The sequence below is a fragment of the Rhizobium sp. N122 genome (assembly GCF_002211295.1).
Lineage (GTDB): Bacteria > Pseudomonadota > Alphaproteobacteria > Rhizobiales > Rhizobiaceae > Rhizobium.
Genome location: NZ_LOKU01000014.1, coordinates 55,485 through 101,546 on the forward strand (window position 1 = coordinate 55,485; position 46,062 = coordinate 101,546).

Sequence of the window (46,062 nt, forward strand, 5' to 3'; positions counted from 1 at the left end):
CTCCAGGACCCATCAGCCGCGCGCACCGCCGGCTGCTGCCTGACGTTTGCGCCAAGGCGCTTCCGACATCTGACGACATGCCGCCAGCGCCTGCGCGCCGGCCCCCGATTATCTAAGGAATACAACATGCGTACTTCACCATGGCTGGTGTTCACCTATTCGGTGATCATCGTACTCGGCCTATTGATCGCTCTGCCGAACGCCCTGCCGCAATCCGTCCTTCAGCGCGTGCCGGCATGGCTGCCGCATGAACAAGTGTCGCTCGGTCTCGACCTTCGCGGCGGCTCGCATCTCGTTCTGGAAGTCGACGAAGCCGATCTGACCAAGGAGCGGCTGCAGTCGCTCCTTCAGGACGCGCGCCGCGTGCTGCGCGAAAAAGGAATCCAGCCGAAGGCCGTCGTCCGCAGCCAGAACCAGATCGTCGTGACGCTCGCCGATGCCACGCAGAGCGATGCCGCCGTCACCGACCTCAAGACGCTCGCCAACCCGATCAGCACCGGCCTCAGCGCCGGCCAGGCGGATCTTGATGTCACGGCCAACGGAGCGACCATCACCGTCGGCTTCTCCAAGGCCGGCATCTCCGCCAATGTCGACAATGCCGTCCAGCAGAGCCTGGAAGTCATCCGCCAGCGCGTCGACCAGGTCGGCGTCTCCGAGCCGACGATCCAGCGCATCGGCGCCAACCGCGTGCTCGTCCAGTTGCCCGGCGCACAGGATCCGACGCGGCTGCGCCAACTTCTCGGCTCCACGGCCAAGATGTCGTTCCACATGGTGGCGCCGAACAACCAGCCCGGCCCGGGCATCACCATGATGCAGGACGATGAAGGCCGGTCCTATGCTGTTCTCGACCGTGTCGAACTCTCCGGCGACCGGCTTTCGGATGCCCGCGTCAGCTTCGATCAGAACACGCATGAGCCGATCGTGAGCTTCCGCTTCGACAGCGCCGGCGCCAGCCGCTTTGCCGAAATCACCCGCCAGAATGTCGGCAATCCCTTTGCCATCGTCCTCGACGACAAGGTGCTGAGCGCACCCAATATCCGCGAGCCGATCACCGGCGGCTCCGGCCAGATCTCCGGCAGCTTCACGGCCGACAGCGCCACGACGCTTGCCGCCATGCTGCGCGCCGGCGCCCTCCCTGCCAAGCTGACCGTCATCGAGGAACGCACCGTCGGCGCCGACCTTGGCGCCGACGCCATCAAGATGGGCATTTATTCCGGCGTCGTCGGCTTTGCCCTCGTCGCGCTCTTCATCTTCGTGCTCTACGGCACCTGGGGCATCCTGGCGAATGTGGCGCTGCTGATCCACACGATCCTGACCTTCTCGGCGCTGACGCTGGTCGGTGCGACGCTGACGCTGCCGGGTATTGCCGGTGTCGTTCTCGGCATCGGCCTTGCGGTCGATGCGAACGTCCTCATCAACGAGCGTATTCGTGAAGAGACCCGCAAGGGCAAGGGCGCCTTTGCCGCCATCGATACGGGCTTCAATCGTGCCTATTCGACCATCATCGACGGCAACATGACCGCCCTGATCGCTGCGGCCATCCTGTTCTTCTTCGGCTCCGGACCGGTTCGCGGCTTTGCCGTGACCATGGCGCTCGGCCTGATCATCTCGATGTTCACCTCCGTCGCCTTCGTGCGCGTTGCCATGATCGAGATCACCCGCCGCCGCAAGTTCAAGGTGCTGAACATCCGGCCATTGATCCCGTTCAGCCCCTATGACAAGCACATCGAGTTCATGAAGGCGCGCTTCTTCGGCGTCACCGTTTCGGCGCTGCTTTCGATCGCCTCCGTCGTGCTCTTCATTCATCCCGGCCTCAACTACGGCGTCGATTTCCGCGGCGGCATCCAGATGTCCGTCAAGACCCAAGGGGTGGCCGATCTTGCGAAGTTCCGCGAAGGTCTTGATAGTCTCGGCCTCGGCGAAATCACCCTGCAGTCCTTCGGCGACAAAAGCAGCATTCTCGTTCGCGCCCAGCGGCAGGAAGGCGGCGAAGAGGCGCAAACCGCGGCAGTGACCAAGCTGAAGGCCGAAGTCGCCAAGATCGATCCAACCGCTACCGTCGAAGGCACCGACGTCATCGGCCCGAAGGTCAGCGGCGAGCTTGCTTCGGCCGGCATTCTGTCGGTGGTGATCGCCAGCCTGGCGATGCTGATCTATATCTGGGTGCGGTTCGAATGGCCGTTTGCCGTCGGAGCCATCGTCACGCTGGTGCTCGACGTCACCAAGGCGATCGGCTTCTTCGCGATCACCGGCCTCGACTTCAACCTGACGGCCATCGCCGCCATTCTGACGCTCGTCGGTTACTCGGTGAACGACAAGGTCGTCGTCTATGACCGCATGCGCGAAAACATGCGGCTCTATAAGTCGATGCCGCTGCGCGAAATCATCGACAAGTCGATCAACGAGACCCTGGCGCGAAGCCTCTACACCAATGCGACCGCCTTCCTCGCCCTGGTGCCGATGGCGATCTGGGGCGGCAGCGCGGTGTCGAGCTTTGCAATCCCGATGGTCTTCGGCATTCTCGTGGCCGGCGCCTCGTCGATCTTCATCGCGGCACCCATCCTGCTCTTCCTCGGCGACTGGCGCCGCCGCCACGCCAAGGCGGCATCGGCAACCGATGGCGCCGTCGAAATCATCCCGCCGGAACAGGGTCGCCCGCGCAAGTCGGCGAGCTAAAATCCGCGTGTTGACGCATGCTTGAACAGGGCGCCGGTTGCAGAGCCGGCGCCCTCTTTCTATTGTCGATGACTGCAGAGATAAAATCCTGCAGCGATTCAAAGGATTACAGCGTCGTTGGCGCGTCTGAGAAAGAAGCGCGGCGCTGTAGCAGAGATCGGGGGAACCGCCAGATGCCATCAAACCCGACGCGACGACCGGAAGAGAACGATAGCAGTGAGGAGCGCATCAAGCGTTTTCTCGCCACCGCCTCGCACGACCTGCAATCGCCGCTGCGCCATATCGCCATGTATGCCGAGCTGCTGCTCGACGATCTCCAGGAAACGCTCGACGGCGAACAGCTTCAGAGCCTGCGGATGATCATGGAAAAGGCGCAAACCGCGCAGCGCCTCACCAAGGCATTGATGAACCTTGCCGGCGGAGCACCGCAGGTGACACCCGAAGAGGTCGATCTGCAGCCGCTGGCCGAAAATATCTGGGGCGAGCTGATAGACGAAACCGCGGTCCGCGATGCGGCCCTGGAAAGCCGGGGCCTGCCCTCCATCCGGACCGACCCGGCCCTACTCGGCCTGGTGCTGCGGCATCTGCTGGCCAACGCCCTCACCTATCGTGGCGACGCGCCGCTGCAGGTGGCCATCGCGGCGGAGCGAATGGGGGCGGATTGGTTCATCCGGGTTTCCGACAATGGGACGGGCATCGATCCTGCCTACCGGGAGCGGATCTTCGAGCCGTTCTGGAAATTGCCGAAGGCGGGAACGGTGCCGGGTGCCGGCCTCGGATTGACGACGGCGCGAGAGGTTCTGACAGCGCTTGGCGGCGATCTCAGCCTGGAGCATTCGGATCAAAGCGGCAGCCGCTTCCTCATCCGCCTTCCGGTCGCCTGAGCTTACAACGCGCGCATCTTTTCAGATGCTGTAATCGTCCTTCCAGAAATCCGGGACGTCATAATTCACATATTCGCGGATGATGTGCTGCAGTGTCTGGGCGTCGATCTCATCCTTGCCGATGCGGAAATCGACGCCGTAATCCGGGAATTCCTGAAAATAGCCGCCCGATATGTCGGTCGAGACGACGCCGATCGGGCCGGTGTAGCCGATGCCGCGCAGTTCCGGCACGGTTTCGCGGAAATCGGCGTTCGGCAAAAGGCGATTGTCGAGCAGGATGAGGTCGAAACGCGCCAAGCGGATCTTTTCCAGCGCGTCACCGATCGACGGGGAATATTCAACCTCGACGGCCGGCTCGGAGAGGTCGGCGATCTTCTTCTTGAGCGCACGGAACTCGATGAATTCGTCGTCGACGAAGAGAACCTTCACGGCATTTTTTCGCACAGTTTCGGCGGTCATCGACTTAATTTCCTCAATCCCGAAACCGGCTTCACGTGACCAGGCCGTTCCGCAACGCGATCGCCACCATATGAACGCGGTTAACGGCGTCAAGTTTGCGCGCGGCCGCGGTGATGTGCGAATTCACCGTATGCTCGGAAAGTCCGAGGATGATGGCGATCTCAGCCGACGTCTTGCCTTCGCTCGTCCATTTGACGATTTCCTGCTCGCGCTGGGTCAGCCGTCCGGACATTTCCGGCGTCAGGATTTCCTCATAAAGCTTGTCGAAAATCCGCATCGTGTCGAGAAGCATGTCGGCGATCTCGCTCTGGTCCGGCTCCTGACGCTCGCCGCTGAGCACGAGGCAATAACGCCGTCCTTCGGGGGTGAACAGCGGGATGAACAGAAAGACGCCGCTCAGGAACTCGTTGAAAACCAAATCGGAACGATGATCTTCCGGCCGTGCGCTCCGGCCATGAACCGGCGTTGCCAGAAACTGGGCGGACTTTGCCCGGACGGTCCCGAGCGCTTCCTTCAACGTCGTGATGAAAAGGCCGACACGCCGCTCGGCGACATTGGTGATGACGATATCACGTTCACCGAAAGGTGCCGAAGCCTCGGAAATGCGGGCAAGCGTGAAATTGTCGAAGTTGTAGTGCTGTGCTGCCGACTTCAGCAGCCGGAAAAAATCGGTGCGATTGATCGCCCGGCTCAACTCCGGTCCGGCATGAAAGGGAATTGCCGGGGCGTTGTTCATTCCCACTCGTCCTCTCCTCGATGCCTCCGATCCCGAAATCTTGGGATATACGTCTTAAACGCGAAGAGCTACAAAAATTGCGAGACGGTTGATGACGACTATCGAAACGGGGACTTTCGATAGTCAAAGGCGGAAATCATCAATTATCTCGACGACAGGTGATGCACGGGCAGACTTTACTGAGGGGCAGTAGTTCTTACCTGAGTATCGTATTCTTCCTGAATTCAACATCCATGAATGCGGGAAGGTAGTGTCAGACGTAAGCGCGAGAGAGCCGACAGACCCATTCAGCTAAGGGGTTGGCTGATGTTCGTGGCGGCGAACGCGGGTCGATCGGTTCTCTCAGCGCTTATTTCGCGTATCATTTCCTTCGCTTCGGTTGCATCTTGTGATGCGTCCTCGACCTTGTCAATTGCGGTTTGTCATATGGTTGGGACATAGGACGGGGAATAGGCCGGCGGGCTTTCGCCACTTCCTACATCTCAAGATTGAGAATAATCCTGGCGAGGTCAAGCGGCTTTTCCAGATAGGCATCGGCGCCGGCCTCAAGCGAGCGCGCGCGGTCCTCGGCAGCGTCCGAGCCGCTGCAGACTGCAAGCCGCATTGCCTTGAACCGGTCGTCTAGGCGCAGCCTGCTCACCAGTGCGATGCCGCTGTCGAGCGGCATGTAGAGATCGGCGACCAGCAGTTCCGGCAGCGCCCAACCCTCCGCCGCACGCTGCTCCAGCGCCGCCAGCGCGGTCTCGGCGGTCGAAAAACAGAATAGATCGACATCGATCTGCTGCTTCCTGCGGATATAGTCGAGATAGAAGAGATCATCCCTGCTGTCGTCGACATAAATTATGGTAGGCATTCAGCACCGTGATTGGATATTGTTCGAATGAACCTCGTTGTCCTTCGACCTCACGATATCGCGATTTCGCGAAAATTCGATCCATCTTATCGAAAAATCATTTCGCAAAAAGCGCGGCACCGCCCTCGCCTGCCTATTGAGTATTCCTCGATTTCGGAAAAGATGGCCGCGCGAACCGAGGAGGACATGACGGGTGCAGGATAAGGGCAACGTGGACCTGCAGGATCAGCGGCGCCGGCGGCGTTACCGCGGCTTCGCGATCGCGGTCGGCTGCCTGATGTTCCTTCTCGGAATGAGCGCCCTTGTCGGCTGGCTGCTGCAGATCGAGGTGATCATTTCGCTGGTTCCCGGCTTTCCGTCGATGGCCTTCAACACCGCGCTCTGCTTCGTGCTGTCCGGCCTGGGGCTTGCCGCCTCGACGCTGGCTGCCCGTCGCTTTCTGATCGCCGCAACGATCATGTCGGGATGTGCGGCGGCGATCGCCGCGGCCCGGCTCGTGGAAATCGTCACCATCGGCCGGACGTTCCACAATATCGACCTGTTGATCAGCCGGTTCGTCATTCCGCCGGATTTCATCGCACAGATCGGTGGCGGCATGGGCCCGAACACTTCGCTGGTCTTCCTGATCGCCAATCTCTCGCTGCTGCTCTCTCTCCACATCGAGGGGAAAAGCCAGGTGGTGCAGGAACTGACGAGCTACGTCGTCATCACCCTCGGCATGATCGCGCTCGCCAGTTATGTCACCGACGCCGAGCAGGGGTACCGCTGGGGATCTTATGCGGCGATGGCGCTGCATACGGCGGTCGGCATGGTGATCTTCGGCTCGGGGCTTCTCGCGCGCTCCTGGTGGATGCAGCCGGCAAACCGGGCGCAGATTCCGCTCTGGATCCCGGCTGCGGTCTGCTTCACCGGGCTTCTCGTCGATCTCTATACGCCGCTCGGTGTCGCCAACGGCATTCTCTATGTGCCGCTGGTGCTGACGGCGCTCTGGTTCGGCAACCGGAACGCACCGCTTTTCTTCGCCTTTGCCTGCACCGTACTGCTGATGCTCGGCTTCTTCGCCGTCCGGCACGACGAGGCGGCATTCTGGCAGGAGATCGCCAATCGCACGATTACGGCGGCGACGCTCTGGCTGATCGCCATCCTCGTCTTTTATTTCATGCGCAACAACCACAACCTCGAAACCGAGCGCGTCCGCTTCGGCGCGCTGGTGCGCGGCACGCCCGATGCCGTCATCGTCATCGACGGGGGTGGAACGATCCGGAGCTACAACCCGGCCGCCGAAAGCATGTTCGGGTACTCACCGCAGGAGACGATCGGCCGGAATATCAAGATGCTGATGCCCGAACCCTACCATTCCGAGCATGACGGCTATCTCGCCCATTACCGGAAGACCGGCGAGGAGCGTATCATCGGCACGACGCGCATGGTCTCCGGACGACGCAAGAACGGCATCGTCTTTCCGATCGACGTTTCGATCAGCGCCGTCGCCACCGGCGACGCGAAGATCTTCGTCGGCATCGTGCGCGACATCAGCGAGCGTGCCCGGCAGGAAGAGCGGATGAAAACGACGCTTGCCCAGCTCGAGGCCTATACGGCCGAGCTCGAGCGCAGCAACCACGACCTCGACGAATTCGCCTATATCGCCTCGCATGATCTCAAGGAACCGCTGCGCGGCCTGCACAACCACTCTCGCTTTCTCCTCGAAGACTATGAAGACAAGCTCGACGACGACGGCGTGCGCCGGTTGAACCGGCTGGTGCGCCTCAGCCAGCGCATGGAAAAACTCGTCAACGACCTGCTTTATTTCTCCCGGCTCGGGCGGCAGCAGCTGGCGGTCAAACGCAGCGATATCGGCCTGATCGTCAAGGATGTCGTCGCGACGATGGAACTGCTGCTGGAAGAGCGGCATGCCAAGGTCGTCATCGACGGCCAGTTGCCGGATGTCGTCTGCGACGCGCCGCGGCTGACCGAAGTGTTCCGCAATCTCATCACCAATGCAATCAAATACAACGACAAACCGGCGCCGCTGGTGTCGATCGGCTATCTCGAGCGGTACGTCGGCAAGGATGGCACGGTTGCCCGCAACGTGTTTTTCGTCAGGGATAACGGCAAGGGCATACCCCAGGAATTCCATGAGGACATTTTCCGCATTTTCAAACGGCTGGAAAAGTCGCAGGATTCCGACGACGGCACCGGAGCCGGCCTCACCTTCGTCCGCAAGATCATCGCGCGGCACAATGGCGATATCTGGCTGGAATCCGAGGTCGGCACCGGCACGACATTCTATTTCACCTTGGGAAAAAAGCGCGAGGGGCAGAATGCAGCAGCGTGACACGCAACCGATCCTGATCGTCGAGGACAGCGAAGACGATTTCGAAGCAACGATGCGCGCCTTCAAACGCACCAACCTGCGCAATTCGATCCGCTGGGCCGCCTCCGGCCAGGAAGCGCTCGACATGCTCGCCGCCATGGTGCCGAAACCGGGGCTGATCCTGCTCGATCTCAACATGCCGGGCCTTGATGGCCGCAAGACACTGGAGGCGATCAAATCGAACGCCGGATGGCGCAAGATCCCGGTGGTGATCCTCACCACCTCGGACGATGAGCGCGATATCGAAGGCTGCTATGCGCTCGGGGCCAATACCTATGTGCAGAAGCCGGTCGATCTCGACGGGCTGTTCGCGGCGATCCAGCGGCTGAAGGAATACTGGTTCGAAATCGCCATCCTGCCGCTCGAGGACTGACAGATTGGCGGAAGTCTGCAGCATTCTCATCATCGACGACAATATCGACGATCGCGAGGTCTATCGCCGCATATTGAGCCGCGTCTCCAGCACCGCCTATAGCGTCCTGGAGGCGGAAACGGGCGAAGAGGGTCTTGCGCTGAACGGGCGCAAGCGGCCGAACTGCATCCTGCTCGACTATTCGCTGCCGGGCCGCAACGGCCTCGGCGTCCTTGCCGACATCCTGGAGAGCGATCCCGCCGCCAACGTCATCATGCTGACCGGCCAGGGTAGTGAAACCGTCGCAGTCGAGGTGATGAAGAGCGGCGCGCGCGACTATCTCACCAAGGATTCGCTGTCGCCCGAAACACTGCATCGCTGCATCCAGAATGCCATCATGCACGGCATGCTGGAAGCGCAGCTGGAGCAGAAGCGACAATCGCTCGAAATCTTCACGCGCGCCATGGCCCATGATCTGAAGGAGCCGCTCAGGACGATCAAATCCTTCAGCCGCATCCTGGCCGGTTCTGCAGCGCTTCCGGCCGACGACCGGGAACTGCTCGACTATGTGCTGAGTGCCGCCGACCATATGGAAGACCTGATCGTCAAGGTCTCCGGCTTCACCCGCCTCGAGGCCTCCGGCGGGCCGGAACTCACGCCGGTCTCGCTCTCTGCCGTGCTCGACCAGGTGGAGGACAATCTGCGCCAGCAGACCGAAAGCCGCGGCGCCGTGATCATCCGCGGAGCGCTGCCGGAGGTCATGGGCGACGCGACGCTGCTGACCCAGCTCTTGCAGAACCTCGTGTCGAATGCCATTCGCTATTGCGAGCAGACGGTTCCGGAGGTCACGATCTCGGGAGAAGCCCAGGGCGATTTCTGCCGGCTCACCGTGCGTGACAATGGGCCCGGCATCGACCCTCAGCATCGCGAACTGATCTTCCAGCCGTTCAAGCGCCTCGTCGGCCGCGGCATCGAGGGCACCGGGCTCGGCCTTGCCATCTGCCGCCGCATCGCGCAACTGCATGGCGGCGCGATCTGGTGCGAAGCCGAAAATGGCCCGGGCGCCACCTTCATTCTCGACGTGCCGCTCGCCGTGACGAGGCCGGAGCCGGCCGCCGCAGCGGCCGTCCCGCACAGCGGCAAAGGGGCGGAGCAGCCGGGCGAAGGGGCGGGCAGGCTTGCCGAAGTGCTGCTGGTGGAGGATAGCCCGGCCGACATCCAGCTTTTGAAGATCAAGCTGATGCGGCGGGAGAAGGTGGACTTCAACCTGCATGTGGCCACCAACGGGCGTGAGGCGATGCGGCTGCTGGAGACGCGCGCCGGTATTGCCGATGTGCCGCAGATCGACCTGATGCTACTCGACATCAACATGCCGATCATGGACGGCTTCGAGGTGCTGCGTGCGCTTTCCGCCGATATCCGCCTCAAGCAGATTCCCGTCTGCATTCTCAGCACGTCAAGCGATGAGACCGACCGGCAGCGAGCCAGGAATCTCGGTGCGCGCGCCTATATGGTCAAGCCGCCGACCCTGCAGCAACTCGAAGAGGCGCTCGAATATGTCGACCATTTGGAATTGCTGCAGCGCGGCGATTCGCTTGCTCTTTGTGCGGAACAAAACTAAGCGATGGTCATTGGCAACGGTATGACCTTCGCAGCTTTCATACTCGCGCTCCTGACGACGCCGCTGCAATCAGGACAGCTCTCGATGGTATCAGGCATACATCACGTGACGGCAATCACCCGCAAGGTGCAGGCGAACGTGGATTTTTACGCCGGATTTCTCGGCATGCGGCTGGTCAAGCAGACGGCCGGCTACGAGGATGTGACGCAACTGCATCTCCTTTACGGCGATGCCGTGGGAACGCCCGGTTCCCTCCTCACCTTCCTCAGCTGGGAAGACGGCGCGCCGGGCCGGGCCGGCTACGGCCAGATCAGCGAAATCTCACTGTCGATCGACCCCGCCAGCATCGGCTACTGGCTGACGCGCGCCATGAGCTTCGGCCTGCGCTCGGAAGGACCGGTCGACGAATTCGGCGAGCCTGTGCTGAGGCTGAAGGACCCCGACAACATCATCCTCAAGCTCGCCGGCGCAAAGCACCTCACATCGCCGGCGGTCTGGGACGGCGCCTCGATCCCGGCCGAGCACGCCATCCAGCGCGTGCGCGGCGCAACCATGCTGACGGAGAAGCCGGCTGAAAGCCGCAGCTTCATCGAGACCCATTTCGGCTATCGCTTCCTGGCCAATCGCGGCACGATCGACAGGCTGGTTTCGCAGTCCGGCGACGTCATCGACGTGCGCGATGCCCGCGGCTTCTGGTCGGGCGCGCCGGGCACCGGCACGGTCGATCACGTCGCCTTCCGCGCCGCCGACGAGGAGACGCTGCTTTCGGTGCGCAAGGCCCTTGAGGCCACCGACGCATCGCCGACCAACCTGCATGACCGCAAATATTTCCGCTCGCTCTATGCCCGCGAGCCCGGCGGCACGCTGATAGAACTGGCCACCGACAAGCCGGGCATGACCGTGGACGAAGAGCAGGCGGCGCTTGGGACGAAGTTGTTCGCGCCGCCCGAAGCGATCACCAATCTCCACGATCTGAAGGTCGTGCTGCCGCAATTTGCAATGCCCGGCCAGCCGCGCATCAATTACCGCGAGCTGCCCTTCGTCCATCGCTTCTATACGCCGCCGGATCCCGACGGCAGCGTCTTCGTGCTACTGCACGGCTCCGGCGGCAACGAAACGACGCTGATGCCGCTGCTCAACAAGGCGGCACCGCGTGCGACGCTGCTCGGCGTGCGCGGCCGGGCGACGGAGGAAGGGTTTCCGCGCTGGTACAAGCGCATCACCCCCTTCTCCTTCGACCAGAACGACATCAAGACCGAGGCGGAGGCTTTCGCGGCCTTTATCGAGGGCGCCGTCAAATCCTATGGGCTCGACCCGCAGAAGGTGGTCTATGTCGGTTATTCCAACGGCGCCAATCTGTTGAACTCGCTGCTCTACCTGCACCCGAACCTGGTGCACAAGGCGGTGCTGCTGCGCTCCATGCCGGTGCTCAGCGACTTCCCGCATGCCGACCTCAAAGGCACCGATCTGCTCGTCATCAGCGGCAAGACGGATGCCTACGGCAAATATGCGAGCGAGCTGGAAGAGCGGCTGAAGAGTTCGGGCGCCACCGTCGATTCCGACGTCATTCCCGGCGGCCATGATCTCGGCGATGCCGATGTGCCGATCATCCAGAAATGGCTGCTGCAGGAAAACCGCTAAAAGCATGTCGCGCAAAAGTGTGCCGCGGTTTTGCGGCAACGACATGCGTAAAAACAAAAAGCGAAAGCGCGTCGCATGAATCAAGTTTGACGCGACGCGCTTTAATGATCAGCCTCGGCGGGCGACCATGATGCCGGCGAGCACGATGGCGCCGCCGAGCGCCTGTATGGATCCGATCGCCTCGTTCAGCAGGGCCCAGGCAAGGATTGCCGCGACGACCGGCTGCAGCAGCAGCGTCAGCGACGAGAAAGCCGGCGGCAGATAGGCCAGCGCATAGGTGATCGCCACCTGCCCGCCCGCATGACTGATTAAGGCGAGACCGAAGAGCAGCGACCAGCCATAGAGGCTTGCTGGCAGCATATGGCCCTCATGGATGAGAGCAATCGGGAAGATGAAGACGGCAGCCGACGCCGTGCTCCACAGCATGATGCGGATCGTATCGAACCGGCTGCGCAGCCTGCCGATCGCCAGGATATAGCAGGCATAGAAGAAGGCGGCGATCATCGCGATGCCGTCACCGGCGAGGTCGCCATTGCCGATGGCTGCCGGGCCGCCCTTCAAGATGACGACACCCGCCAGCGCCAGGACAAGTCCGAGCAGGAAGACGCCGCTCGTCCTCGCCCGGAAAAAGACGAAGGCGATCATCGTCACGAAGACCGGTGCGAGGTTGGCGAGCAGCGTCGCATTGGCAACCGAGGTCATGGTGAGCGACAGGTGCCAGGCGGCGAGATCGAGCGACAGTACGAGGCCGGGAAGGATCAGCATGCCATAGTCGGCAAGGCTTTGCGGCTTCGGGCCCGCATTCTTCTTCATGAGCGAGACGATGAAGATCGGGATCAGCGCCAGCGCCACGCGCCAAAAGGCCGTCGCCATCGGCCCGACCTCGGACAGCCGGACGAAGATCGGCGAGCCGCCGATTGCCGCCCCGCCGAGAATGAGGGCTGCAAGGGCGAGGCGGTTGGAAGGCGAGGCTTCGGAAAGGGTGGAGGCGGCCTGCGACATGATCTCGATATTTCTTGTCGCCCGAAAGCAGGGCGATGGGATGTTGGCTGCCGTGAGTATCAGAAGTCGATCATGAACGACAGCCGGCAAGCGACATGGGAAATGCAAAATCAGGCCGGCGTCTTTGCTGCCCGCAGTTTTTCGGCAATCTCGGTCGCGACGAAGAAGGCGTGCTCGGTCACCTGCGGCAGCCCCATCAGCTCGCCGAAGGTGCCGCGCGCCAGCGGGCCGGAGATCAGCAGCGACGGGTCCGCTTCTCCCGACGGGCCGATCGCCTCCGAGCGCCCGGTGCAGGCAAGACCGAGGCCGGTGGGATCGAGCGACAGGTGGCCATTTGCCGCAAGGGCTGCGAGCCAGATCTGGGTATCGAGAATGCCGCCATGGGCCGGGCCGGTGGTGACGATGACGGCGTCATAGCGCTGCTCCAAGGGCTGGGGCCGATGGCGCGGCTGCAGCGTGCACAGGATGTACCCGCCTTCGATGCGCGCATCGGCGACGGAGCCGGCAAGGATTTCCAGCCGGCCGGCGGCAACCGCCGCGTCGAGCACGGCCTCGACCTGCGGGGCGATGCGGAAACGATGCACATCCCAATAGGGACGCAGATGACGGACAAGGCGGCGGCGCTCGGCAACCGGCAGCGCCTGCCACAGATCATATCCCTGCGCCCGCACCTGATCGATTACGCCGTGCCAGCTTATGCCCTCCGCTTTTGCCGCCTCTATGGCGGTGCGGATCCTTGCCAGCAGCGAGCCGGCGGAATGGGCCCCATCGGCAAGGAAATCGCCGAAAAGCGGCTGCGGCACCGGTGCATGCCCGCGCGAACGCAGGCCGCGACGCGAAATCGCCGTCACCGGACCGTCATGGCCGCGCTGGGCAAGCGAGGCGATGACATCGGCCGCCGTCAGGCCGTTGCCGATGACCAGCACCCGGTCATGCGGGCGGATGACGTCGAGCGCGCCTGGTCTGGTGGTGTCGGCGACAAAACGCGGATGGGCCGCAAGCCGGCTCGCCAGCCGGCCGGGGGCTGCCGGCGGCGGGTGGCTGGTGGCGATCGCCACGATATCGGCCTCCGTCACGCCGCCCTTGTCGTCGCGGATCGACCAGCGGCCGGCACGGCGCTCGACACCGGTCACTGCGGCGCGGCAATGACGCACGCGCCCCTCTTGCAGCAAAGGTTTCAGCAGGGAAGCGACGTATTCACCAAACAGCCGGCGCCGTGGGAAGAGCAGGCCTTCCGGCCGCTTTGCCTCTGGATCGTCGGCAACGGCATCGCGGGCCTCGATCCAGGCCTGGAATTCGCCCAGTTCGTCAGGCTGCAGGCTCATCTTGGCGGCCGGGACATTGATGCGGTGAGCCGGATCATCCGTGTCATAGGCAAGACCGCGGCCGAGCTCGGCGCGCGGCTCGAAGACCAGGATGACGGGAGGCGCGTCGCGCGTTGCCCGCGCGAGGTGATAGGCAACGCCGGCGCCGGAAACACCACCGCCGATGATGGCGACGACAGGCCGTTCGGACTTCAAGAAAGGCTTGGACTGCATGGTGGCCGGATCATCACTTTCGATGCCCAAGCATAGAAGCCGGGCCTGGGTCACGCAATCCTCCCTCGGCAATTGTCTATAAATATTGTGTAGATTCAGCTATGCCGATATCGTCGTCGAAAAATCGGGATTCCCGCGGATCGTATTGCTCACCGTGCAGATCTCGTCCTCGGCCGCCTGGACGATCTTCTGCCGGGTTGCCGCATCGATATCGCCCTTGATCGAAAAGGCGATGTTGAATCTGGCGACACGCGAAAGGCCTTCCGTCGCCTTCTCGCCGCTGACCTCGGCGGTGATGTCGCTGATCCTGTCGAGAACCCCCATCTGGCTGGCGGCCATGCGGGCGCTAAGCACGAGGCAGGCCGAGAGCGAGGCATAGAGCAGGTCGAGCGGGTTGAAGCCCGGCTGCGACGGCGAGGTGACGATATCGATTTCGCCCCTGGTGGCGGAGGTGACGTGCGGAAAACCGGTGCGGCCGAGAGCGGCGGTGGCGCCGGTCGGGCGGGGACGGGCCTTGAGATCGACCATGGTGAAATCCTTTGACAAGCATCCTACAGATGGCAATCTCCTTCCCGGCGCCGCAAGAGGCAAGTGCCGCTCGCCGGTTTCGGAACCTTTCCATCCTTCATCAGTTGATTACACCTGAACGAAATCAGTGACAGAGGTGGATTGCGATGCCCGATGTCCGCAGCATGGATCGCCAGGGCCGGCGCATGGATGCCCGCGATCGGCTGATCGTCGCGCTATATGCGCAGCTGAAGGCGGAGCGGGAAACACGCGAGACACTGGAATGGGCGATCCGCAATGGCGCGGTCTCGCGGGAGGTGCTGGAGGCGATCGCGGCCGACCCGGTGCCTGTCGTCACCAGCGAGGATATCGCCTCCGTGGAGAAAATCATCGCCCTCGACGAGCGGCGCAAATCAAATCGGAACTGACAAACCAAATCGGAACGAAAGAGGAGATCCGAAATGGCCGATATCACCTATCAGGTCGTGCCGCATGACAGTGGCTGGGCTTACAAGCTCGGCGATACGCTGTCGGAAACCTATGCCACCGCCGATGAAGCGATCGTCCATGCCAGGGACGCCGCGTCGCGCCAGAAGATCGGCGATGGCGATGCGCTGCTCGCCTATCCCGCGCCCGACGGCCGCGGCTGGGCATTTCAGGAACTCGAAACCGACAAGAGCAACAGTCGGCTCTGATTTGCGACGGAGGATGGAATGGCCGCGCGGGCAAGCTGGAAAGGTCATCTGAAAGTGGGCGACCTTGCCTGCGCTGTCGGGCTCTACACGGCCGTTTCCTCCTCCGACCGCGTCTCTTTCAACATCATCAACCGCAGGACCGGCCATCGGGTGGAACGGCAATTCATCGACAGCGAGACCGGCAAACCGGTCGAACGGGACGATCAGGTCAAGGGCTACCAGATGGAGAATGGCGATTACATCGTCATCGAGGGCGACGAGATTGCCGCCCTCATGCCGGAAAGCGACAAGGTGCTGAATATCAAGGCTTTCATCGCCTATGACGGTATCGACAAGCTCTATTTCGACCGGCCTTACTATCTCGCGCCGGTGGACGAGCATGATGAAGAGGCGCTGGCGCTGATTGCCAGGGGCATGCGCGACGGCAAGGTGGCGGCGCTTGCCGAAGCCGTGCTTTTCCGGCGCAACCGGACTCTGCTGATCCGCCCGCACGACGACCACATCGTCGCGACGATGCTGAACTTCGACTACGAGGTGCGCTCGCCCGACAGCGTCTTCAACGACATTCCGGATATCAAGTTCGACAAGGAGATGCTCGAACTCGCAGGACATATCCTCAAGACCAAGCAAGGCAGCTTCGAGCCGAGCGAATATGAGGATCGTTACGAGGCGGCCCTCGTCGAGCTGGTGAAGGCAAAGATCGAGGGCCGGGCCCCGCCGAAGAAGAAACAGCCTAGGGAAAGCAAAGTCGTCGACCTGATGGAGGCGCTGCGACAGAGCGCCGGGATGAGCGGCAAGAACGCTGCAAAGAAGGCGCCGGCGAAGAAAGCGCCGGCGCGCGGCGACAGCCGCAGCAAGAAGGCGAGCTGAGGTGGTTTTCGAAACCGATCGGGTCGAATTACCCCGGCCTTTCCGCTAACGCGGCTTGCGCCCATCTTCTGCAGCAAGGCTCTTCTTCAACGCATCCATGATGTTGATGACGTTGCCGGTCGATTTCACCGGTGCAGGCTTTTTCGCGGGCGCGGCCTTCTTCAGGCTCTTCTGCTTGCCGCGGATCATCGACTTCAGACGCTTCTGGATCGGATCCTGCACCATGGCCGGGCTCCAATCTTTCGTCTCTTCCTTCACCAGCTGTTTCATCAGCGTCAAAAGATTGCTGTCGATCTCAGCCTTGCTGTCGAGTTCAGCCGTCGGTGCACGCACCTCGTCGCCATACCGCAGGGTCCAGAGAACGATGCCCTTGCCCTGCGGCTCCAGGAGCACGGCACGCTCGCGGCGATATAATACCAGGCGGGCAATGCCGACGACGTCGTTTGCCTTCATCGCCTCGCGGATGACGCAGAAGGCTTCCACCCCGACCTTGTCCTCGGGCGCCAGAAAATGCGGCTTGTCGTACCAGATCCAGTCGATCGAGCCGCGCGGCACGAAACTGTCGATATCGATGGTTCGGGTGCTTTCGAGCCCGACCTCTTCGATCTCCTCGTCTTCGAGCAGGACATAGTCGTCCTCGCCGCGCGGATACCCTTTCACCTGGTCCCGGTCGGCCACCGGCTTGTGGGTGACGCTGTCGACATAGCGGCTTTCGACACGATTCTTCGTCTGGCGATTGAGAACGTGGAAACGCACCTTGTTGCTTTCGGTCGTTGCCGGCGTCAGCGAGACGGCGGCGGTGACCAGCGAAAGCTTGAGATAGCCTTTCCAGAATGTCTGACGTGCCATGCCTGTCTCCCCGACACGGTTGGACATGGCATCAACGGCGGGTTCGGTGTTTGGTTCCGAAAATTGGGTTCGCCGTAAAATCGCCTGGGTAGTGCCAATAGTCCAGAGTCGATCGGACGGTTAACGGCGCGACATGATGACATGATTATATCGGCTGGATTCGCGGAATGAGTTCGCTTAAAGTCGCGCCGCATGGCGAAGTGAGACGTGCCGCCTCAAGAAGCTTGGGGCCACTGGTCAAATTGCCCTGGCCAAATCGCCCACCGAGACGGGCAGTTTGGGAAACTAGGACGACGTTATCGAAACCGCCAAATACGAATTCGTTCTTCGCGAGCGGAAGCCGAGGATGCGCAGATCAGTTCCCGCCTCCGTTCAATCGAATACCGGCATCGCCTTGATCGTGGCGAACAGCCGGGGTTCTGCAGATTGATTTATATGAGCCTTTGATGACGATAGAAAATGCAGCTTTGGCAAGACATCACTATCCGGCGGGCTACCACCGGCAGTCTGTGCCTCGGTGGCGCGTCCGGCGCGATGTGCTGGCAAAGCTGGTCCTTACGATAGCATTTTACGCGTCTCTATGGCGGGCGACAGGCATGTGGTACGGCCTGCCTGCAAACTTCGACGACGGCGCCGCGGTCGATCCGCTGCCGATGAAAATATTGCTCTACGGCCTTATCCCTTTGTCAGGATTATATTTTCTGTTGGAACAGAAACAGTTCCTACGGGTCTTTTCAAGGTTTTCACCGTTCATCGTGGTTGTCGGCATTTCCTGCCTGACATCGATCGTCTTCTCCATCGACAAGACCGCATCCTTAAAGGGATTGGCTGCGGTCATCGTTCTCGCCATCCCGCCTCTTCTGTACCGCGCGCGCTACGGCAATGTCGAAGCCTTCCGAGTCCTCGGGCGTTTTGCGATTGCCGCCGCATTCATCAACGTTCTCTACACGGCAGCTTTCCCGCAATTCGCCATCATGCGCGGCAGCTATGCGGGCATGGTCAAAGGCGCATTTTATCATAAGAACACGTTGGGGCAGTTTTCCTCGATCAGTTTTGTCTGCCTGCTCTCGACGGAGAAACTCGGCCGGCTTCGTTACAGTACCCTGGTACGCTGGGCTGCAATGCTCTGCCTTCTCGCCTTGATTGTGGCAACGAAGTCCTCGACGGCTGTCGTGTTGACGATGTTCGGCAGCATGATGCTGTATGGCATTCGCGTCATTCACATTTACCCGAACCGTCTTTTTCGTTCCTTCGTCGTTTTCCTGTTGTTCGTGATTGTCGGGTTCGGCGCCAGCTTCGTTTACCTCGGCGTGGCTTCAGCGGTTGCAGAAGCATTCGGCAAAGATATTACTTTCTCCGGTCGCACCAATATCTGGGAACAGCTATTGCCATTGATCTGGGATAGGCCCCTAACAGGTTATGGGTTTGCGATGTTTCGTCAGCCCGATGTCATGGAAGAGTACGTCAAGGTTACCTTCGATGCACGATCGACCCATAACACCTATCTTGAGCTAGCGCTCAATATCGGCATTCCAGGCGTTACCGCATGGACGGTGTTTGCGCTGACCCGCGTGTTCCGGAAGATGACAATTGTCGACCCCGATCCGGCAGAATCCGGCGCCAGGCGAAAGGAGATTGTTATCATCATCCTCATCATGCTTGGAGCCATGACCGAGGCAGGCATGATGCTGGCACCTTTCATTTGCTGGCCACATATGGTCATCGCACTCTCGGAACTGCGTCCCAGGTTGCGAACAAACCGGAATCAACGCCAGCCTTGAGGGAAGGTGTGTTCGACGTCTGGCGGCAGAGCGCCTCATTCCGTCGTTCTTGTCGCATCGGTCAATATCGTCGGCCGCCGGATGGGCATGCGAGCAGCCGTTCAGATCGAGAAATACCGCTTCTGCCAAGGCAGCATGTTTTCTTGCCACGCGCGCGGCGTGAAATCGTCATAGGCAGTCTCAGCGATCGCCAGCATCCAATTCTGCTCCTTGCGAGCCAGCAAGACGCAGGACAATTCCATGCCGGCTTCGACTGTGATGGAAGGCCGGTTGGCGCCCGGTATGTCGATCCCCTTGTCACGCCACTGGATGCGGATTTCGTCGGGCTCGGATGTCCATTCGCCTGAAGACACGGACGCCTTTCCGTCGAGCTTGACGCGAAGTGGCGGCGGCGTGACGTTCAGAAAGCTGCCGTCGTTGAAATAGTTGCCGTCAACTTCCCCTGCAGTCGCCTCCCCGTTTCCCTTCAGCAGAATGCCCTGCTTGCACCGCAGGAATATGTTGCGCCGAAAGCTTCCGGACCATGGTCGATTGGCGAAAAAAGCGATCTCGCATTCGCTGATGACGTTGTCGTGGATATTCATATCTTTGCGAAATGCCAGATTTTGATCCGAATAACCGCTCAAACTCACGCCGCGATTGCTGTTTTCGATCCTGTTGTCATAAACATGGTGGCCGGCATGGCTGACTTGATCGCCGACGCCATAGCCGAAGGAATAATCGTTCATCCTGCCGTCGCGCATGATGTTGCTGCGCACCACCGCATCGTCGCCGATCGATGAAAAAGAAAAATTCTTGCCCCCGATGAAATTATATTCAACCAAGTAGTTTCGGGTCCTGCCGCAAACCAGCGCCCCCTTGTTCGAGGCGCTGCTTGGTCTCTGAAGAAAAAGGTTGCCCCGGACCACTACGTTGGAACTTATGTTGCTATCTTTGTTCTGGTAGGCGAATTGGCAACAATCCGCCCCCTGGCCGGGCGCCGCGCCGACGCGGTTGTTTTCCAGCAAAACATTCGACGTCATCGTCAGGTAAATGCCGTCGCCATTCACATTTTCTGTTTCGCAGCGCCTGACGACAAGATTCCTGCCGTTGTGAAATTTGAAGCCGCGGGGGGAGTTCCTGACCACCACGTCTTCGACCACCGTATCGGAAAACACCTGATAGGCGACGCCGATATCCTCAGCACCGTCGATGACCTGCCCGCGTGTGGATGCTCCATGAATTTTCTTTCGCAAGATGGCGGGCATCAGATCTTCCTTCGTAAGGCTTGCCGATGACAATAGGGAGTGGTGGTGTGGCGGATGTTTGAATATCCGAAAATTATCTTACCCTGAACGGCCGCCCGGCTCGTCACATGTTCGCCCGATTTTTCCTGCATGTCGTCCTGGCAACGCCGCCGCTGCATTTCAGCAGCCGATTTTAATCGCCCGTCAGTCTTCTCTGTGGCCTGAGTCGTGGACCGTTGAAAGGCAGCTGTTTAGTCAATCATTGCTGAGCTGATGGACGCCACCTTTCTCTTCGCCGGCGTCATCGGGCGAATGGTAAAAAAACACTATCTCGAAACCTGGACGATCTCCTCGCCCGGTCTTTGTCTCTGCGCCGAAAGCGCGCTTCTAAGGTGAGTTGTTTTCATTTTACCCTGTCTGTGGTTGCATCTTGAGCGGTCTCACGTTAGGAAATCTAGGGAGGCCAAATATCGAGGCCGAAAATGATTACGCATCGCCAAGATATCGACGGCTTGCGAGCCGTAGCCGTCATTTTTGTGATTCTTTATCACTGTGGATTTGATCGCATTCTCCCCGGCGGATTTATCGGGGTGGACATTTTCTTCGTGATATCGGGGTATCTGATTACGAAAATCATTCTCGCGGAAGCGAGCGATGGCCGATTTTCGATCGGCAATTTCTATAGCCGCCGAGCCAAACGAATTCTTCCGGCTGTCGTGGCCATGTATGCTTTTGTGATGGCGGTTTCGTATTTTACGATGCTGCCCGACGAAAGCTTGCGGGTCTTCAAGTCCGTCACGTCCTCGGCGCTTTTTGCCTCAAATGCATACTTCTATTGGACGACGGGATATTTCGATGACTCCGCGGAATTCAATCCGGTCCTGCACACGTGGTCATTGTCGGTCGAAGAGCAGTTCTACGTCATTTTTCCGCTGATCGTCATGGCAGCGAGCCGGTATGGGCGCAGAGCAACAGGGATTGCCATAGCAGGACTTTTCGCGGGCAGCATGATTGCTGCCGTTGTCACTGTGCCAATCAATCGCTCTGCGGCTTTCTACCTTGTGCAATATCGCGCGTGGGAACTGCTGGTAGGCTCTCTCATCGCAGCACCGGCCTTGAGGAAATTCGCCGATATGCGGATCAACGGCGCGCTTTCGGCCATCGGCGCCTTGGCGACCGGCCTCAGCGCTCTGCTGTTGTCGAAAACCTCCGAGTTTCCCGGCTTGGCGGCTTTGCCCGCGACCGTCGGCACGGCTCTGATCATCTGGGCGGGTCCAGGCACGCTTGTCAGCAAGCTTCTATCATTGCGGGTCGCCACCTCTATCGGCTTGATCTCCTATTCCCTCTATCTGTGGCATTGGCCGATCTGGGTGTTTTCGAACCAGTACGGGGCGTGGGAGCATGGCTGGCAATTGGTGCCGGTCACTGTCAGTTTTGTCGTTGCATATTTCTCCTGGCGATTTATCGAAACGCCCTTCCGAACGATGCGATACCGGCCCGCAGTGTCCGTTGCCGCCGGGGCTGCCTCGATTGCTTCAGTAGCAATGCTGGCATTCGTCGGACAACTCGCCGCCGATCAAATGAAGGACGACAACAAGCTCGTCGAGCACGTGGCGGAATTTGCCGATTACGACCCGTCGAAAGCCTTCCGCAGCGGAAAATGCTTCCTCACCTCAAACGACGGTATCGAAAAATACGATCGCAATGCCTGCCTGGCTCTCTCAAGCACTCAGCAAAACATAGCGCTCATCGGTGATAGCCACGCCGCCCACCTCTATCCCGGCTTGAAGGCGCTGCCCGGGATCAACGTCATTCAGGCAAACGCATCGGGATGCCGTCCGACTCTTGAGGCCGAGGGCGAAGAGCGCTGCCTGGAACTCATGAACTACGTATTCAACAAATTTTTGCCGAGCCACAAGGTCGATGTTCTCGTGTTGGCGGGACGCTGGACGGCAGACGACACCAAACTCATCAGAAAGACGGTGGACTACCTCTCACCCTTTGCCAAAAAGATCGTCGTCTTCGGACCGGTGGCAGAATATAAATCCTCCTTGCCGCGGCTGCTCGCGCACAGTCTCTACGAGAGGCAGCCATTTAAGGCCGCCGATCATTTGGCGCCTCGCCAGCACATCGGCGTCGACATTCGAGACGCATTGGCCGGAAGCGGAGCACTCTACATCTCCACCTATAAGACCATGTGCAACCCGGACTGTGTTGTGTGGACACAAAGCGGGGACCCGGTGCAATTCGACTACGGGCATTTCACCGCCGACGGCTCCCGTCTTCTGATTTCAAAAGTGAAACAGGACCTCACCGTTCAGCGGTGAGGTCTTGGGCCCATATTGTCTGTCTTGAAACCGTCTCGATGAGACAGCCCGGTCCGCGTTCAACTCGTGAACCGGCCATCCTGCAGAAACGACAGGGCTTGGCGCCACATGGTCCTGTTGACGGGCAGGAACGTGTGGTTGGCGGCAATGACGATATGGGCCGCCGCGCCGTCGAGACGGGTGCTTTCCACCGACACCTTTCCATCACTCGGAACCCTGAGGCCGATGATGAGCGAAGAGACCGGGTCGATGGTCCGGTTCCCTGCAATGATGCCAAGCTCGTAGTCGACCGTGCCGAACAGCCCGGTCGTTGCGGTTCGATCGGTAATCAGCTGCTGCCCCGCCGGTCCATAGAATTTCCTGTAGAGCGGCCAGCGCTGGAGGAAATCGGCGACCTGGCTGCCATTGTTCGGCGTTCCGGCCATGACCACCCTGCCAAGGTTGGGTGGGCGATGGTTGCTGAGAAAGGCGCGGATGATCAGCCCGCCCATCGAGTAGCCGACAAAATGCACACGGCCGTCGCCGGCCTCCTTGGCAGCCGCGTCGATCTGCGGCCGAACGATGTCGACGAGGTCGCCGATCGAGAACCTGGTGGAGGGGTAACCGACATTCACAACCCGATAACCGTTGCCGGACAGGAAGATTGCGAGCTTCTCCATGCTTCTTTTCGTCCGGGCAATGCCGTGAAAAAGGAGGACCGTGTCGTTCATCAGGTGTCCATGCCGAATAGCCGTAGATTTGAAAGCTTGGTTGTGGCGTAGGAATTCCTTAAATCGGAATCGATTTAAGGATAAGTTGTGCAGCATTCAAAGTGCTACAGCGTCTTTCGTTAGGCGTTGCAGAAAGAAAGAAATGCGGGGCCCGTGACGACCAGCATCAGACATATCGCCAAACTTGCAGGAACGTCGGTCTCTTCGGTCTCGCGGGTGCTCAACAACAGCGGTTACGCCTCGCCTGAGCTCAGGGACCGCGTCGAGGCGGCGATCCGAACGCTGAACTACACACCCAGCAAGGGCGCCCGCATGCTGCGCGGTGCGCCAAGCCGGATGATCGGACTGATGCTGCCGTCGATCGACGTGCCGTTCTTCGGCATCCTCGCCCACGCCATCGAACAGGAATTGTTTCAGCACGGCTATCAGACGCTGATTTGCAGCACGGCGGAAAATATGGATCACGAGGCGCGCTATATTTCCATGCTGCTTGCCCAGCGCGTCGATGGCGTCATCGTCGCAAGCGCTTTCGGCAGCATCGAGCATTTCGGGGTGCTGCGGGACGCTGGCATTCCGATCATCGCCATCGACCGCGAGCTGAACGGCATCGCCGATGACGCCGTCATGGCCGATCACGAGGAAGGCGGACGGCTGATGGCCCGCCATCTGATCGGCCTCGGCCACCGGGTGATCGCCATCGTCGGGGCGCCGGCCCACAGCCAGCCTATCCAGCTGCGGCTCCAGGGCATCACGGCGGAAATGGCGAAAGACGGCATCACGCCCGCGGCCGTGGCGATGGCGGAAGAGCACAGCTTTGCGGAAACCTACCGGCTGGCGCATGAATTGGTGGCGTCTCGACCCGACGTCACCGCGATCATCGGCACCACCGATATTTCCGCGATTGCCGCAATCCATGCCGTCCAGGATCACGGTTTTTCCGTTCCGAGGGATTATTCCGTCGTCGGCTTCGACGACCTGCCGGAGGCGGCCTACGTCTTTCCGCGGCTGACAACGGTCGCACAGCCGATCCGCAATGTCGGGCAGCAGGCGGCACGGCTGCTGGAAACACTGATCGAGGAACAGCAAGCAGGGGACGGGTCTCGACAGGCTGCAATCGTCAAAGTGCCGGTCACGCTGATCGCGCGCGATTCCACCGGCCCGGTCCGGGGCGCAGAAAACCCGCTTTAAAAGCGGTTACGCAATTCCCGGCAAAAGCGCTTCGCGCTTTGCCTGGGAAAACCGCTTCGCACTTTTCCTGGAATTGCTTAGGGCCGGACGATCACCTTGATCTCGCCCGACAACGGCGCGTTGCCGACCACGTCGGCGACCTCTTCGAGACCTATGGTTTTGGTGACCAATGCATCCAGTTGCAATGCCCCGTTTGCCACCAGCGCCGCAGCGCGCGAATGGGTGAAAGGGTTGAGGTAGGCCGGCCTTATGTCGACTTCGTTGATCAGCAGATCGAAGGGCAGAACCGGCACCTCGACGCCCGCCGGCGTGACGCCGAAAAGCACAAAGACGCCACCGCGCCGCGCCATCCTGAGGCCGCTTTGAAGTGTGTCGCTGACGCCGGCACACTCGATGACCACGTCTGCGCCGCCTTTGGTGACCTCCCGAACCGAAGCGATCGTGTCCGAAGAGTTCGGGTCGAAGGCGTGCGTGGCCCCCAGGCGCAGGGCAGTTTCGCGTCTCGATTGCTGGCGCGTTATCAAAAGCACCGTGCCTGCCCCGGCCAGGCGGGCAAGCTGCACCATCAGCAGGCCGATCACGCCCCCGCCGAGGATAGCGACGCCGTCGCCCGGGCGGATCCTTGCCTTGTCGATGGCATGAATACAGCAGGCCAGCGGTTCGCAGAAGGCGCCGTGAACGGGATCGAGGCCGGCCGGCAGCAGGAAGGCTTGCGCCTGCGGCACCGCCACATATTCGGCAAAGCCGCCATCCCGCGTCACACCGATGGCGGTCAGGCTCTCGCATAGATTCGGCCGCGCCTGCGCACAGGCCCGGCAGGTGCCGCAGGCAATATTCGGGTCGACCGTCACCAGTTCACCACCGGCGAAGCGGGCGACACCCTCGCCCACCTCTTCCACGAGGCCGCAAAATTCGTGGCCCATGGTGACGGGGATGGACGTCGGATATTCGCCCTTGTACATGTGGCGATCGGAACCGCAAATGCCTGCCGCCACGACCCGGACGAGCACCTCTCCCGGCCCTGCAGCCGGCTTCTCAACGCTGCGCATGGTCAAAGACCCGATCGACTCCAAGCGTACCGCCCTCATTCCACTCCTCCAGACCACGTTCGATTTGCCTATTGCTGCTGAAGAGACCAAGCGCTCAGCTCATGACATTGCCGCCATCGACATTGTAGCACTGGGCCACGATGTATGCTGCATCAGGCCCGGCCAGGAAGGCCGCCATGGCGGCTTGTTCCTCAGCCGCGCCAAATCGTCCGGCGGGGACGGCGGCGGCCACGCGGGCCTTCACCTCGCCCGGTTGCAAGCCTTCCCGGCTGCCGAGTTTTGCGTCGACGACGTCCCACATCGGCGTATCGACGACCCCGGGAGCGATGGCGTTGACGTTGATGCCGTAACGGATCAGCTCCAGGGCGCAGCTTTGCGTAATGCTGATGACGGCCGCCTTAGAAGCGCAGTAAGCCACCGCCGGTCCTTCGCCGCGCCGGCCTGCCTGGGAGGAGAAGTTGATGATGCGTCCACCTGCGCCTCTCTCCACCATGTGCCGGGCAACGGCCTGCGTCATGAAGATCAGGCCTTCGATATTGACCTGGAATACCTTGGCGGTGCGCTCCCGGGATATTTCCAGGATCGACTCGACCTCGTAAATGCCGGCGGCGTTGACCAGGATGTCGATCTGACCGGCGGCGGCGATGGAAAAACGCACGGCATCGTCGATGCTGTCCTGGCTGGTCACATTGAGCGCCACACCCCAGGCTTGAGGGCCGATCGCCTCCGCCACCCGCGCGCATTTACTACCGTCGAGGTCCGCCACGACAACCCTGGCGCCTTCTGCGGCGAAGCGTTGGCATACCGCCTTGCCGATGCCGCTGGCGCCGCCCGTGACCAATGCCACCTTGCCGGAGAGCCGCGTGTTTTCCGTATAGGTCATCGCGCTGCCTCGCCGGCCGCATTCCAAGCGGCAAAACTGCCGTGCGCGGCTGCCATGGTGAATAGCTTCATCTGCTCCTCCCTTTTGACTGGACGCTGATCGCAGCCGCCTTTTAGGCGGGGTTCATCTCCTTCGCCTCCCGCAGGAGGACAGACATGTCGGGGATGCCGTCGGTAGCCGTCGCACCCGTCAGGCAATACGCAGCCGCAGCATGGGCGACAGTGCTGATATGCTCGACAGGCCAGTTCTCATGCAGGCCGTAGAGCACGGCGGCACAGAAGGCGTCTCCGGCGCCGACCGTGCTGACAATGTCATCAGGATCGACGGATCGTGACCGCGTCATGATCGGAGCAGCGCCTGATGTAAACCAGAAGCAGATCTCCGGCGCGTGGACGACCGCTCCCTTGATGACGCCTGCGGCCAGAAGTCGCTCGCCGGCTTTCATGAGCTGCGACTCGATCAAATCTCCGTTCGCATCGCGAACGACAAGGCCGGTTGCCCGGCCGGCCTCCATCTCGTTGATGATCAGGAAATCGCAGAAGGGCAGAGCGACGCCGACCTTGGCGGCAAATTCCGGGTCTTCGCTTGAGACGAAATCCACACAGGTCGTCAGCCCCGCCCGGCGGGCGGCTTCGAGCAGGCGCGAGGCTCCCGACAGACCGTCGGGGCCGATGCGGTCGAGACCCGGCAACAGCATGAGGTAACCGAGATAGAATAGCCGATATCCGGCCTCGGCGAAGGCCGCAGGTGAGACGCGCTCATCCGTGACCGCATCGTTGGCGCCGCCATGATAGAAGAAGGTCCGGTTCTGGCCGGGCACATTCATCACATGCGTGTGCGCCGTCACCCGGTCAGCAAGCGCGGTGAGACCACTGATATCGACGCCGGCCGCCGCAAGCCGGGCCTTGACGATCTCACCGTCCGGATCGGCGCCGATGCACCCGGCGGCCGCCAGTTTTCCGGGAAATCCGAGCGAGGCCAGATCCGTGACGACATTGGCAGCGCCGCCCCCGACGCCCAGATCCTGGTATAGGATGTGGGCGAGATTGCCCTGTTCGGGCCAATAGGACAGGGTGTGGACGCGATCGACAATGAAATTTCCGGCGCAAACGATACCGCCCTGCTTCAGACCGCCCTGATGGTAAACCTCCTCCCCGGTTTGCATCAGCGGCCTCCCTCGTTCCACAAGGGCCTGAGCGGCGGCTCATCTTCGTCGATCGCGGCAAAGCGGCCAATCGGCTCCAGAAAGAAATTATCGCTGTTGTCGTCGTTGACCTGGCTGACCTCGCCGACGAGGACAGGTCCGCCGCCTTTCCGGCCATAAAAGCGGTGGTAGAGCCCGGTGCGGATCGTCACGCTCTGACCAGGCTGAAGAACCAGCGGCTCCCATGCAGCGAGCCGGCGCGGCAGCCCGTCGACCGGAACCGTCACATCCTCCTCCAGCACGCGACCATCGATATCGGTTGCGGCGAATTCGACGACGAGATCGCCGCCGGCGCGATTGATGATGTCTTCCATCTTCGCCGCATGCCGGTGTGTCGGCGTCAACTGCCCTTCCTCGACGAAGAGCAGCTTCTCGGCATAGCTCCGTTCACCCTCGACACCCACGATGCCATTGCGCAAGCAGAATAGCACGAGGCCGCATTCGGCAAACCGGTTCAAGCCGAAATCGGTGACGTCCCAGCCGAGTTGATGGGCGCGCAAATAGGTCGATTCCGCGGGATGCGCGGCAAAATCCGCCGCCGTCCAAGAGCCCCATGCCGGCAGGGACCAATGCCAGCGCTTAAGGGTCGCGGTTGCCCGCAGCAAAGCCACGTTGATCTCGGAACGCTGCATCAGACGGACGCCCGGTCATAGTCGACCGGCACGACGACATCCTCGCGGCCGGATTTGAGGGCCGCCGTCAGGACGGCATGATGGGCCTGCGCTTCCGCCGGCGTGGCGCAGCCGAAACCGTTCGCATTGCCTCCGGCAAGCTCATCGACAAAGGCCGCCCACATCTGCTGGATAGCATCGGCAAAGCCGAATTCGAAGATCTTGCCTGTGATCGCGGGAAACAGCGAGCCATAGCCGAGATCCTCGGTGCTCCAGGCCTGCGCGCCGCCATGATAATCCATCCACTGCCACTGGCGTGGCGACTTCGTGCTGAAGAAGGCGCTCTTCTTCATGCCGAGAACCCTGATGTACCAGGTGTTGGATTCGCCCGGCGCAATACGCCAGGTTTTCAGCACCATCGGGAAATCCTGATCGCCGGTGCGCACACGACTGCTGATCGTGGCATTGTCCCAGGTGGTGCAGGGCAGCGTGCCGCCTTTGCCGTCGGGACGTTCGGTGACTTTCTTGACCAGTTGCGCATGCAGGGTCGTCGGGCGCCAGCCGAGACGCAGCGGCACATGCAGCACATGCATGCCGAGATCGCCCATGCAGCCGTAGTCGCCGTTGATATCGGCCATGCGCTTCCAGTTGATCGGCTTCTGCCGGTCGATATCCGACGAATGCAGGAAACCCGCTTCGACTTCGAGAATCTCCCCCATCTCGCCGCTTTTCGCCAGCGCGATGAGCTTCTGGGCGCCGGGGAAGAAAGGCATTTCCGACGAGCAGCGGACCAGGAGTTCGGGGTGTTCGGCAAGAGCCGCCATGATCTCCCGGTTCTGGGCGGCGTCCATGCCGAAGGGCTTTTCGCCGAGAAGATGCTTTCCGGCCTTTACGACATCGACATAGAATTGCTGGTGCAGCACATGCGGGACGGCGCAATAGACCGCATCGACTTCGGGATTGGCCAGCAGCTCCTTATGGTCGGCGGTGAACTGGCGAACGGTCGGCACATGATCCCTGAACCAGTCGAGCAGCGTCGCGTTGGTGTCGCAGACGGCGACGATTTCCGGCCGCGCCTTCACGTCGGCCAGATGCAGCCAGCGCGCCGCGGCACTGGCAAATTCGCGCCCCATCAGACCGCAGCCGATGACGCCGAAGCGGAATATTTTCGTCATGACATGTCCTCCCCAGACGCGCGTCAGCCAATATGCAGCGAGGCCTGGTCGACCGAGGCCTTGTCATGGACGATCGCCATCAAGGCGCGCGTCATGCCGCCGGGATTGTGATGCTGAATGACGTTGCGGCCATAGACGATGCCACGGGCGCCCTGCTCCATCAACTGCTTGGTGCGGGACAGGATTTCCTGATCCGAAACGCGGCCGCCGCCGCGCACCAGCACCGGCAGGCCCTGGGCGATCTCGACCACGCGGTGATATTCCTCGACATTGTCGCAGGGGTCGGCCTTGATGATGTCGGCGCCGAGTTCGGCCGCCTGGCGCACCAGCGGCAGGATCTTGTCGATCGCGCCATCGACCATATAGGCGCCCTTGGAATTGTCCTGCATGACCAGTGGCTCGACCATCAGCGGCATGCCATAGATCTCGCATTGGCGCTTCAGGCTGTTCACATTGCGCACGCAGGCCCGATAGACTTCCGGCTGGTCCGGCAGCAGCAGCAGGTTGACGACGACGCAGGCGGCATCCAATACAACGCCCTGTTCCACCGCCCTGTCGATCATTTCGGAAAACAGCACATACGGCAGCGGATTGCCGTAGATGTTGGCGATGTCGGTGCGCAGCACCAGCGCCGGGCGATGCTTGCCGGGAATGGCCTGCAGCATGGGCGCGGTGCCCGGCGGCAGCTGAATGGCATCCGGGCCGGCCTCGGCGATCACCTCGATGGCGGTCTTCATATTCTCGATGCCGGCGAGGAAGGTCCGTTCATTGAACATGCCGTGGTCGATGGCAACATCGAAGCAATTGCCGGACACGCCGAAAAGTCGGTTCAACCGTGCGGATTTCATCAAGTTCCTCCCAGATGTGGCAACGTTTCCACATTCGATAAACGGCGCGAAATCAAGAGTCAAGAAAATGTGGTAACGTTTCCATGTTCGCTCTTGCCACCGGCTTTTCCATTGCGGGAGGAGGCGCCGCTCACGCCTCCGCCCGAGGAACTACCAGCAGGTGAATCCGGCATCGACGTTGACGATTGCGCCGGTCATCAGGCTGGCGGCGCCCGATGCGAGGAAGAGGACCGCGCTTGCGACCTCCTCCGGCGTTCCCATCCTGCCCATCGGCGTGTCGGCGAGCCAGACCGGAATGCGCTCCCGATTGGCTTCGACGGCGACCACCATCGGCGTCTCGATATAGGTGGGCGCGACGGCGTTTACCCTGATGCCGTGCTGCGCCCATTCGGCGGCCAACGAACGGGTGAGATGGTGGACGGCCGCCTTGGAGACGTTGTAGGCCGTCTGTGGCTGCGGCCGATTGCAGATATGCCCCGACATCGAGCCGAGATTGACGATGGCGCCGCGTTTCATCGAGACCATGTGGCGGCCGAAAGCCCGCGAGCACCAGAAGACGCCGTTGAGATTGACATCCATCATGCGCAGCCAGTCCGCGTCGGTCAGATCCTCCGCCGGGATGCCGCTCTGGCCAATGCCGGCATTGTTGACGAGGATCGTCGCCGGCCGGCCGGCGTCGGCAAGCTCCGTCGCGATCTCTTCCATGCGGCCGGCGTCGGTGACGTCGCCCAGCCGGACGTCGACGTCGTAGCCCTTGTCGCGCAGTGCGAGCGCTTGCCGGGCGTCGGCCTCGGCGCGTTCGATGACGACGACGGCAGCACCCGCCTCCGCCAGCGCCTCGGTGCAGCAGAGCCCGATCGCACGCCCTCCGCCGGTGATCACCGCACGGTCGCCGTCGAGGCGAAATTTCTGCAGGTAACTCATATCAAGGCTCCTCAAATGTCGAATGCGCTGGGAAGCACCACGATATCGCGGATGGTGACGTTGCGCGGCCGGGTCAGCATGAAGATGATCGCGTCGGCGACTTCCTTCGGCTCGATCAGAGCGCCGGCCTCCTTGGCCTTGCGAAGGTTTTCCTCCGGCCAATCCGCAAGCAAGGCGCTGATCACCGGCCCAGGAGACACCGAGCCCACGCGAATGCCGTTTTTCAGAAGCTGGCGCCGCATCGTCTGGACGAAGCAGGTCATCGCCCATTTCGACGACGAATAGACCGGCTCCCACGGGATTGCCGAATGCCCGGCGACGGAGCTTGTGACGACGATGTCGCCGGTGCCGCGTTCGATCATGTGCGGAATGACATTGTGAACGTTCTTGATGACAACATTCACGTTGAGATTGAGCATCCGATCGATCGTGTCGAGGTCGGTTTCAACAAGGTCACCGCCGATATAGGTGCCTGCATTGGCATGCAGGATATCAAGCCTGCCCGTCTTCGACAGGACGCCCTCGAGCAACCGCGCGCATTCGTTCGGATTCAGCAGATTGATCACCAGCGGAATGGCGCGTTCGCCAAGCCGGCTGCAGACAGCCTCAAGGGCCTTTTCATCCCGGTCCACCAACACCACCGTTGCGCCGGCGGCGAGCATTGCCTCGGTCGAGGCCAATCCTATGCCTGAGGCCGCACCCGTGACCGCCGCGATCTTTCCAGTCAATTCCGTCATCGTTTTCTCCTCCTATCTTGATCCCGATTGCTCATTCTTCCCGACGCCGCAGGCCGCGTGATAGTCGGCGAGACTCTTCGTCACTCTCCAGATCAGAACCTCTTCCGGATCGAGCGGCGCGTCTGCGAAATGCTGCGCGGCCGGCATATGCTGCCAAAGCAATGGCAGTGGCACTGATTGCCCCCGAAGCGCCTCGCACAGGCGCCGCACGGCCTCTTGCGCTTCAGCCGATGCCCAATAATAGCGGATGCGGTCGGAGAGCGAGTAATGCCGCAGCCAACGCATCTCGGCCTCTGTGCCGTGGTAGTGCCGGCGCCAATTACCCGGCTGATCGAGCATCAGCGCGTCCATTGCTACATAGAGCGGACGCTGGCCGTAATCGGGCAGCAGGTCCGAAGCGATCGCATCGAGCCCATAGAGCGCCTCGCGCAGGACGAAGGTCAGTTCGGGACCGACTTTCAGAATCGGAAACCCGTCCTTCACCAGCGCGGCCAACGGCCCGGTGCCCTGATAATCCGTCGAGTGGGCCTCGAACACGAATTGCGGCTCCTCGCCGAGCGCCGATTGCAGCGCCTCGATCTTGCTGCTGTCGTAGAGGATGACGTTGTGATTGCCGAACTCGACACCCGGCTGAACGACCAGGCCGATGGCGCGTCCGAACGCTTGGCCGAGTCCCGCCTCCGCAAAGACCCGGCGGTGGACGTCGATCGTCTTCAGCGCCGCCGCGGCAGCCGTCGGTTCGATCGTCGTCAACGCATGATCGGCCCCGCCCGGCGGCGGCACCTCGGTGCCGATGACGTAAACCGGCATCGCGCCGCCGGCCGTCTTCGCCGCGGCCTCGGCGACCGCGGCAAGCCGGGCGGCGCGATGGGCCGTGGTTTCGTCGTCGAGAGCGGCCGGCTCGCCCTGGCAACCCATCGAGGCGTCGAGGTGAATCTTGCGGAAGCCGGCGTCGACATAGGCGGCAACCATTTTTTCCGCCTCGGCCGTGGCCTCTTGCGCCGGGCGGTCGCGCCACGGATTGGGGCCGAGGTGGTCGCCGCCGAGAACGATGAGTTTTTCAGGGCACCCCTCCTCCGCCGCGATCCTCATGACCAGGGACGCGAAATCGCTCGGCGTCATCCCGGTATAGCCGCCGAGGTGATTGACCTGGTTGCAGGTCGCCTCGATCAGCACTGTGCTTTCCTGTTGCCGGCCGTGCCGGAGTGCGGCGCGCAGCACGATCGGATGGGCGGAGCAGACCGAGGTCACGCCCCTGGGATTGCCTTCGATCCTGAGCCTTGCCAGTTCGTTGAGATGCACCTCCATTACCGCCGCCTTTCCGTTGACGCGATAAATGCATCGAGTTCCGGGCGGGTGCCCGCACCTTCCATCGGACCCAGCACGGTCACGTTGCGGGCGCCGGCGGCAGAAGCATAGGTCAGAGCCTGGTTTGGAGACATTCCGAGCCGCCGGCAGGTGAGATAGGCACCGCCGAAGCAGTCGCCGGCACCCGTAGGATCGACCTCCTGAACGACAAAGGCGGGAGCATCGATGCTGTCTCCCCCGCTGGCGAAGTAGGTCGCACCGCCTGCTCCGCGCTTCAGCACGATCTCCTTGACGCCAAGCTCGAACAAGCGGCGGATCGCTGCCGCCTCGCCTTCGACACCTGCGGCACGCTCAAGCTCCTCTCCGGACGGCAGAAGCAGATCGGCAGCGGCGACAAGCCCGGCAAACCGGCGCTCGGTGTCTTCATCGAGCTTCAATTCCTTGCGGATGTTTGGATCGACCGACAGCGTCCCGCCGCGCGCCTTGACGATGTCGACCGCCTTGTCGATCACCGCGCGGGCACTCGGCACCGACAGCGCGGAGCCCATCACGTGAAGATGCCCGCTTCGAGCGATCAGATCGCCGATCAAGGGAGACCAGCCGAAGCGCGCGGCTGCCGAGGTGGCGATGTTGTAGACGAAATCTCTGGAGCCGTCCTTCCGGTAGCGAACGAAAGCGCTTCCCGAGGGATAGTCGGGATCGATCGAGATCGCCGAGATATCGACGCCATCGCGTTTGAGGCGATCGATATTGAGACGGCCGAAATCATCATCGCCGACGGCGCCGACCATTGCCGCCTGGCCGCCGAGCCGGCCGCATTGCGAAATGAAGATCGCCGGCGCTCCGCTCGCAAACGGACCGACGAGCGGCTGGGCTTCGCGGAACCCGTCTCCAACCGTCGTTGCGACGATCTCGACGAGGATCTCCCCGACGCAAACCGTCGGACCAAGCGCGTCCGGAGCCAGTATCGATGCCATGTGCAATCCTGCTTTCGATCCCTGTTGTCTTAGCTCAGCGCCGGTTGGGCCGGCGCACCGTCGTCGCTGCCGAACTCCTCATTCTCCAGCGACAGAAAGCGCCGGTGCAGCATGCATGCCGCCCCGAAGGCGGAATCGAACTCCGCATCATCGTCCACGACGATCTCCGGCGTGGGGAAAGCGATGTTCTGGCCTTCCGACATATGGACCGCCACGCGGGCAGCCACCATCGGATAGAGCGATGCCACGGAGCCGCCCAGCACGATCCTGTCCGGGTCGAGCAGACGGCAGGCCTGCAGCAATGCATAGGCGAGATGGCGCGACCAGGTTTCGGCGATGTTGACCGCGGCCGGGACACGGTCACGAACGTCGCCAAGAAAGTCCTGCAGATCGGCGTCCTCGCGCCCGACGGCCTCGCAATACTGCCCGATCAGCACCTCGCGACCGATCAGTTGCTCGAGCTTCTGACCGCCGCTTCCCGGCACCAGGGTGTGGCCGATCTCTCCCGCCAGGCCATGGCCGCCACGAAACAGCTTGCCGTCGATCATGATGCCGCCGCCGACGCCCGTTTCCATCAGCAGGAACAGGGTCACCCCTGCGGCACCGTGGCGATAGCTGTCGCCGATCGCAAAGGCGTTGGCGTCGTTTTCGACCGCGATCGGGACGGCGGCCGGGAAGGCTGACCGCGCAATTTCCTTCAGCGGCACGTCTCGCCAGCCGATGATCGGCGCCAGCGTGACAAATCCATCCGGGCGAACGTGGGATGGCGTCGATAGGCCCAGGCCTCTGCACCGGTCGATCATGCTCTTCGCCATGGCACCGATGATGAGCTCGATACCCTGCGCCACGGCCTCCTCCACCGTCGAAGACGGTGTGTCGAACGCCATTTTCCGGCACACCCGAACGTCGGCGGACAGATCGACAACGACAGCCGATATATGTTCGACGCCGATCTCGATGCCGACGAAGAAGGCAGCGTCGGGAACCAGTTCGAGCATGATGCCGGGACGGCCGGCACGGGAATGCTCCAGGCGCGGCTTGCCGCTCTCCTCCGACTCCCGAACGAATCCGCCCTCCGTCAGCTCGGCGACGATCTCTCCCGAGGATGAGCGGTTCATGCCGAGCTTGCGGGCGAGATCGGCCCGGCTGAGGCTTCGGTGGGCGTAGATCGTCTGCAGGGCGGCGACGATATTGTTCTGCCGGATCCTGCGCGGCGAACTTCCGATGGAGACGGTGTCGTTCATATGTCAATTCCCTTCAAGCCGCCCACCCTTACACGACTGGAACAGGCTGTCAGAAGGATAATCAGGACCGCGCGCTTGTGGCGCGGCGGCGCTTGGCCTCGTCATATTTCAGCTCGATATAGCGCCTGGCGTGCGCCGCAAGCAGATCATTATCCTCCCAGGTATCGCGCCAGATCGCGCAGGCGAGCGACAGGCCTTCATCGACGACCGCCGTCGAGAAGCTTTCGAACACGATGTCGCCGGCGTAGCCGATGTCGAGCAGGGCGTCGAAGATCAGATCGAAGTCGATGACGCCGTCACCGAGATAGCCGCGATTGCTTTCGCCGATGTGGAAATAACCGATCCTGTCGCCGGCAAGACGGATGGCGGCGGCCGGATTGGCTTCTTCGATATTCATGTGGAACGTGTCGAGATGGAGACGAACATGCGCCGATCCCGTCTCGGAGATGAATTTCAGCCCCTGGGCCGTGGTGTTCAGCAGGTTGGTCTCGAACCGGTTGACCACCTCCAGCACGAGATCGACATTCGCCTGCTTGGCGACTTCGCCGGTCGCGGCGATCGCGGCGACGCTGTTGTCCCAGCCCTTCTTCGTCGGCTGGCGATTGTATTTGGTGTGCGCGGAATAAAGAATCCCGCCGAGCTTGTTGCCGCCGATATCGCGGACCGCACGAACGGCGTCGGCCAGCGTCCGCCGGCCGGCCGACACCGCGGAGGCATCCTCGCTCGAAACGTCCTTGTCGAGCGGCAGACCCATGGTCACGCCGATCTCCACATCGAGGGATTGCGCCAGCTTTGCCAGCCGGTCGAGATTGAATTTCTCGGGCCGCAGATAGGCAAATTCGATGGTGCGATATCCGTGTTCGGCGGTCTTGTTGAGGGCCATCTCCAGCCCTTCCTGCGTTTGGCCGCCTGTCCATACAAATGAATGGATACCCAATCGACGCATAGGTTTTTCCTCCGCGATATGCCGGTGATTGCGCACAGTGCTATGCCATTTAGTTTGGCAAGACAACAAATAATTTTCGCGATGGCTTTTTGCTGCTTCGCAAAATTCCCTTGCGATGCAGCAATTTATCTCGATTGCTATTGCCCTTCCTTCTTTGCGCGAAATTAGTTCAGCAGAAATCAATGGGATAGGCCGTATATTTGCACGTTTAGACAACAAATATTGCGCTGTTGGTTTTTTTGGCCTACACAAGCACCGGCGAAATGATCTCGCTGCTATCTGGGAGGATTGGAAATGCACTATGCTTTGAAGGCTAGCGCGCTTGCGCTGACGCTCGGCCTCGCCACGACTGCTTCGCCGGCCCGGGCTGATTTCTGGTCTGACGCCGGCGCCAAATACAAGGGCGTGACCCTGCACGGCGTCACCGAAAGCACGCCGCCGTCGAATTACATCAAGAACGTGCTCGCGCCGGAATTCGAAAAGAAGACGGGCATCAAGGTCGAAATCGAGACGACGTCCTGGGATCAGATGTACGATAAGGCGATCAAGGACATGGAAGCCAAGACCGGCATCTATGACATGGTCTATATCGAGCAGGACATCATCTACTCCTATCTCGCCAGGAATTTCCTTGTCGACATCACCAAGACGCTGAAGGACCAGCCGGATCTGAAGGCGCCGACCTATGACGACGCGAACTTCACCAGCTTTGCCGACTACTTCAAGGATGCCAGCGGCGATCTCTTCGGCACGCCGATGGAAGCCTTCCTGAAGACCTATCTCTATCGCAAGGACCTCTTCGACGATCCGAAGATCAAGGAAGCCTTCAAGAAGGAAACCGGCAAGGACCTGAAGCCGGCGACCACCCACGAGGAATATACGCAGATCGCCGAATTCTTCACCAAGTACGGCAAGGACAACGGCCTGGAGCTCTGGGGCACGACCGCTCAGGCCCATACCGGCCATCCGGCGTCCTGGTATGAATTCTTCGAGTCCATCGTGCCGACATTCGGCGTCTACAATTGGGGCATCGACGCCAAGAACAATTATGCGGCGACGGTCGAACACGGCGGCTCGATGAACGGCGACAAGGCGAAGGCCGCGCTGAAATATTGGCTGCACCTGCGCGACATCGCTCCGCCGGAATCGACGCAGTCAACCTGGACGGAAACCGCAACGACCTTCGCCGCCGGCCGCGTCGCCCAGGGGCTGATCTATGGTGAGAACGCCGCGTGGATCGCCAGCGACCCTGCGCAGTCGAAGGTTGTGGGAAAGGTCGGGTTCGCACTGCCGCCGCTGGAGCCGGGCGTGCTGGACGATGCGAAAGCCGGAAAGGGCTATATCGGCTATTATGACGGCGGCGCCTTCGGCGTGCCGGTCACGTCGAAGAACAAGGAAGCGTCGCTGCTGTTTCTCGAATTCATCGGCCAGAACGAAGTGCAGCCGGACTGGGCGATCGCAGCCCCGCGCATCACCAACAAGGCAACGTTCGACGATCCCAAGGTGAAGGAGATGGATACCAAGCTCGGCGGCTTCTACACGATGCTGAAGGACGAGGGTAAACTCTTCGCCGGCGCTCCTCCTTACCCCTTCCATGCGCAGGTGCGTGAAGCCACAGCGCCGATCTTCTACGATATCCTGACCGGCAAGATCGGTCCCGATGAAGGCCTCGACCAGATGGCGGCCAAGGCCGAAGAGGAACTCACCTCGCTCGGCTATCGTAAATAAACATCCTCCCCAACTGACGGGTCGTTTCCTACGACCCGTCATCTTTCGCTCCCTGGATGGAGCGGACGTCGGCATCAGGTTCAATGGGGGATAGCGATGCATTCGCAGAAGCTCGGGTGGCTGTTGCTGTCACCGACCATAATAATCCTCGGGCTGTTCGGGATCTTTCCGTTCATCTATGTCCTCTGGGTCTCGTTCCATGCGTGGAACCCGTTCGCGGCCAACCCCGGCATGGTCTTCAACTGGGCCGACAACTATCGGCGGCTCGTCTTCGACGCCCAGTTCCTGGCTTCGCTCGGCATCACCCTGGCCTTCGTCTTCTTCGCGGTCGTGTCGGAGCTGGTCCTCGGCTATATCCTCGCCCAGGCGCTGCTGAAGGACTTTCCCGGAAAAGCGCTGTTTCGCACCATCCACACCCTGCCGCTGATCATGGCGCCGATCATCGTCGGCTCCGTCTGGAAGCTGATGACCACACCGTCGATCGGCATCATCCCCTATCTTCTCAGGAGCTGGTTCGGCTACGATCTGAATATCGGCCAGAGTGCCGCCGCAGCCTTCACCGTCACTGTCGTCATGGACATCTGGCACTGGACGCCGCTCGTCACGCTGTCGCTGATCGCCGCGCTCGTCTCGCTGCCGCCGGATCCGTTCGAGCAGGCGCAGATCGACGGCGCCGGCAAGAGCCAGATCTTCTGGCATATTACGCTTCCCCTGATCCGCCCGGCTCTGCTCGCCACGGTGTTCATCCGGCTGATGGATGCGCTGCGCACCGTCGACGAAGTCCTGATGCTGACCGGCGGCGGCCCGGGTTCGTCGACGCGCTACATCGGCGTCCATATCTTCCGGGAAGTGTTCCCCAAGACGAATTACGGCTACGGTTCGGCGATCTCCGTCATCGTCCTCTACCTCACCATCGTCGTCTGCTGGCTGCTCTATGTCGGCCTGATCGCGCCCCGCGTGAAGAGAGGTTGAGGCGATGAAGACCCAGAACCCCTGGCTGCCGGTCGTGCTGTGGATCCTGATCAGCCTCGCGACGCTTTTCCCGATCTACTGGCTCTTCGTCATATCGGTGAAACAGCCCTTCGACCTGTTCTCGACGCCCGATGTCGTTCTCCGCAGTTTCTTCTGGAAGAACTACCAGGATGTGCTGACCAATCCGACCTTGCGCGGATACATGCTCAACTCGATGATCATTTCGTCAGGCAATGCGCTGCTCGTCACGACGCTCGGCTTTTTCGCCTGCTACGCGCTGACGCGCTTCGACCTTGCCGGCAAGGAAAGCATCTTTTTCTGGACGATCACCAACCGCATGGCGCCGCCGGCGGTCTTTCTGCTGCCGCTTTTCCTGCTTTTGACGCAGGTCTACAAAATCGGCGACTTCTCGCTCGCCGATTCCCGGCTGGGTATGATCCTGGTCTACTGCTCCTTCAACCTGCCCTTTGCCATCTGGACGTTGCGCCCGACTGTCGAAGGCATTCCGAAGGAGCTGGACGAGGCGGCCTATATGGATGGCGCCAGCCCATGGACCGTCCTTTATGACATCGTCTTTCCCTTGGCACGCCCGGGTCTTGCGGTGACGCTGATCCTGACCTGGGTATTTGCGTGGAACGAATATCTGCTTGCGGCCACGCTCACCAATTTCCATGCGCGGACCCTGACCACCGGCCTGTCGGAATATGTGACAACCACGGGCACGGCCTAGGGCATCATGGCCGCAATTTCGATGCTGACATTGGTCCCGGCGCTAATCGTCTTTTCGGTGGTGCAGCGCCACATCGTGGCCGGCCTGACCTTCGGTGCCGTGAAAGGGTGAAGCCATGACCTCTCAATCGGGAAACAAAGAACGCAAACCGGGATTTCTGCCGATCGAAACGAACTGGTTCGACCGGCTGTTCATCTCGGTGGTGATCTGGGTGGCGCTCTCGCTGTTCTGGATGCGGTTCATCGAGCCGTTCGGTCTTTCGGTATGGTGCGCGGCGGCAATCTCGGCCGTGCTTGGCGCCTACATCGTCTGGAAGGGATGAGCCGGTGGCTTCCGTCAACACACAAGCCGCGCTGTTTTAGGGAGGAAGGACATTGGCAAACGTACAGGTTAGCGACGTCACCAAGCGGTATGGCGCGCTTCAGGTCATGCACGGCGTCAGCGTCGACATCGAGGACGGTGAATTCGTCGTGCTGGTCGGCCCCTCCGGCTGCGGCAAGTCCACCCTGCTGCGGATGATCGCCGGTCTCGAGACCGTCAGCGGCGGCGACATCCGGATCGGCGGCCGTGTCGTCACCAACGCTCCGCCGAAGGAGCGCGACATCGCCATGGTCTTTCAGAGCTACGCGCTCTATCCCCACAAGACGGTCGCCGAAAACATGGGCTTTCCGCTGAAGATGGCCAAGCGTCCCAAGGCGGAAATCGACGAAAAGGTCGGCAAGGCGGCCGAGATCCTCGACCTGACGCGTTATCTCGACCGCTACCCGAAGCAATTGTCGGGCGGGCAGCGTCAACGCGTGGCGATGGGCCGCGCCATCGTCCGCGATCCGCAGGTCTTCCTGTTCGACGAGCCGCTGTCGAACCTCGACGCCAAACTGCGCGTCACCATGCGCGTTGAAATCAAGGAGCTTCACCAGCGGCTGAAGACCACCACCGTTTACGTCACCCACGACCAGATCGAGGCGATGACGATGGCAAGCAAGATCGTGGTAATGCGCGACGGCAGGGTCGAGCAGATCGGCAAGCCTCTTGATCTTTACGACTTCCCGGTCAACCTCTTCGTCGCCGGCTTCATCGGCAGCCCATCGATGAACTTCCTTCAGGGCCGCATCGCCACCCGCGACGGCACGAAGGTCGTCGTCACCGACCAGGGTGTCGTCCTGCCCATCGACAAGACGAATGCGGACGACGGACGAGCCGTGACCTACGGCATCCGACCGGAGCACATCACGATCGGCGACGACGGCGTTCCCGTTGAAGTCTCTGTGTTCGAGCCCACCGGTTCGGAGACGTTGATCTTCGGCCGTACGCAAGGTGTGCCGATCGACGCCTTGATCCGCGAGCGTATCGAGGTAGATCCCGGACGGACGGTGTATTTCCACATCGATCCCCGGCGTGCGCACATCTTCGATCGGGAAACGGGCCAGAGACTGTGAGGAGACGAACAATGGACTTCAAAGGAAAGACGGTCATCGTAACCGGCGCCGGCAAAGGCATCGGACGGGAAATTGCCGGAATGCTCACCGAACGGGGTGCTGATGTCGTCGCCCTGACGCGGAGTGCCGCCGATGTCGCTGTGCTGCGAGAGGAATTCGGCTGCCGCGCCATCGAGGTCGATCTCGCCGACGCCGAGGCGACGCGGCAGGCGGCGATTGCGGCCCTGCCCGCGGATTTCGTCGTCAACTGCGCCGGCACGACCGAATTGCAGCCGTTCCTGGAGACGACAGTTGAAGCATTCGACCGTCTTATTGCGGTCAACACACGTGCGCCGATGATCGTGGCGCAGGAATATGCCCGCTCGCTGATCACGCAAGGCCGCAAGGGCGCCATCGTCAATGTCTCGTCGGTCGCCTCCTTCATCGGCATCCCCGACCACGCTGCCTATTGTGCCTCGAAGGGTGGATTGGACGGCTTGACGCGCGTCATGGCAAAGGAGCTTGGGCCGCATGGCATCCGCGCAAACGGCGTCCACCCGACGGTGACGCTGACGCCGATGGCGGTGAAGGCGTGGAGCGATCCCGAAAAGGCGGCGGGAATGAAGCAGCGAATTCCGGTCGGCCGCTTCGCCGAGCCGGAAGACGTCGCCGAGGTCGTGCTTTTCCTGCTCTCCGAACAGGCGGCCATGGTGAACGGAATATCGATGCCTGTGGACGGCGGTTATATGATTGCGTGAGGCCGGCACGGCGGCGCTCGCGGCGGCGTCGGCTATTGCACCAATCGGCGCAACTGGTCCTGATCGACGAAATGATCGGTTACCCCGGCCTCTTTGTCCGGATGACTGAACACAAGACCGTCGGAATCCTCCAGCTCCAGCGCCTGTTCCGTATTCATGATCCCGAGCGGCTGGCGCTCATACTCGGACTCGAGCGCCGCCTCGACGATGGCTTTCTTCTTCTTGCGCATGTCCATGTCCTCCATTCCTTTAGGACTAACGGACCGCCGGACTCGCGGTTCCCACCTGGGATTCACGATATGAGACCAGCTGAAACGAACACCCGAGGGCTGACACGCCGCGCGACCGCCAGCTGATCCGTTTTGCGAAGTTTATCCGAATCGCGCAGGCAACTTCGGCGGCGCTTCGACGTCGGCATCCTTTGTTAACTTCTCGCCACGCCTTAATGGCTCCAGTCCTTCGAGCAATGTCTCGATGCGCTGGCCGAGCTTCGGCGCCGCTGCCGAACTCGTCACGCCACGAATGAATTGTGGCGCTTTCCCCGATGCCCATAAATGCACGACGTCTTGATGCTGCTCTCGAGGGGCAGCCGGACGGGCTTGCTTCCAACGACTGAGGTAAATGCATGATCTCGAGCAGCCTGCTGGTTATTGGCATGCGAGCGGTCGACGCAATCGGGTTGTCGATCATGCAGGCCGGAGCACTGAAATGAGCGGCACCGGCATGAGCACGTTGTTGAGGATGGTCTTCAGACCGAAGGTGAAGCAGAAAACACGCCATACTCTGGCGTCGCGGGCGTTGCGGCTTGCGGCACTGCGCATCGCGCTGGTCTGCGCCTGTGCCGGCGGCGTGTCCTATTTCATCAATCATTCCGCGCTTGAGCGCTCGTTGCGCTCGCAGCTCTCCTTTTCGACGGAACAGGCTTTGCAGCGCGAGTCGCTGCCCTTCCGCGAAGTGAAGGACCTCCAAAAGAATTTCCTTGCCGAATTCAGCAGGATCTACGCGATACCGGAAGCCCGGCAATCCTTGGCACGGAGTTTCGATGATATTTTCTATCGCCATGAGGATGGATCCTACACCCAGCGTCCCGGATTGTTTGAAGGCGAGCCTTTGCCCGATGGGCGCAGATTTCCCGACATGTCGGCGACCTACGCGCCCGACGTGACGCCGGATGAGGATGTGAAAACGCGGTTTGCGCTGTCTTACCTGCTCTCTTACCAATTCGGTTCTGCCACCAAGGGCCGCCTCTTCAATTTCTACGGCGTGGTCCCGGAAAAAGGCTTCCCGATCTATCAGGCTGCCGACATCGCCAAGGTTTTCAAATATGAAGGCCCGGATGCGCTGAAGCTCGAGACTTTCGAATTTTTCTCCCGCGGCTTCGGCGGGCCTCAAAACGATACGTTCTTTACGCGCATCTATTGGGATCCCTCCAACAATGCATGGATGACGACGATCGCGACGCCCGATGCGCCTGACGCTTCAGGCAAGCATCGCATCATGGCCTGCGTCGACGTGCTGCTCGACGATCTGATGAAACGAACCGCAAATCCGACGCTGCCGGGCGCACGCGCGACGATCTTTGCGGCCGATGATCAGGGAACTCTGATCTTCGACGGCAAATATGCCGATGCGATCACGGCCAGCGCCGGCGAAGCCTCGATTTCCTCCTTGGCACTCGCCGACTACCAGCCATTGCTGAAGGCGAGCCGGTCGATCGGAGCGGGTTCGGTGTCGCTCGTCGACAGCGCCAGCGAAATTGCCGCGGTCGGCCGGATTCCGGATACGCCCTGGGTGCTTGCCGTCCACTATCCGAAATCTCTGATGCGGCCAGCCGTCCTCACCAATCTCGGGATCGTCGTCGCGGTCGGGTTGCTCACCCTGTTCGTCGAACTCTTCATCCTCCGTTCGATCCTGCAAAAGCAGGTCGCCGAACCGTTGGTGCGATTGATTCACGCCACGCAGCTGGTCGGCCGCTCCGGCGTTACCGTTGCCAACGACGCCCTGCCCACGCACTCCGACGACGAGATCGGCGAGCTTGCCCGCGATTTTGCGTCGATGGCCGCGCGCGTTCACGCAGCCCATGAGGCGCTTGAGGGCAAGATACGGGATCGAACCTCCGAGCTGGAGCGGCTCAATCAGAAACTCGTGACGATCAGCCAGACGGACGAGATGACGGGCGTCGCCAATCGCCGTCGCTTCGACGCGGTTCTCGCAAGCGAGCTCGCCGGGCTTGGGCAAGGTCAGGACCTGCTGATGCTTGCCATGGTGGACGCCGACTGGTTCAAAGGTTACAACGACCGATACGGCCATCCGGCGGGAGACGCCTGCCTGAAGGAAATCGCCGGGGTGCTGGAACGCAATACGCGCAGCCAACAGGACCTCGTTGCCCGCTATGGCGGAGAGGAATTCGCCATCATTGCACGGATCGCCTCAGCCAGGAACGCGCCCGCCATCGGACAGGCCCTGTGTTCGGCAATGGCGGCCGTCAAGCTGGCGCATGAAGGATCGCCTTTCGGGCACGTGACGCTCAGCGTCGGCATTGCGCTGGCAGCGCCGGATGAGAATATCTCTCCGGAAGCGCTATTGCTCGAAGCTGATCGCGCGCTCTATCGCGCCAAGCAGGCAGGGCGAAATCAGGCGGTCGTTGCCGAGCCTTCTGCTGACACGCCGATACAGCAGATAGGCGCCTAAAAACTCTAGCTCGGCGAGGCGTCAGGGCCACCGGCGGCTCTTTGAATCAAGCGGGCAACCACTTCAGTGCGGTTCTGCGCCTGCAGCTTGCGCATGATGTGCTGCAGATGCATCTTCACCGTATGTCCCGACAAATTGAGTTTTCCGGCAATGACCTTGTTTGAGCAGCCGGATTGCAACTCCGCGAGGACATCCGCCTCCCGGGGCGTGAAATCGGCAAGCGCCAGGTACTGCGTCCTGTCATCCAAGCTTTTCTCGGCCTCATTTCTGGCCGGGCTATGCTCGTTTGAGCCGTTTGCAGCGGCTCCCAAGAGCTGCGGGAAAAATGTTCCTCCTGCCAGAACGAGCCGAAGACCGGCAAGGGCAATGTCGATTTGAAGTGAAGTCGAGAAAAAGCCGCGGATGCCGATCTTGAGCGCCTGACGCGCTATGATGGCGTCATCCGTAGCTGAGAGCAACGTGATAGGCGCCTCAGGAAAACGTGCAGCAATCGCGGCGAGATCATCACGCAAGCTGGCGCTCTCGACGTCTCTGCCCGCCAGATCCAATGCGATCAGACGTACCTCGGCGCCGAGCGCTCGGTCGAGACTCTCGGTCGAAATCAAATCGATAAAGTTCCACCCGGCGAGTTCCCGCTCCAGAAGCTTCACCACGGTCGTGCGCGCCAGTGTAGAATGCTCAATAATGATCACAGTTGGTGCATTGCGCCGGCGCTTTATTCCAGCACTGTCGGACACTTGCGTGCTCCCCAGAATGTGTGCAACCCAACAGTCACTCATCCTATCCCTGTTCTTGCTACATGTCATGATAAAAAGCGAGTGTATTGTCGATATAAACAGCCGCATCTCTCATGATAATTCTTATAGTCTATAAAATTTCTGCGAGCGACAACTGGTCCCGCAAAACACATTCAAGAGATTGTTCACGATTATATGACGGTTCGACTTTCTATTAAAGACTTTCCAAACGTCTTCGAGTTTACGCATGGCGAGCAAGTCAACAAAACTTTCAAAGGCGCTGAAAAAGCAAACAATATTCTACAGACCTATTAGCAACGACCTGCTGGACAAAAACGGCTGCCGATCGGCTGGGCTTTGTTGCGCAATCTCAACTCAAAGCAGTTGCATATCTCGACAGCAAAACGACAACAGGGAAAAGCAACCAAAGCCTGCGAACACCGCCTACCCGTTATGATTAGTAAAAACTGCGCTCTAAAGACGCAATTCCCTCAAGAAATACCGCGCAGGCGCCGACGACCTCCTCGAAGTCGCCGACGAGCAGATTGGTTATGGTGGAATGGTCGGCATGTCAGCCGGCCGTTGGACGCCATGTCGGCCCAAGAGACGAAAGCCGGGCGAAGGAAGGGTGAACACGTGGCCTGAAAAGTCGCACGAAGAACGATGTCGTGCAGTTGAGCCCGCGCCATGGAGGTGGGGAGGCTGTCTGTTAGAGTCTGTCAGCGCTAATCGGAATCGTGCGGAGATTCCCTTGCCTTTGATTTTGTGATTCAAGGTCATTGCTGGTGTGGAGGCCGGCAATGATGGTGCGACCTCTTTCTCTGGATTTGCGAACG

42 protein-coding genes and 1 pseudogene (1 of these 43 cut by a window edge) are annotated in these 46,062 nt (G+C 61.0%); 20 read left to right on the forward strand and 23 right to left on the reverse strand.

Annotated features, from left to right (window positions below; genetic code table 11):
- From ATY75_RS13110 to ATY75_RS13120, 3 genes are all read left to right on the forward strand, one after another.
- Positions 1 to 43: the final stretch of a hypothetical protein gene (locus ATY75_RS13110; RefSeq protein ID WP_088937880.1), read on the forward strand. 338 nt of this gene lie to the left of the window's left edge; the window shows 43 of its 381 coding nt (coding positions 339–381); its start codon lies beyond the left edge, outside the window; its stop codon occupies positions 41 to 43.
- Positions 44 to 126: 83 nt separating this feature from the next.
- Entirely contained in the window at positions 127 to 2,676 is a 2,550-nt protein-coding gene (secD, locus tag ATY75_RS13115; protein WP_088937881.1) for a protein translocase subunit SecD, read from the forward strand.
- A 173-nt stretch (positions 2,677 to 2,849) separates the two neighbouring features.
- Positions 2,850 to 3,560, forward strand: a complete 711-nt coding sequence (locus ATY75_RS13120; protein ID WP_088937882.1) for an ATP-binding protein — start codon at positions 2,850 to 2,852, stop codon at positions 3,558 to 3,560.
- Positions 3,561 to 3,581: 21 nt separating this feature from the next.
- Here ATY75_RS13120 and ATY75_RS13125 read toward each other — a convergent pair whose 3' ends face one another.
- The 3 genes from ATY75_RS13125 to ATY75_RS13135 all read right to left on the reverse strand — a co-directional run bounded on the left by ATY75_RS13125 (position 3,582) and on the right by ATY75_RS13135 (position 5,608).
- Positions 3,582 to 4,019, reverse strand: coding sequence for a response regulator (locus ATY75_RS13125; RefSeq protein WP_088937883.1), 438 nt, complete (start codon positions 4,017 to 4,019; stop codon positions 3,582 to 3,584).
- Between the two features lie 31 nt (positions 4,020 to 4,050).
- Complete coding sequence (locus ATY75_RS13130; protein ID WP_064836510.1) at positions 4,051 to 4,755, reverse strand: helix-turn-helix transcriptional regulator; 705 nt, start codon at positions 4,753 to 4,755, stop codon at positions 4,051 to 4,053.
- A gap of 475 nt (positions 4,756 to 5,230) precedes the next feature.
- Entirely contained in the window at positions 5,231 to 5,608 is a 378-nt protein-coding gene (locus ATY75_RS13135; protein ID WP_088937884.1) for a response regulator, read from the reverse strand.
- A 193-nt stretch (positions 5,609 to 5,801) separates the two neighbouring features.
- Between ATY75_RS13135 and ATY75_RS13140 the strand changes: the two genes are divergently transcribed.
- Genes ATY75_RS13140 through ATY75_RS13155 form a run of 4 tightly spaced genes read left to right on the forward strand, consistent with a single transcriptional unit; the run spans position 5,802 to position 11,596 of the window.
- Complete coding sequence (locus tag ATY75_RS13140; RefSeq protein ID WP_088937885.1) at positions 5,802 to 7,943, forward strand: PAS domain-containing sensor histidine kinase; 2,142 nt, start codon at positions 5,802 to 5,804, stop codon at positions 7,941 to 7,943.
- A complete protein-coding gene (locus ATY75_RS13145; RefSeq protein ID WP_085736129.1) occupies positions 7,930 to 8,355 on the forward strand; it encodes a response regulator in 426 nt (141 codons plus the stop codon). The genes ATY75_RS13140 and ATY75_RS13145 overlap by 14 nt, the downstream gene beginning before the upstream one ends.
- Before the next feature lie 4 nt (positions 8,356 to 8,359).
- Complete coding sequence (locus tag ATY75_RS13150; RefSeq protein WP_064836500.1) at positions 8,360 to 9,955, forward strand: response regulator; 1,596 nt, start codon at positions 8,360 to 8,362, stop codon at positions 9,953 to 9,955.
- A 21-nt stretch (positions 9,956 to 9,976) separates the two neighbouring features.
- Positions 9,977 to 11,596 carry a VOC family protein gene (locus ATY75_RS13155; RefSeq protein ID WP_190241353.1) on the forward strand — a complete coding sequence of 540 codons (1,620 nt, stop codon included), beginning with the start codon at positions 9,977 to 9,979 and terminating at the stop codon, positions 11,594 to 11,596.
- Positions 11,597 to 11,704: 108 nt separating this feature from the next.
- On the opposite strand, the gene ATY75_RS13160 is transcribed toward ATY75_RS13155, so the two are convergent.
- The 3 genes from ATY75_RS13160 to ATY75_RS13170 form a co-directional block, all read right to left on the reverse strand.
- A complete protein-coding gene (locus tag ATY75_RS13160) occupies positions 11,705 to 12,598 on the reverse strand; it encodes a DMT family transporter (protein WP_088937886.1) in 894 nt (297 codons plus the stop codon).
- A 110-nt stretch (positions 12,599 to 12,708) separates the two neighbouring features.
- Positions 12,709 to 14,136 carry an FAD/NAD(P)-binding protein gene (locus ATY75_RS13165; protein WP_088937914.1) on the reverse strand — a complete coding sequence of 476 codons (1,428 nt, stop codon included), beginning with the start codon at positions 14,134 to 14,136 and terminating at the stop codon, positions 12,709 to 12,711.
- A gap of 99 nt (positions 14,137 to 14,235) precedes the next feature.
- Entirely contained in the window at positions 14,236 to 14,664 is a 429-nt protein-coding gene (locus tag ATY75_RS13170; RefSeq protein WP_064841255.1) for an OsmC family protein, read from the reverse strand.
- Between the two features lie 146 nt (positions 14,665 to 14,810).
- Here ATY75_RS13170 and ATY75_RS13175 point away from each other — a divergent pair, with 146 nt between their 5' ends.
- From ATY75_RS13175 to ATY75_RS13185, 3 genes are read left to right on the forward strand one after another with little or no spacing between them, the layout of a single operon-like run.
- Complete coding sequence (locus ATY75_RS13175) at positions 14,811 to 15,071, forward strand: hypothetical protein (protein WP_064836496.1); 261 nt, start codon at positions 14,811 to 14,813, stop codon at positions 15,069 to 15,071.
- Positions 15,072 to 15,104: 33 nt separating this feature from the next.
- Complete coding sequence (locus ATY75_RS13180; RefSeq protein WP_064836494.1) at positions 15,105 to 15,338, forward strand: DUF2188 domain-containing protein; 234 nt, start codon at positions 15,105 to 15,107, stop codon at positions 15,336 to 15,338.
- Between the two features lie 18 nt (positions 15,339 to 15,356).
- Positions 15,357 to 16,208, forward strand: a complete 852-nt coding sequence (locus tag ATY75_RS13185) for a Ku protein (protein ID WP_088937887.1) — start codon at positions 15,357 to 15,359, stop codon at positions 16,206 to 16,208.
- A gap of 45 nt (positions 16,209 to 16,253) precedes the next feature.
- Here ATY75_RS13185 and ATY75_RS13190 read toward each other — a convergent pair whose 3' ends face one another.
- On the reverse strand, positions 16,254 to 17,057 hold the full coding sequence (locus ATY75_RS13190; RefSeq protein WP_088937888.1) for a Ku protein: 804 nt from the start codon (positions 17,055 to 17,057) through the stop codon (positions 16,254 to 16,256).
- Positions 17,058 to 17,503: 446 nt separating this feature from the next.
- Here ATY75_RS13190 and ATY75_RS13195 point away from each other — a divergent pair, with 446 nt between their 5' ends.
- Positions 17,504 to 18,838, forward strand: coding sequence for an O-antigen ligase family protein (locus ATY75_RS13195; protein WP_088937889.1), 1,335 nt, complete (start codon positions 17,504 to 17,506; stop codon positions 18,836 to 18,838).
- A 101-nt stretch (positions 18,839 to 18,939) separates the two neighbouring features.
- Here the strand turns inward: ATY75_RS13195 and ATY75_RS13200 are convergent, their stop codons facing one another.
- Positions 18,940 to 20,085, reverse strand: a complete 1,146-nt coding sequence (locus ATY75_RS13200) for a right-handed parallel beta-helix repeat-containing protein (protein ID WP_088937890.1) — start codon at positions 20,083 to 20,085, stop codon at positions 18,940 to 18,942.
- 461 nt (positions 20,086 to 20,546) lie between these two features.
- Between ATY75_RS13200 and ATY75_RS13205 the strand changes: the two genes are divergently transcribed.
- Complete coding sequence (locus ATY75_RS13205; protein WP_088937891.1) at positions 20,547 to 22,391, forward strand: acyltransferase family protein; 1,845 nt, start codon at positions 20,547 to 20,549, stop codon at positions 22,389 to 22,391.
- 59 nt (positions 22,392 to 22,450) lie between these two features.
- On the opposite strand, the gene ATY75_RS13210 is transcribed toward ATY75_RS13205, so the two are convergent.
- Entirely contained in the window at positions 22,451 to 23,101 is a 651-nt protein-coding gene (locus tag ATY75_RS13210; protein ID WP_088937892.1) for an alpha/beta fold hydrolase, read from the reverse strand.
- Positions 23,102 to 23,254: 153 nt separating this feature from the next.
- Here ATY75_RS13210 and ATY75_RS13215 point away from each other — a divergent pair, with 153 nt between their 5' ends.
- The gene (locus ATY75_RS13215) at positions 23,255 to 24,289 is read left to right on the forward strand and encodes a LacI family DNA-binding transcriptional regulator (protein WP_088937893.1); all 1,035 of its coding nucleotides are present in this window, start codon (positions 23,255 to 23,257) and stop codon (positions 24,287 to 24,289) included.
- 77 nt (positions 24,290 to 24,366) lie between these two features.
- Here ATY75_RS13215 and ATY75_RS13220 read toward each other — a convergent pair whose 3' ends face one another.
- The 12 genes from ATY75_RS13220 to ATY75_RS13275 form a co-directional block, all read right to left on the reverse strand.
- The gene (locus tag ATY75_RS13220; protein WP_088937894.1) at positions 24,367 to 25,377 is read right to left on the reverse strand and encodes a zinc-dependent alcohol dehydrogenase family protein; all 1,011 of its coding nucleotides are present in this window, start codon (positions 25,375 to 25,377) and stop codon (positions 24,367 to 24,369) included.
- A gap of 55 nt (positions 25,378 to 25,432) precedes the next feature.
- Entirely contained in the window at positions 25,433 to 26,221 is a 789-nt protein-coding gene (locus ATY75_RS13225; RefSeq protein WP_088937895.1) for an L-iditol 2-dehydrogenase, read from the reverse strand.
- A 112-nt stretch (positions 26,222 to 26,333) separates the two neighbouring features.
- Positions 26,334 to 27,386, reverse strand: a complete 1,053-nt coding sequence (locus ATY75_RS13230) for a carbohydrate kinase family protein (RefSeq protein ID WP_088937896.1) — start codon at positions 27,384 to 27,386, stop codon at positions 26,334 to 26,336.
- Positions 27,386 to 28,057 carry a D-lyxose/D-mannose family sugar isomerase gene (locus tag ATY75_RS13235; RefSeq protein ID WP_088937897.1) on the reverse strand — a complete coding sequence of 224 codons (672 nt, stop codon included), beginning with the start codon at positions 28,055 to 28,057 and terminating at the stop codon, positions 27,386 to 27,388. The genes ATY75_RS13230 and ATY75_RS13235 overlap by 1 nt, the downstream gene beginning before the upstream one ends.
- Positions 28,057 to 29,211: a Gfo/Idh/MocA family oxidoreductase gene (locus ATY75_RS13240; RefSeq protein ID WP_088937898.1), complete on the reverse strand. Its 1,155-nt coding sequence runs from the start codon at positions 29,209 to 29,211 to the stop codon at positions 28,057 to 28,059. The genes ATY75_RS13235 and ATY75_RS13240 overlap by 1 nt, the downstream gene beginning before the upstream one ends.
- A 23-nt stretch (positions 29,212 to 29,234) precedes the next feature.
- A complete protein-coding gene (locus tag ATY75_RS13245) occupies positions 29,235 to 30,059 on the reverse strand; it encodes an aldolase (protein ID WP_088937899.1) in 825 nt (274 codons plus the stop codon).
- 150 nt (positions 30,060 to 30,209) lie between these two features.
- Positions 30,210 to 30,983, reverse strand: a complete 774-nt coding sequence (locus ATY75_RS13250; RefSeq protein WP_088937900.1) for an SDR family oxidoreductase — start codon at positions 30,981 to 30,983, stop codon at positions 30,210 to 30,212.
- Between the two features lie 11 nt (positions 30,984 to 30,994).
- Positions 30,995 to 31,720, reverse strand: coding sequence for an SDR family oxidoreductase (locus ATY75_RS13255; RefSeq protein WP_088937901.1), 726 nt, complete (start codon positions 31,718 to 31,720; stop codon positions 30,995 to 30,997).
- Between the two features lie 12 nt (positions 31,721 to 31,732).
- Positions 31,733 to 33,028, reverse strand: coding sequence for a D-tagatose-bisphosphate aldolase, class II, non-catalytic subunit (locus ATY75_RS13260; protein WP_088937902.1), 1,296 nt, complete (start codon positions 33,026 to 33,028; stop codon positions 31,733 to 31,735).
- Positions 33,028 to 34,005, reverse strand: a complete 978-nt coding sequence (locus ATY75_RS13265) for a sugar kinase (protein ID WP_088937903.1) — start codon at positions 34,003 to 34,005, stop codon at positions 33,028 to 33,030. Before ATY75_RS13265 ends, ATY75_RS13260 begins: the two co-directional genes overlap by 1 nt.
- Before the next feature lie 29 nt (positions 34,006 to 34,034).
- Entirely contained in the window at positions 34,035 to 35,249 is a 1,215-nt protein-coding gene (locus tag ATY75_RS13270) for an ROK family transcriptional regulator (RefSeq protein ID WP_088937904.1), read from the reverse strand.
- A gap of 61 nt (positions 35,250 to 35,310) precedes the next feature.
- A complete protein-coding gene (locus ATY75_RS13275; RefSeq protein ID WP_088937905.1) occupies positions 35,311 to 36,195 on the reverse strand; it encodes a sugar phosphate isomerase/epimerase in 885 nt (294 codons plus the stop codon).
- Positions 36,196 to 36,489: 294 nt separating this feature from the next.
- Here ATY75_RS13275 and ATY75_RS13280 point away from each other — a divergent pair, with 294 nt between their 5' ends.
- From ATY75_RS13280 to ATY75_RS13305, 6 genes and pseudogenes are all read left to right on the forward strand, one after another.
- On the forward strand, positions 36,490 to 37,923 hold the full coding sequence (locus ATY75_RS13280) for an extracellular solute-binding protein (protein WP_088937906.1): 1,434 nt from the start codon (positions 36,490 to 36,492) through the stop codon (positions 37,921 to 37,923).
- A 96-nt stretch (positions 37,924 to 38,019) separates the two neighbouring features.
- Positions 38,020 to 38,895, forward strand: coding sequence for a sugar ABC transporter permease (locus ATY75_RS13285; RefSeq protein ID WP_088937907.1), 876 nt, complete (start codon positions 38,020 to 38,022; stop codon positions 38,893 to 38,895).
- A 4-nt stretch (positions 38,896 to 38,899) separates the two neighbouring features.
- Positions 38,900 to 39,736 (forward strand): annotated as a pseudogene (locus tag ATY75_RS13290) (carbohydrate ABC transporter permease).
- A gap of 4 nt (positions 39,737 to 39,740) precedes the next feature.
- Positions 39,741 to 39,947, forward strand: coding sequence for a DUF2160 family membrane protein (locus ATY75_RS13295; RefSeq protein WP_088937908.1), 207 nt, complete (start codon positions 39,741 to 39,743; stop codon positions 39,945 to 39,947).
- A 52-nt stretch (positions 39,948 to 39,999) separates the two neighbouring features.
- Positions 40,000 to 41,061 (forward strand): sn-glycerol-3-phosphate ABC transporter ATP-binding protein UgpC, encoded by a 1,062-nt coding sequence (gene ugpC / locus ATY75_RS13300; protein WP_088937909.1) that lies wholly within the window; start codon positions 40,000 to 40,002, stop codon positions 41,059 to 41,061.
- Between the two features lie 11 nt (positions 41,062 to 41,072).
- Positions 41,073 to 41,798, forward strand: coding sequence for an SDR family oxidoreductase (locus ATY75_RS13305; protein WP_088937910.1), 726 nt, complete (start codon positions 41,073 to 41,075; stop codon positions 41,796 to 41,798).
- A gap of 32 nt (positions 41,799 to 41,830) precedes the next feature.
- On the opposite strand, the gene ATY75_RS13310 is transcribed toward ATY75_RS13305, so the two are convergent.
- Complete coding sequence (locus ATY75_RS13310) at positions 41,831 to 42,034, reverse strand: hypothetical protein (protein ID WP_064836447.1); 204 nt, start codon at positions 42,032 to 42,034, stop codon at positions 41,831 to 41,833.
- Between the two features lie 472 nt (positions 42,035 to 42,506).
- Between ATY75_RS13310 and ATY75_RS13315 the strand changes: the two genes are divergently transcribed.
- Positions 42,507 to 44,489: a diguanylate cyclase gene (locus ATY75_RS13315; protein WP_088937911.1), complete on the forward strand. Its 1,983-nt coding sequence runs from the start codon at positions 42,507 to 42,509 to the stop codon at positions 44,487 to 44,489.
- A gap of 5 nt (positions 44,490 to 44,494) precedes the next feature.
- Here ATY75_RS13315 and ATY75_RS13320 read toward each other — a convergent pair whose 3' ends face one another.
- Positions 44,495 to 45,268: a response regulator transcription factor gene (locus tag ATY75_RS13320; protein ID WP_064836443.1), complete on the reverse strand. Its 774-nt coding sequence runs from the start codon at positions 45,266 to 45,268 to the stop codon at positions 44,495 to 44,497.
- Positions 45,269 to 46,062: the final 794 nt, after the last annotated feature.

Coding starts and splice junctions, on each gene's coding strand:
- secD (WP_088937881.1), top strand. CDS start 127: ATGCGTACTTCACCATGGCTGGTGTTCACCTATTCGGTGATCATCGTA.
- ATY75_RS13145 (WP_085736129.1), top strand. CDS start 7,930: ATGCAGCAGCGTGACACGCAACCGATCCTGATCGTCGAGGACAGCGAA.
- ATY75_RS13155 (WP_190241353.1), top strand. CDS start 9,977: ATGACCTTCGCAGCTTTCATACTCGCGCTCCTGACGACGCCGCTGCAA.
- ATY75_RS13280 (WP_088937906.1), top strand. CDS start 36,490: ATGCACTATGCTTTGAAGGCTAGCGCGCTTGCGCTGACGCTCGGCCTC.
- ATY75_RS13235 (WP_088937897.1), bottom strand. CDS start 28,057: ATGCAGCGTTCCGAGATCAACGTGGCTTTGCTGCGGGCAACCGCGACC.
- ATY75_RS13220 (WP_088937894.1), bottom strand. CDS start 25,377: ATGAGGGCGGTACGCTTGGAGTCGATCGGGTCTTTGACCATGCGCAGC.
- ATY75_RS13230 (WP_088937896.1), bottom strand. CDS start 27,386: ATGCAAACCGGGGAGGAGGTTTACCATCAGGGCGGTCTGAAGCAGGGC.
- ATY75_RS13240 (WP_088937898.1), bottom strand. CDS start 29,211: ATGACGAAAATATTCCGCTTCGGCGTCATCGGCTGCGGTCTGATGGGG.
- ATY75_RS13175 (WP_064836496.1), top strand. CDS start 14,811: ATGCCCGATGTCCGCAGCATGGATCGCCAGGGCCGGCGCATGGATGCC.
- ATY75_RS13120 (WP_088937882.1), top strand. CDS start 2,850: ATGCCATCAAACCCGACGCGACGACCGGAAGAGAACGATAGCAGTGAG.
- ATY75_RS13180 (WP_064836494.1), top strand. CDS start 15,105: ATGGCCGATATCACCTATCAGGTCGTGCCGCATGACAGTGGCTGGGCT.
- ATY75_RS13245 (WP_088937899.1), bottom strand. CDS start 30,059: ATGAAATCCGCACGGTTGAACCGACTTTTCGGCGTGTCCGGCAATTGC.
- ATY75_RS13205 (WP_088937891.1), top strand. CDS start 20,547: ATGATTACGCATCGCCAAGATATCGACGGCTTGCGAGCCGTAGCCGTC.
- ATY75_RS13275 (WP_088937905.1), bottom strand. CDS start 36,195: ATGCGTCGATTGGGTATCCATTCATTTGTATGGACAGGCGGCCAAACG.
- ATY75_RS13185 (WP_088937887.1), top strand. CDS start 15,357: ATGGCCGCGCGGGCAAGCTGGAAAGGTCATCTGAAAGTGGGCGACCTT.
- ATY75_RS13295 (WP_088937908.1), top strand. CDS start 39,741: ATGACCTCTCAATCGGGAAACAAAGAACGCAAACCGGGATTTCTGCCG.
- ATY75_RS13170 (WP_064841255.1), bottom strand. CDS start 14,664: ATGGTCGATCTCAAGGCCCGTCCCCGCCCGACCGGCGCCACCGCCGCT.
- ATY75_RS13255 (WP_088937901.1), bottom strand. CDS start 31,720: ATGACGGAATTGACTGGAAAGATCGCGGCGGTCACGGGTGCGGCCTCA.
- ATY75_RS13310 (WP_064836447.1), bottom strand. CDS start 42,034: ATGGACATGCGCAAGAAGAAGAAAGCCATCGTCGAGGCGGCGCTCGAG.
- ATY75_RS13135 (WP_088937884.1), bottom strand. CDS start 5,608: ATGCCTACCATAATTTATGTCGACGACAGCAGGGATGATCTCTTCTAT.
- ATY75_RS13315 (WP_088937911.1), top strand. CDS start 42,507: ATGAGCGGCACCGGCATGAGCACGTTGTTGAGGATGGTCTTCAGACCG.
- ATY75_RS13160 (WP_088937886.1), bottom strand. CDS start 12,598: ATGTCGCAGGCCGCCTCCACCCTTTCCGAAGCCTCGCCTTCCAACCGC.
- ATY75_RS13130 (WP_064836510.1), bottom strand. CDS start 4,755: ATGAACAACGCCCCGGCAATTCCCTTTCATGCCGGACCGGAGTTGAGC.
- ATY75_RS13270 (WP_088937904.1), bottom strand. CDS start 35,249: ATGAACGACACCGTCTCCATCGGAAGTTCGCCGCGCAGGATCCGGCAG.
- ATY75_RS13195 (WP_088937889.1), top strand. CDS start 17,504: ATGACGATAGAAAATGCAGCTTTGGCAAGACATCACTATCCGGCGGGC.
- ATY75_RS13285 (WP_088937907.1), top strand. CDS start 38,020: ATGCATTCGCAGAAGCTCGGGTGGCTGTTGCTGTCACCGACCATAATA.
- ATY75_RS13225 (WP_088937895.1), bottom strand. CDS start 26,221: ATGACCTATACGGAAAACACGCGGCTCTCCGGCAAGGTGGCATTGGTC.
- ATY75_RS13265 (WP_088937903.1), bottom strand. CDS start 34,005: ATGGCATCGATACTGGCTCCGGACGCGCTTGGTCCGACGGTTTGCGTC.
- ATY75_RS13190 (WP_088937888.1), bottom strand. CDS start 17,057: ATGGCACGTCAGACATTCTGGAAAGGCTATCTCAAGCTTTCGCTGGTC.
- ATY75_RS13305 (WP_088937910.1), top strand. CDS start 41,073: ATGGACTTCAAAGGAAAGACGGTCATCGTAACCGGCGCCGGCAAAGGC.
- ATY75_RS13200 (WP_088937890.1), bottom strand. CDS start 20,085: ATGCCCGCCATCTTGCGAAAGAAAATTCATGGAGCATCCACACGCGGG.
- ATY75_RS13250 (WP_088937900.1), bottom strand. CDS start 30,983: ATGAGTTACCTGCAGAAATTTCGCCTCGACGGCGACCGTGCGGTGATC.
- ATY75_RS13165 (WP_088937914.1), bottom strand. CDS start 14,136: ATGCAGTCCAAGCCTTTCTTGAAGTCCGAACGGCCTGTCGTCGCCATC.
- ATY75_RS13125 (WP_088937883.1), bottom strand. CDS start 4,019: ATGACCGCCGAAACTGTGCGAAAAAATGCCGTGAAGGTTCTCTTCGTC.
- ATY75_RS13210 (WP_088937892.1), bottom strand. CDS start 23,101: ATGAACGACACGGTCCTCCTTTTTCACGGCATTGCCCGGACGAAAAGA.
- ATY75_RS13260 (WP_088937902.1), bottom strand. CDS start 33,028: ATGGAGGTGCATCTCAACGAACTGGCAAGGCTCAGGATCGAAGGCAAT.
- ATY75_RS13320 (WP_064836443.1), bottom strand. CDS start 45,268: ATGAGTGACTGTTGGGTTGCACACATTCTGGGGAGCACGCAAGTGTCC.